Below are 57,383 nucleotides of genomic sequence, written 5' to 3'. Positions count from 1 at the left end.
GCCAGCACCGGCACGACGGCGATCAGCAGTACCTGCCACCAGATCCGGCGGCCGCGGGGGCGGAACCACAGTGCGGCACCGAGCATTCCGGCAGCGGCGGCCGCGGTGACCGGCATGGTGATGCCACGGATCGCGGCCTCGATGAGGAAGTCCGCCAACGGTTGGTCGTGGTCGACGAGGCCCGAATCCAGCTGCGCGAACATCCGCACGATCGTGGTCGCGGCAGTTGCGCCCAACGCGCCGCTCGCGCCGATGACGTAGCCGTACAGCGCCTTTCGTTCTCCTGGGCTGAACACCCGGATGAGCAGCGCGGGCGCTATCACCAACAGCGCCTCCACCGCCGAGAGGCCGGCCTCGACGGTCCGCAGATGCACTGCGGCAACGCCACTTTCGAGGGGGACACCGTAGGCGCGCGCGACCACCGCGCCGGACCCGAGGGCGAAGGCCACGCCGAACGCCATACCGAGGCCCGTGCCGACGAGCAGCCGGACCTTCGCCGGCCCCGGGTAGTCCAGCTGCCGGACGTACAGGACGAACAGCAGCGGAATCCCCACCGCCACAGTCGCGATGAAGAGGCCCGGCAGGCGCAGCGCCGCCGCAGCCGCCAGCCAGGCGACGAAGAAGGCGAGACCGATTTGGAACGTCCGGCGGGTGCCCGCCGGGAGCTGCGGGAAAAGTATGCTCACCACCCCGATGCCGCTCATCCGGATGTCCCCTGTGCCACGAGCAGGCTGCGCGCGAGCCTGTCGACATCGGGTGTACCCAGGCCGGTGACGGAATCGAAGCCGGGGCCGGCCATCGCCACCGCGTTGCCGCCGACCGTCACGTCGTGAAGCGCCGGCAGCCGACCGGCCCGCTGCACCCGGTACAGCAATGGATTCAGGTCCCCGAGCAGCCGTCCGCCGTGATCGAGCAGGTACTGGTCGATCACGGCCGCCATCCCGGCCCAGACCGGCGCCGACATCGAGGTGCCGCCGGCCAGCACCGTTTCGCCGCCGAAGACCATGCGGGCCCCGGTGAAGAAATCCGCGACCGCGGAAACGTCGGGGATGAGCCGCTTGTTGCGGCCGCGATCGGATGGCACACCTCGCTGCCACGCCGGACGGTCGAACAACGCCGACACTCCGCCGCCACTGCCGTGGGTCAGCGGCACGTCGAACCAGGCCAGCTCTCCGAGCCACTGGCCGTGTTCGTCGGTCGACAGCGTGGTGCCGCCGACGGCGGTCATCTCGGGCACCGAAGCCACCGAGTCCAATCCGATGTCGTCGATGCTCGGCGGTGCCGACCAGTCCTGCCCGCCTTTGCATTCCAGCCCCGCCAGGTCGCCGCTGGCGTCGAACGCGGTGGTGCCGCTGCGGTGCGCCCGCGTCAATGCCGAGCGCACCGGCGCCAGATCGGCTGCGGTCAGCATCTTGTCGCAACCCCAGCCGATCGACAGGCTCCACTCGGCGCCGGGAAAGCGCCGATCAGCGTCGGCCATCATCTCGCCGATCTTGCGGTAGGCGCCGTCGCCGGACACCGTCGGCCGGGCATTGACGTAGACGGTCTGGGCATCGGGAGCGATGGCGTGGGCCATCTGGAGATCCATCGTCGTTTCGCCGGTGCGCTCAGATGGCATGTCCCCCACGACGATGGGAGTGAAACGCGGCAGCTGGTTCAGCTCGGCGAACTTGTCGAGATCAGATTGATCGAAGCCGTCGAAACCGAAGATGACGATGGTGCGGCCCTTGCCGGTGTACCCCTGGTCGGTCAACGGCATGACGTTGTACGCCCGGCGCAGATCCTGCGCGGACAGTCCGCCGGCGGGGACATCGCGCGGCGCGATGAGCGGCCGCGAATCCCGGAACGGCGTGTAGCCGAGGAGCCTGCCGAAACCGCTCAACTCGGACACCAGCGACGGCGGCAGTTCAGGCTGACTCGTCGCGGCATAGAAGGTCTGCCCGCGCCGCCCGCGGTAGTCGCGGACATCGACGCGCAACGCCCGCGCCATGGCCCGGGCGTTGCCTTCGACGGTGGCCCAGTCGTCGCCGGGCCGCCACTGCACCGAAAGCCCGGCAGCTCTTGCCCATTCGATCAAGCCATCGGGCCGGGTGGCACGTGCCAGCGCAGCGGTGAGTTCGACGTGAACCGCCGCCGACGGGCCGAGATCGACCGAAGCCGACAGCAGGTGGGCCAGTGGGCCGGACAGGGCCAGCCGGGCACCCCGGTCGGCCGGCGGGCCGGCGGACGCCAGCGCCGTCAGCCCGGCCGCCACCAGTACTGCGCCGATGCGCCGTACGGCGCATCGGCGGCCTACTGGGATGGGGCTCCCGTTCCTAGTGCGGAGCGGTGATGACGTTGCCCGGCAGCGCAGTCTGCGGTCCCGGAGCCTTCACGGTCGGGGAGAACGAGTTGCCACCCTTGGTGGGCCCGCCCTTCTCGCTCGGCGTCACCGGCGACGACGAGGCAGGTGCCGACGTCGTGGTGGTGGTGCTCGTGGTGGTGGTCGGCTCTTCCTTGGCCTTCTCGCCGCAGGAAGACAGCAGGCCCATGGCAAGTCCGGCGGTCACGGCAAGGCCGGCCACCATCTTCTTGCGGGTCGAGTGCCGAACGGTGGTCATACCGGTTCTCCTTTTGTCCATTCCGTTCGCCCCGACGGCCGTAGCCACGAAGAAACGGGCATCGCGATCGTAGTCTGATTCGCTTCTCACAGCATACCGACATGCAAGTTCCACTGATGGGATATCTAGCCCGAAATTGGGACATCACACTCTGCTGGCAAACAACGGGACCGCCCTGCGAAAGTGGGGTGACCGCGACTACTGAGACAAATGAGGCGGCAGTAAACCAAAACCACCGAAAATTCCCGCAAAGTAGTACGTGCCGTACCAGTAGCTAATACGGTCGAAAGCGTTCGGACTTCAATGGCGAAGTCGTTTCACCTGTCGAATTCATAGAGGAAGTCTCACGTGAAAAACGAATTGCTCGTCCGCCGTACCGCCGCCACCATCGGCATCGCCGCACTCACCGGAGCTGCCGTCGTGGCCTGCTCACAAACCAAGGACATCGGTTCCACCGCTTCATCGGCCGCCAGCTCGGGCGCCAGTGCGGCTTCATCGGCTGCCAGCTCTGGCGCCAGCGCAGCATCGTCCGCCGCCAGTTCCGCCTCGAGCGCCGCATCGTCAGCGATCGCCGGCGCACCCTCGTCCATCAATGTGCCGGGTCTGGGCGAGGTGCAACTGGATGGCCCCATCGCCGACGCGTACCACAAGGCCGGCGGCGAGGCCGCCCTCGGCCAGCCGACCGCGCAGCCGCAGAAGGTCGGCGACGGCACGGTGCAGGCCTTCGCCAACGGCACCATCTTCAGCTCGCCCGCGACGGGCGCACACCTGGTGCAGGGTGAGATTCTGCGCGAGTACACGGAAAAGGGCGGCGCCGGAGGCGAATTGGGCTTCCCGACCACTGACGAAGCCCAGACCGCCGGCGGACCGGACGTACCCAAGGGTGGCTGGATCAGCGAGTTCCAGAAGGGCACCATCACCTGGCTAAACCAGGGTGACGGCACCTTCAAGGCCACCATCACCCCCAAGCCGTAGTCACTGCTCCTCGGCGAGCGCGGCGAGCCGGGCCAGTGATGCCTGCAGCCAGTCGGCGGAGGTCTGCCTGGCCCGGTTCAGCCGCTTCTCGTCGGTCAGCGCGGTCCAGTCGTAGGTATGCGTGACGCGGGTGTGCCCGTCGTCAATGGGTTCGAGCTCCCAGCGCCACAGGTGCCCCGGCTGCGGCTGCCCGGGTTCGGACGGCTTCCATGCGATGCGCCGGCCCTCGGCGAATTCGACGACGTGATTCTCCCGGGTGGCGCCCACGGTCAGGCCCATCACGAACACGTCACCCACCGCGCGGACGCGTTGGCCGGCGGGCGCCTCCGCCAGGTTGTCGTTGCCGTCCCAGCGCGGCTGCTGTGCGGGGTCGGCGATCAACTCGAAGATGCGCGCCGCCGGGGCGGCGATGTCGCGACTGGCGCTGACGACCCGAATTTCGTTGTCCACGAGTCGTATTCAACCCGACAGACCCGCAATGCGCGAGCGGTTACGTCGGCAGCCGCCGGTTGATCAACAGCGCGGAGATCACCGCACAGGTCAGGGCGAACACGCCGAGGCGCAACCATGCGGTACCACCGGGCCCGCGGATGATCTCGTAGCCGATCTGCTGCTGGATGGCGTCGTAGCTCTTGTTCAGGTCCTCGATCTTGGCGGCCGTGTACATCTGCCCGCCGGACAGCTCGGCGACCCGCTTCATGGTGGTGTCGTTGACCGGGACGTTGACGCTCTGATTGTCGACCTTGATCTTGCCGCCCTTGGTCCCGAACGCGATGGTCGAGATCGGGGTGTCCGATTCTTTGGCGGTCCGCGCGGCGGTGTACGCGCCGTGCGGGCTGTCCGGGTTGCCCGGCCGGTTCTCCGCGCCATCGGACAGCAACACGATGCGTTTCGGCGGCTTGTCGGTGTTGCCACTGCCGCCGAGCACGTCCGCCAGGGTCGAGATCGCGCGCAGGGCCGCGAAGATGCCGTCGCCGGTCGCGGTGCCGTCGTCGACGGTGAGGTGGTCCAGCGCGGTGATGGTCGCGTTGTGGTCAGGGGTCGGCGACACCAGCAGGTTGGTGTTCCCGGAGAACGTGACCAGGCCGAGGTTCACGCCGGGGGTCAGCTTCTTCGCGAACTGCTTGGCGGCGTCTTTCGCCGCGGCCAGCCGGCTCGGCGAGACGTCGTCGGCCTCCATGGACCGGGAGACGTCCATCACCAGCATGATCACCGCGCGGTTGCGCGGGGTCTTGATCTCATGGGTGGGTGCGGCCAGTGCGACGGTCAGGGACAGCAGTGCGGCCACCGAGAACACCATCGGGACGTGCCGCCAGCGCGTCGGCTGCAGGGGTACGACGTCGGTGCGCGGATGGTCGCCGGCATAGCTGCGTAGCCGGCTCGCGCGGTTGCGCTGTGCCGCGAGATAGGCGGCCACCAACGCGATGGGCAGCAGCGCGGTCAGGAGCAACCAGGGGTGGGCGAAGCCCGACAACGACACCGATCCGATTCCCGGAAGACTCATCGGCTCCCCGTCGCGTTCGTCACCATAAGTGAAAAGTGTAGGAGTCGGCGCATCGTGCACCCGGTAGCGGGGCTGTGGCCTGCGAGAACCACGGGACCACGGCAGTCACAGCCGCCCCGTAAGCTGGCCGGACCCTCTCCCGTCGCTACGCTCGCCCCCAACGGACCGCCCCCCGACGCCTGCCGGAGGCCCATGCTCACCGTTCTGTACGTACACGCGATCGCCACTGTGCTCGCTCCACTGTTGGTACGACGCTGGGGACGGCGGGCGTTCTATCCACTCGCGCTGGCACCCGCCGGCTCCCTGATCTGGCTGGCCCTGAACTGGCCCGGGACCGGCGAGCAGACGCTGCACATCGACTGGGTGCCGCAGCTGTCCATGGACATCACGCTGCGGCTGGATTCACTGTCGGCGATCATGTCGGTGCTGGTGCTGGGCGTCGGCACGCTCGTGCTGCTGTACTGCGCCGAATACTTCCACCACGCCGACGGCCACACCGAGAACCGGCTACCCAGCTTCGCCGCCGAGCTCGTCGCGTTCTCGGGCGCCATGTTCGGCCTGGTCTGCAGCGACAACACGCTGCTGCTGTATCTGTTCTGGGAGCTGACGACCATCCTGTCGTTCCTGCTCGTCGGCCACTACGCCGAGCGCGTCGCCAGCCGGCGCGCCGCCACCCAGGCGCTGCTGGTCACCACGGCCGGCGGCCTGGCCATGCTGACCGGCATCATCATGCTGGGCACGCTCGCCGGCACCTACCGGCTGTCCGACCTCGTGGCGAACGCACCGACCGGCACCACTTCCTCGGTCGCCGTCGTACTGGTGCTGATCGGCGCACTGTCCAAATCGGCCATCGTGCCCATGCACTTCTGGCTGCCGGGCGCCATGGCGGCGCCGACGCCCGTCAGCGCCTATCTGCACGCCGCGGCCATGGTGAAGGCCGGCGTGTACCTGATCGCCCGCATGACACCCGGTTTCGCCGACCACCAACCGTGGCGGCCGACCGTCGTCACGCTGGGTCTGGTGACGCTGCTGCTGGCCGGGTGGCGCGCCGTCCGTGAGTACGACCTCAAACTGATCCTGGCCTTCGGCACCGTGAGCCAGCTCGGGTTGATCACGGTGATGGTCGGCGCCGGCGGTGGCGATCTGATGCTCGCCGGCCTCGCCATGCTGTGTGCGCATGCCATGTTCAAAGCCACGCTGTTCATGGTCGTCGGCATCATCGACCACGCCACCGGCACCCGCGACATCCGGAAACTCGCGTGGCTCGGCCAGCGCAGCCCCGTACTGCTGGCCATCGCCGTCGCCGCGGCCGCCAGCATGGCCGGGCTGCCGCCGTTCCTGGGCTTCGTCGCGAAGGAAGCCGATTTCGAAACCCTGTGGCACAGCCCCACGTTGGGTGCCTCGGCCCCGTTCGTGCTGGCGACCGTGGCGTTCGGTTCGGTGTTCACCACGATCTACAGCCTGCGGTTCCTGTACGGGGCGTTCGCCCGAAAAGGCAGGGAGGAGCCGACCGTCCGCGTCACCGAGATGCACCGTCCCGGCCTCGGTTTCCTGGTCCCGCCGGGCATCCTGGCCGTTGCCGGGCTCGGCTTCGGGCTGTTGCCGAACGCGCTGGACCACGCCATCGCCGACTACACCGCGACCATGCCGGGCAGCACCGGCTACCACCTGGCGCTGTGGCACGGCGTCAACATGCCACTGCTGCTGTCGGCCGTGGTCCTCACAGCCGGCGCGGCGGCATTCGTGCTGCGGCACCGCCTCGAACGCATCCGCGTGCCCTATCTGCCGCTGGGCAACGCCGACCGGATGTACGACGCGGCCATCCGCGGCGCGGACCGCTTCGCCGTGCGGTTGACGGCGTTCACCCAGCGCGGCTCGATCCCGACGACCCAGGCGATGATCCTGTCGACCCTCGCCGTGCTGCCTGTCGCGGTGCTGCTGCTGGGCGCGCGCGACGAGCCCGACCTGAAGCTGTGGAACTCGCCGCTGCAGGTGGTCGTCGGCCTCATCGTGCTGGCGGCGGCGATCAGCGCCACGGTGATGCGGAACCGGTTGGCGGCCGTGCTGGTCGTCGGGGTCACCGGCTACGGCTGCGGCACGCTCTACATCTTCTACGGGGCGCCGGACCTGGCACTGACCCAATTCCTGGTCGAGACACTGACTCTGGTGGTCTTCCTGCTGGTGCTGCGCACCCTGCCCGCCGAATCCGACGCCGCCCACATGAAGCGGCACCGGCTCCCCCGGGCCCTGCTGGCCACCGCTGTCGGCGCGTCGGTGACGGCACTGGCCGTCTACGCCATGGCCGCCCGGAACACCCGGCCGCTGGCCGAACTGCTGCCCGACGCGGCGTACTACCGCGGGCACGGCGCCAACACCGTCAACGTGCTGCTCGTGGACATCCGGGCCTGGGACACGCTCGGCGAAATCTCGGTGCTGCTGGTCGCTGCGACGGGGGTGGCGTCAATGGTGTTCCGGCACAGGCGTTTCGGCTCGGCGCCCCGGGTACCGAAGGATCACCGGCCGACACCCGACATCACCTGGCTGCGCGGCAGCGACCTGCGCGATCCGCGGCACCGCTCCCTGGTGCTCGAAGTCGCGACCCGGATGATCTTCCCGCTCATCATGGTGTTGTCGGTGTACTTCTTCTTCGCCGGACACAACACGCCCGGCGGCGGTTTCGCCGGCGGGCTGACTGCCGGTCTGGCGCTGGTGCTGCGGTACCTGGCCGGCGGCCGGTACGAATTGGGCGAGACGCTGCCCCTGGACGCCGGGAAGATTCTGGGCACGGGCCTGGCGCTGTCGGCCGGGACGGCGACGGCCTCGCTGCTGCTCGGTGCGCCGGTGCTGTCCAGCGCGGTGGTGAAATTCACGCTGCCCCTACTGGGTTCGGTGAAGGTGGTGACGGCGCTGTTCTTCGACCTCGGCGTGTACCTCATCGTCGTGGGCCTGGTGCTGGACATCCTGCGCAGCCTGGGCGCGAAGGTCGACGAAGAGTTGTACGCACCACGTGAGGCGGCCGCCCGATGACGACCTATCTCGTACCGCTCGTGCTCATCGGCGGTCTCACCGGCACGGGTGTGTACCTGCTGTTGGAGCGCAACCTGACCCGGATGCTGTTGGGCCTGTTGCTGATCGGCAACGCGGTGAACCTGCTGATCCTGGTGATGGGCGGCGGCTCCGGCAATCCGCCGGTGCGCGGCCGCACCAGTCACGGCCAGACGGGCACCGCCGACCCGCTGGCGCAGGGCATGGTCCTCACGTCGATCGTCATCACCATGGGTGTCGCGGCGTTCGTGCTGGCGCTGATCTACCGGGCCTACCGCCTGACCACCATCGAAGAGGTGGGCAACGACCCCGAGGACAGCCGCGTGGCGCAGTTGTCGACCACCGACGCCCCGGCGGTCGAGGAGGACCGCGGCGAACCTGCCGTCGTCACCGACGCCGACGCCCCCGCGGCACTCGACGCACTGCCCTCCGACCCGGTGGAGCAGGCGTGACGGCGGGTGCGGTGCTGGCGCCGCTGCCCGTTCTGATCCCGATCCTCGGCGCTGCCGCGACCATGTTCGCGGGTCGCCGGCCCCGGCTGCAGCAACTGGTCGCGCTGGTGGCGCTCGCCGCGGTGACGGCGGTCTGCGCGGCGCTGGTCTACGTCGTCGACCACAGCGGCACCGTCGCCGTCCACGTCGGCGGCTGGGGGCAGACCGAACCCGGGATGGGACCGCTCGGGATTGTCCTTGTCGTCGACCGGCTTTCGGCCCTGATGCTGGTGGTGTCCTCGATCGTGCTGCTGGCGGTGGTCTGGTACGCCATCGGGCAGGGTATCCGCGACGGCGGTGACGAGCAGCCGGTGTCGATCTTCCTGCCGACCTATCTGGTGCTGTCGGCGGGTGTGTGCATCGCGTTCCTCGCCGGTGACCTGTTCAACCTGTTCGTCGGCTTCGAGGTGCTGCTGGCCGCGAGCTTCGTGCTGCTGACCGTCGGCGCCAGCGAGGAACGTGTTCGTGCCGGCATCGGCTACGTCATGGTCTCCATGGTGTCGTCGGTGATCTTCCTGATCGGCATCGCGCTGATCTACGCGGCCACCGGCACCCTCAACCTCGCCGAACTGGCCAACCGGCTCGACGGCATCACGCCGGGCACCCGGGCTGCGCTTTTCGCGGTGCTGCTGGTGGCGTTCGGCATCAAGGCTGCGGTGTTCCCGCTGTCGGCGTGGCTGCCGGACTCGTACCCCACCGCCCCGGCGCCCGTCACCGCGGTGTTCGCCGGCCTGCTCACGAAAGTCGGTGTGTACGCGATCATTCGGGCCCACACCCTGCTGTTCCCCGGCGGCGCACTGGACGGCGTGCTCATGGTCGCGGCGCTGCTGACCATGGTGATCGGCATCTTCGGCGCCATGGCCCAGAGCGACATCAAGCGGCTGCTGTCCTTCACCCTGGTCAGCCACATCGGTTACCTGGTGTTCGGCATCGCGGTGTCCAACCGGATCGGCATGGCCGGCGCCATCTACTACGTGGCCCACCACATCGTCGTGCAGACCACGCTTTTCCTCGTGGTGGGGTTGATCGAACGACAGGCCGGGGCCTCGACCCTGCAGCGCCTCGGCGGCCTCGCGGCGGCCAGCCCGCTGCTGGCGTTCGTGTTCATCATCCCCGCACTGAATCTCGGCGGTATTCCGCCGTTCTCGGGGTTCATCGGCAAGGTCGCGTTGCTTCAGGCGGGAGCGACGAGCGCGTCGGTCCTCGCGTGGGCGCTGGTCGCCGGCTCGGTCATCACCAGCCTGCTGACGCTGTACGTGATGGCGCGGGTGTGGACGCTCGCGTTCTGGCGCGCCCGCGCGGACGCGCCGGAGGGCACGCTGTCCACGGCAGCCCCGGCCGGCCTGTTGGAGCCGGTGGCGAACGTGGCCGTCGATGACCGGCCGGACGTCGGCCGGATGCCCGTCAGCATGCTGCTACCAACCACGGTTCTCATCGCGGTCGGGCTGGCCCTGACGGTGTTCGCGGGGCCCATCTTCGGGTTCGCGGAGCGGGCCGCCGACCAGGTCACCGACCGCGGCCAGTACATCTCGGCGGTGTTGACGCCATGAGGCAGTGGTTACCGCGGGTGGGCATCCTGGTCTGGCTGACGGCCGTGTGGATTCTGTTGTGGGGCAACATCTCCGTCGCCAACATCCTCGGCGGGCTCGCCGTCGGTTTACTGATCACGGTGCTGCTGCCGCTGCCGCAGGTGCCGGTCGCGGGCCGGCTGCATCCGCTGTCGTTGGCGTGGCTGGTGATCAAGGTCGCCTACTACCTGGTGCTGTCCTCGGTACAGGTCGCCTGGCTGGCGATCAGACCCGGGCCGCCGCCGCTGACGGCGGTGCTGCGGGCCCGGCTCGCCCTCAAGTCCGATCTGGTGCTGGCCGTGGCGGTCAACGTCATCAACCTCATCCCCGGTTCGATCGTGCTGGAGATCGATCAGGCCCGCCGGATCATCTACGTCCACGTCCTCGACGTGGGGTCCGAACGTGCGGTGCAGCAGTTCTACCGCCAGATCGCGGAGGTGGAGCGGTTGATGATCGACTCGTTCGAGCGCGAATCCCATTGGCAGCCTTTGGAAGCGGACACGGCATGAGCACGGTGTGGATCATCGCCGGCGTGATGCTGGTCGCGGCCGCCGCCATCACGATGTTCCGGCTGCTGGCCGGTCCAGGGACCCTGGACCGGCTGGTCGCGCTGGACACCTTCGTCGCCGTCACCATGTGCGGTATCGGCACGTGGGCGGCGTACAGCCTCGACACCACGGCGACCTACAGCTTGACGGCGCTGGCCCTGATCAGCTTCGTCGGCTCGGTCAGCGTGGCCCGGTTCCGCGTCCGCGACACCGATCGGGAGCCGCCGCAATGAACGTATTGGATGTGGTCGCAGGCACTTTGGTGCTCTGCGGTTCGGTGCTGGCGTTGACCGCGGCCATCGGCGTGGTGCGTTTCCCCGACACGTTGTCGCGGATGCATTCGGCCTCCAAACCCCAGACGCTGGGGCTGCTGCTGGTGCTGACGGGCGCCGCGCTGCGCCTGCGCGGGCACGCCGACGTCGGCATGCTGATCCTGGCCGGTTTGTTCACCCTGATCACCGCACCCGTGGTGGCCAACCGGGTGGGCCAGCTGGCCTATCGTGAGCAGAGTTTCCGCGACGACCTGCTGATCCGCGACGAATTGGACGACTATGGCGCGCACTGACGACGACTCCTGGGACATCACCGAAAGCGTGGGCGCCACCGCGCTCGGCGTGGCCATGGCCCGGGCCGCCGAATCCGCTTCGGAGAGCCCGCTATTCGATGACCCCTACGCACAGCTGTTCATCGATGCCGCAACCGCATCGGGCTGGTCCTCACCGTTTTCCGGCGGTGCCGCCGGTTCAGCGCAGGCCCAGCGCAGTCGCATGGTGTGGGCGTACGCCGCAGCGCGCACCAGGTGGTTCGACGAGTTCTTCGCCACGACCAGCGCCGACGGCATCCGGCAGGTGGTGATCCTGGCTGCAGGCCTGGACGCCCGCGCCTGGCGACTCCCCTGGCCGGATGGCACCGTGGTTTTCGAGATCGACCAGCCGAAGGTGTTGGCGTTCAAGGAGAAAACCCTGGACGCCCACGACGTACAGCCGGCCGCCCGGCACATCGGCGTACCCGTCGACCTCCGGCAGGATTGGCCGGAAGCGTTGCGGCAGAGCGGTTTCGACCCCGCCCAGCCGACGGCCTGGCTCGCCGAGGGGCTCCTGCCCTACCTGCCCGCCGAGGCCCAGGAGCTGCTGTTCGAGCGCATCCACGAACTCAGCGCGCCCGGTAGCCGCATCGCTGTCGAGGGCTTCGGCCCCGACTACTTCAGCGAGGAGAGTCAGCGCATCCGCAAGGCCCGGATGGATGCGATCCGCGAGGAAGCCGCCAAGGCCGGTCAGCAGGTGGCCGATGTCTCCGAGCTGTTCTACCCAGAACCGCGCGAGGACGTCGCCGAGTGGCTGACCCGCCACGGCTGGCAGGCCAGGGTCAAGACCTCCGCCGAGGTCACCGGCCGCTACAAGCCCGAGATCGCCGGCGAGGTGCCGGACATCGGCAGCGAGTTCGTCGACGCCAAGCTCAGTTGAACTTGATCTTCACCTGCTCGCCGCTGACGTCGGCGGTGGTGCCGGTGACGTACGAGGTCAACGTGCCGCGCTTGGTTCCGCCGTTGCGGCCCTGCCCGCTCACGTCGTAGTGCACCTCGCCGGAAATGCGTACCTCCATGCGGTATTCGTCCAGATCACCGACCTTGACAGCGCTCATGTCGGGCGGGCTCCACGTCACGGTGCCGTCGACCAGATCGCGGTCACTGATCTTCACCGGGCAGGGTGCCGGCGGGACCAGTGAGCGCGACGACGAGCAGCTGCCGTAGGCCGCCTCCAGCAGCTTGGTGATGGTCTTGGTGCCGGAATCGTTGAGCGCGAATTTGGGCTGCAGGTAGGCGCTCGACGAGTAGCCTTCGACGGCGTCGAGCAGCAGCGGCTTGGTGGTGGTGACGGACACGTACGGGCTGGTGCTGCCGAGCTCCAGGAAGCCCGGGAACACGTAGATCGCCGATTCCTCGCTGATCTCCTTGCCGAACACCGTCATCGTCTTGCGTGCGGCGTTGTCGGTGCTGCTCAACGACGACAGATCGAGCTTGACGGCGGCATGGGCCAGCTGCCACTTGCCGCCGTCCTTCTTGACGTGGATCGTCGCGTCCGAGTTCTTGTCGCCGAACTTGGCCGCGACATGGACGTCGGCGCGACCGATGGACTCCATGGTCTTGTCTTCGTTCAGGATGCGGATATCACTGATGGGCCATTCGGCGATCTGCTTCTTCAGCACGTCGCTGGAGAGGAACTCCTTGGACGCCGGCTGGTCGTTGCTGAAGGACAGGGCCGTGTCGGCATTGCCGTTCGACAGCGCTTCCAGGTAGCCCTTGACGACCTCGCTGGCCGAACCCGAGCTGCTGCCCTCCCCTGAGCCGAACGAGTCGTAGACGTAGTAGATGCCGCCACCCAGCACGACGAGCACCACCACGATGGCGGCGATGATCAGCGGCACCTTGTTCTTCTTCGGCGGGGTGACGAACGGCTGCGCGCCGTAGCCGCCGGGCGCGGTGGGCGGTGCCGGCGGTTGACCCCAACCGCTCGGCGGCTGGCCCCAGCCACCGGTCTGCGGCGCGGCCGGCTGCCCCCATGCCGGCGTCTGCGGCTGACCTGCCGGAGGCTGGCTGGGCGGCGGCGCCTGCGGCGGCCATCCCGGCACCGCCGGCGGCGTGGTCTGGTGAATCGCCGTCTCTTCTTCATCGGACGACCTACCGGCGCCCCCACCTGGGTTGGGACCGTTGTAGTTGGGACCGTTGTAACCGCTCCCCTGCCAACCCGTCATCGTGAACCCTCCCCCTGGCGCAACAAGCTGTGTCCAGGATAAGCGGTGCCGCACCACCCTGCCTGCACGGATCGGCCGCCGCTACTCCTCGGTCAGCTGGAATTCCACCATCGCGGTAAGACTTTCGACCGCTTCTTCGAGCGCGTCCAGCCGGGCCGCGGCGTTCGGCGCGGCCAGCACCGAATACTTGTCGGCCTGGCCGATCGGCAGTAGTGCCGCCAGAGCATACAGGCGTTGTCCCACATCGGGTTTGACGGTCCTCGCCAGAATCGAGTCCCGGCCCCGCAGACGCGCACCCTGCGCCGAGGCGATGCGTTCGAACAGCGCGATGATCCGGTCCTCGACCGCCACGATGGACGCCTCGGGGACCACCGGCCCCGGCTCGTCGGGCCACCTCTCGATCTCGGCGCGCGGGTACGGATCGTCGTTGTGCCACTGCACGATTCGGATGCGGTCGGTCACGCTGCAGCTCAACATGTACTGGCCGACGCCCTGTGGCTGACACCGGTCGATGTGGGCGAGCGCGCCGACAGAGCACCGGACGTCGCCGCCGCCGACCTCACGGCCCGCCGAGATCAGCACCACACCGAACACCTGCTCGGTGGCGGCCATACAGTCCCGCACCAGTTCGCCGTACCGCGGCTCGAAGATACGCAGCGGCAGTTCGTCGCCGGGCAGCAGCGCGGATTCGAGCGGGAACATCGGCGTGATCGGCACGGCTACAACTCCAGCTCCGACACCAACGCGTCGACGACTTCCAGCAGGTCCCCGTCCGTTTCCTCGGCGACCCGCCGCTGCCGTTGATAGGAGCCGCCCAGGTTGTAGATATCGGAGACCCGAGCCAGTTCGTCGGCGCAATTCAGCGACGCCGCAACCGGTTCCAGCCGGTTCAGCAGGTCGTCCAGATCTTCGGTGACCAACCGCTCATTGCTGTCGGCGTCCAGGATGATCTCGGCGTCCAGCCCGTAACGCGCTGCGCGCCACTTGTTTTCCTGCACATGCCAGGGCGGCATGGTCGGCAGCTGCTCGCCGGCGTCCAGCCGCCGGTCCAGGTCGACGATCAGGCAGTGCGTCAGCGCGACCAGCGCACCGAGCTCGGCGATGTTGGACACGCCGTCGAAAATCCGGACCTCGATCGTGCCCAGATGCGGCGACGGCCGGATGTCCCAACGGATTTCGTTCATGTGGTCGATGATGCCGGTCTTGCGCTGGTCGTAGACGAAGCGCTCGAAGTGCGACCACTTCTGGAAGTGGAACGGCAGACCCGCGGTCGGCAGCTGCTGGAACATCATGGCCCGGTTGCTGGCGTAGCCGGTGTCCTCACCGTCCCAGTACGGCGACGACGCCGACAGCGCCAGCAGATGCGGGTACTGATTGAGCAGCGACGTGATGATCGGCATCACCTTGTGCGCCGACGAGATCCCGACGTGCACGTGCACGCCCCAGATCAGCATCTGCCGGCCCCACCACTGGGTCCGTTTGATCAGCTCGGCGTACCGCTGTCCTTCGGTGAGCTGCTGGCTCTCCCATTCCGCGAACGGATGGGTGCCGGCGCAGAACAGCTCCATGCCGCGGTCGCGCACGATCCGGCGTACCGGGCCGAGTGTGGACCGCAGATCATCCATGGCCTCGCCGACGGTGTCGCACACACCGGTGACCACCTCGACGGTGTTGCGCAGCAATTCCTTGTGCACATGCGGTGTCTCGCCGATCTCGGCGATGACCGCGGCGGCCTCGTTGCTCAGGTCACGCGTGCGGGCATCGACGAGGGCGAACTCCCATTCGACGCCGAGGGTCGGTCGTGGCGACCCGGCGAAATCGATCCGCGGTGGGGTGTGGCTGTCCGCGCTACCCGGCAGCGATGACACCGCACGCCACGCGCTTACCGGAGTCACCTGTGTTCAGCGAGGCCTCGTCAGCGCCGGGGGCAGCGCCCTGGATCTGCTGGTACCGGTCGGCCGGGATGTTGCCGAAGTTGTCGGCCTTCTCGTGGATGATCAGCGCCGTCTTGTTGCCGGCGAGCAGCTGCTCGGCAGTGAAGGCGTCGGTGGTGGTCACCAGCGAGCCGGTGCCGTCGGCCTTGACCTGCAGTGAGGCGAGGTCGCCGCTCATCGGGTAGCCGGTGTGGCCCGGAGCCTGGAAATGTCCACCGGCGGACAGGAAGTCGCCGGGGGCGCCGCCGGCCGGTGCCACCGAGTTCGGCTCACACTTGCCGGCCGAGTGGATGTGCAGGCCGTGGAAGCCGGGAGTCAGCACTCCGCTGCCGGTGGTCTTGACCGTCAGCGTGGCAAACCCACCGTTGAACAGGAACTCGGCGGTCGCGACCGTCGTGCCCTCGGGGGTCTTCAGCTCGGTGACCAGCTTCTCGCCGATCGGAGCGGCCTGCGGGGCTGCCTTTTCGCCGGCCTTTTCACCGTGGCCCTGCGGGGCGTGCTCGACGCCGGTCCACACCGCGGGCGTGGTGCCGGGCGTGGTTGCGGGGACCTGTCCGGGAGGGGCACACGCAACGACGACGGGGGCGATGACCGCAGCGGCGGCGAGGAAGCGAATCGGAGCTGAGATCGGCATGCCGGAGAGCCTAACCGGTCACCAGAACGATGACGCCCGGTCCCTTGTCATTGAGCGCCGGGATGCGCGGTTCGACCGGCGCGTCGAGGATTTTGCCGACCGCTTCGGCGGCTTCCTTCTCCCCCGCGGCCTCACCGAAGTACACGGTCGTGGCCGGCGGTGGGGCGTCGACGCTGAGGTTGTCGGTCTCGGTGACGTTCCACTGCGCGTCGTGCAGCTTGTTGGCGACGGTCTGCGCGGCGCCGGCAACCTCAGAGATGTTGAACACCTTGACGTCGGCCTTGGCGGGCGCGGGCGTCGCCGACGTCGTGGTGGCCGTGGCGGACGTCGCGCTGGTCGAGCTGCTCGACGAGTTCGAGTCGGAGCTGCTGTCCGAACTCAGCGATTGGAACGCCACCAGCAGGAACACGACACCAAGGAACAACAGCACCATGACCATGGCGCGCAGGGGTAGTCCGGAGGACTCTCGCTGATTCATTGCTCCCCACCTTATCGAGGCGGACCCTCAGGGCAGAAAAGCTAGGTGATTTCGAAACCGAGACGACGCGCGGCCTTGGCCTTCTGCCGGCTGGCCCGCTGGCGGCGCAGTCGCTTGACCAGCATCGGGTCCGCGGCCAGCGCCTCAGGCCGGTCGACCAGTGCGTTGAGCACCTGGTAGTACCGGGTCGCCGACATCGAGAACAGCTCCTTGATCGCGTCCTCTTTGGAACCCGCGAATTTCCACCACTGACGTTCGAAACCAAGAATGTCATGTTCGCGGCGGGTCAACCCGTCGGCGAGTTCAGAGTCGTCCCCGGATCGCTCAGTACGCGCCATAGCGCCGTCCATTTCGCCCCTGGACCCTTTCTCTGATCTCGGTATATGCCAGCCTGTTTCGTGCGTCACAGCGGATCTGGGACGCAGGAAGTGGTTCGGCGCTCATTCAACCACGGCCGACGGTATTGAGCCGTGATCGTTACCCGCGAGTCGGATCATTAAGATTGCTCGTCATGGCTGTCCGTCCAATCTGCATCGTCGGTGACCCTGTACTGCACACCGCGACCACTCCGGTGGCCGTCGGCGCCGACGGCTCCCTCCCTTCCGATCTCGCCGAGCTGATCGGCGACATGTACGAAACGATGGACAAGGCCAACGGCGTGGGCCTGGCCGCCAATCAGATCGGCGTCGGGCTGCGGCTGTTCGTCTACGACTGCGCCGACGACCGCGGCCAGACCGCGCGGCGTCGTGGCGTGGTGATCAACCCGGTGCTGGAGACGTCGGAGATCCCCGAGACCATGCCCGACCCGGACTACGACGACGAGGGCTGCCTGTCGGTTCCCGGCGAGTCGTTCCCGACCGGCCGGGCCACGTGGGCCAAGGTCACCGGCCTCGATGCCGACGGCAAGCCTGTCGAGCTGGAAGGCACGGGCCTGTTCGCCCGCATGCTGCAGCACGAGACCGGCCACCTCGACGGCTTCCTCTACCTCGACTGCCTGATCGGCCGCAACGCGCGAGCCGCCAAGCGGATGATCAAGTCGAACAAGTGGGGTGTGCCGGGGCTGAGCTGGATGCCGGGCGAGGTCGACGACCCGTTCGGGCACTGATGCCTTCGGTCGGTAGCCGCGTCTCACTGCGCTACCGGTTGCCCGCGCCGGACGTCGGCCCCGAATCCGAGGCCTTCACCGACGTCGTCGGCCACCTCGAGGCGCTCACCCCGCTGGTGGTCGTGCGCACCAAATCGGGTGAGCGCATCGAGATCAGCCCTGCCGCTGTGATGTCGGTGCGCGAGCTGTCGCACGCCCCGGTGCGCAATTCAGAGATCCGCGCGGTCGAACACGCCGCCGCGCTGGCCTGGCCCGGTACCGAGCAGCACTGGGTCGACGGCTGGCTGCTGCGCGCCGGCGGCACGGGCATGCACACCAATTCGGCTGTGCCGCTGCTTTTTTCGTCGGACCTGACGGCCCTGCCGGCAATCAACGACTGGTACGGCGCACGCGGGCTGCAACCGTGGGTGGCGCTGCCGGAGCGGCTGCTGCCGGTTCGCTCCGAGGGTATCGAGCCCAACCGCGTGCTGACTGTCGAGTTGCCGGGCGGCGCGGGTGCGGCACTGCCGTCGCACCCGGATGCCCGGTGGCTGCAGATTCACGGACAGGACGTGCCCGTCGACGTGCTCAGCGCCGTCGTCGACGGAGACGTGGCGTTCGCCACGGTGGCCGACGCCGCCGTCGGGCGGGTCGCGGTGACCACGGCGCCCGACGGCAGGGTGTGGGCCGGACTGTCCGACGTCGTGGTACTCGAACCGGAGCGCCGCCGCGGACTCGGCCGCGCCGTCTGCGCGGAGTTGCTGACGTGGGCCGCCGGCCGCGGTGCGACGCACGCCTACGTCCGGGTTCCCGAAGCCAACGCACCGGCGATCGCACTGGCCGAGGCGATGGGTTTCCGGCTGCACCACCGGTCTCGGTACGTGCTCCTGTAAACGCCGAAACCACGGCCTCCCGCGCGACATCGTCGGCGCCCGGGAAACCGTGGCCTCGGCAGGTACCGGTTAGTGCGAGTCACTCCCACTGTGGTCCGAACCACCCTGGCCTGCAGTGGATTTCGCCGACGCCGGCTTCTTCGCAGGCTTCGGCTTCTCGGACTTCTCCGACTTCTGCTTGCCCGGCTTCTTCGACTCGGACTTCTTGGTCTCCGACTTTGTCGTCTCGGACTTTGTCGTGTCGGGCTTCGTCGTGTCGGGCTTCGTCGTGTCGGGCTTCGTCGTGTCGGGCTTCGTCGTGCCGGGCTTCGTCGCGTCGGGCTTCGTCGCGTCGGTCTTCGTGTCATCCGACTTCGACGGAGTCGCGGGCGTGGCCGGAGTGGCCGGTGTCGCGGGAGTAGCCGGGGTGGCCGGTGTCGCGGGAGTCTCCGACTTGGCGGGCGCCTCAGGCTTTGCCGCCGTCTCCGGGGCCTGCGCCGAGGTCGCCTTGGCCGGCGACACGGCCAGCGCGGGCTGCGGGATCGAGGTGATCGAGTTGTCGGTAGCGGCCTTGGTCACCGAGACCTGGGTCGTCGCAGCAGCCGGCTCGGCAGCAGCCTTGGGGGCCAACGGATTACCGGTACCGCTCCAGCCGATGGCCTTGGCCAGGATGCGGCCGAGCGACACCATGGCGCCGATAGGCCCGATGCCCAGACCGTCGATCTGCAGGTCCGTCCCGATGATGTCGGCGTAGACGGTCTGTCCGAGTGAGTTCAGGATCGAGCCACCGAGGCCCATCTGGTCCCAGCCAGTCGAACCGGCGGTGAACAGGCCGCCGAACTGGATGTTGAGCGCCTTGACGACGGCATTGTCGCTGAGGGGGATCGTCTTGTTGATCACCTGCGCCACCAGGTCGAGATTCAGATTGGCGCCGTTGAGGAAGCCGTTCACCATGGCCGCCGGAATGTTGATGGCGGTCTGCAGCGCTTTCGCCGCGTCGCCTTGCGACAGGGACGCACCGATGCTGGTGAGACTGTTCGCCAGCGCCACCGCCGGGCTGATCGCCGGTCCTGCCAGGCCGATCAGGACCCCGCTCAGCGGCGATGCCAGGAAGTTGAACACTTCCTGCACGACCCGGTTGGCCATGGCGTTCGATGCCGTCGGAAGCAACTTCGGAATCACCTGCAGCAGGATGAAGTGGAAACCATCGTTCGAGTCGACGGACTGCGAGTTGTTTCCGGGGTCGGTGCCCAGCAACGTGGCGGCGGTGATCGCCGACTGCACGTTGTGCCCGATCTCGCCGAGCACGGCGCCGATGTTGCCGGGGTTCTGCAACACCGCTCCGACGTGGTTGATCTGATTCGCCAGGAACTGCTGCAGCAGCACCGCCGGAGCCTCGGAGACGGCATCACCGATGCGTCCCGCGTTCGCTGCGGCGGTCTTGAACGCGTCCTGCCACGGCTGCAGCGGGTTGTATGCCGCGGTCAGCTGCACTGCGGCGGTGCTGACCGACGGCAGCGCCGGAAGCTTGACGGAGGCAGGTGCCGACGCCAGCAGTGGGCTCACCACGACGGCCGCCGTGGTCGCTGCGCAGATACCGGCCTTGGTATGGCGACGGACCGCTGAATCCATGAGAACGACTCCCTCTACACGAGTTGATTGGCTTGATTTGGGCAGGACAAAAGTGCTCGGGTGATCGGCGGAGGATTTTCCGGCGGGAACCGGCGGGCCTCCCCCGAGCAGGCAGGCGCACCGATCGTTGACTTACTTGCTCGCAGCGCCCGAGGTGTGCGACACGGCGCCACCGTCGGCGCCGTGAGTCGAACCACCTTGGCCGGCAGTTTCTTTCGCCGGCGCCGGCTTCTTCACGGGCTTCGGTTTCTCCGACTGCTGCTTGCTCGGCTTCTTCGATTCGGACTTCTTGGCCTCGGACTTCGTCGTCTCCGGCTTCGTGTCCGCCTTCGTCGTCTCCGACTTGGTCGACTCCGTCGTCTGGTCATCCGACTTCTGGTTGTCGGTCTTCGCCGGGGTCGCCGAAGTGGCCGGCGTCGCGGGCGTCGCTGGAGTCGCGGGCGTGGCCGGCGTGGCCGGCGCCTCCGACTTGGCCGGAGCTGCCGGCTTGGCGGAAGTTTCCGACGACTCCGACACCGTGGTCTTCACCGGAGTCACCGCCAAGGCAGGCTGCGGGATCGAGGTGATCGAGTTGTCCGTCGCTGCCTTGGTCACCGAAACCTGCGTAGCAGCAGGATCGGCGGTGGTCTTGGGCGCGAGCGGATTGCCGGTGCCGCTCCAGCCGATGGCCTTGGCCAGCAGGTGGCTGAGGTTCACGAGCGCACCGATCGGCCCGATGCCCTGGCCGGTGATCTCCAACGGAAATCCGGGGGCGAGCACCGTTTCGGCCGTCAGTCCCAGAGAGTTCAGGATCGAGCCGCCGATGCCGGTCATGTCCATGCCCGTCACCCCGGCGGTGAACAGGCCACCGAACTGGATGTTGAGTTTCTGCAGCTCGTTGCCGGCAGGCATGGTCTTGGTGATCAGCGGCGCCAGCACATCCAGGTTCAGGTTGGCCCCGTTGAGGAAGCCGTTCACCATGGCCGCGGGAATGTTGATGGCGGCCTGCGCTGCGGTCATCGCGTCACCTGCGGCGAGCGAGGTCGCGATCTTGGTGATGCTGTTGACCAGCGCCACCACCGGGCTGATGCCGGGGCCCACCAAACCCATCAGCACGCCACTGAGCGGTGATGCCAGCACGTTGACCACCTGCGTGACGATCGCGGACGCCTGCGGATTGCCGGCGGTCGGGAGCATGTTCGGGAGCATCTGCGCGACCAGGCCGTGCCAGACGTCATTCGAACCGGCGATGGTCCAGTCCTCAGGCTTGGTGCCCAGCAGCGTCGCGGCGGTGATTGCCGACTTCACGTTCTGCCCGACGTCCTGGATCACGGCGCCGATGTTGCCGGGGTTCTGCAGGATGGCCCCGACATGGCTGATCTGATTCGCCAGGAACTGCTGCAGCAACACGGCCGGCGCCTCGGAGAACGCCTCGCCGATTCTGCCCGCATTCGCCGATGCGGTGTGGAACGCGTCGAGCCACGGCTGCAGCGGGTTGTACGCCGCAGTCAGCTGCACCGCCGCGTTGCTGACCGAGGGCAGCGCGGGGAGATGCGCGGCGGCGGGAACTGACGGCAACAGCGGGCTGACCACAATGGCTGCCGTTGTCGCCGCGCAGATACCCGCCTTGGTATGGCGACGAACCGCAACATTCATGAAGTGACTCCTCGGGTCGGCTTGCTTACTGGCGGGTAATTTACCGACGAGTAACCGAGTTAATCCAGAGTTTTTGACGAAGTCGTAACGAATCGATAGCGACGACACGGCGCTCACAGGCTGCACCAAGCTCGTTTGCGTATTAGCCGGTAAGGCACCGTTCATAGGCACGCTAACCTTCCGGGCAAATGGCCAGTCGGCAAACCCATTTACGCCGTCGAACCCACCCTCGGCGCAGCGGCGGATCCGCCGCTGCGCCAGCCAGACATATTCCGATTAGTAATGCTCAGACGCGATTTTTTGTCGTGACCGAGACCACATCGAATGATGATCGTGACCGGAATCTCACAGAGACCGGTGCGGTCCCGTGAACTCGACCGGGACGGCCGATGCCCCTGCCGGGCAAATCGGACACCGAGCCCGCCGACACATCAACGCAATTGCTGCGGCCACCCGCATGACAACCGGCCGAGGCCTCGGCCGGCGTCCACATTGTGAGACAACATGTGGGACTGCCGGTCCCGGGCAATCTCGGCAATCGGCTTTCGGGGCCCCGCGGGGCACGACCGCCGATGCCGGCCGCCACTTCGCCAAGTATCTTGGATCGGCATTGGAAGGGGTTGCGGGTGCAAGAGAATGCGGCGCTGTCGGCCGCCGAGTTGCTCGAACTCAACCGTGACGTTCAGGGCTCGCGCGCAGTCCGGCTGCTGGCGACCAACAACCTCGGCGTCTACGCCACTTTGATGGAGCGCCACCTCAGTGGCGGCACGATCGCCGAGACCGACTTGGTGGTCCGGCTGGAGCGCGATCTGGCGACGCTCGGCGAGACCGACGACCAGCTCGGACAGTCCGGCCTCGCACTGATCAAGTCGTGGGCCAGCCAGGGCTGGGTACACCGGGTCGTGGATCAACGGAGCGGCTCGGGCGATTTCGCCCGCAACGTCTGTTACCTGACGCAGGACGCCCGTCGCGCCCTCGACTTCGTCCGCGGCATGCGCCGCGGCGACAGCATCGCCACCGGTGGATCGATCGCGGGCATCGCGTCGCGCATGCGTCAGATCGCCACCCGCGCCGGCAATGACCCCGACCGCATCCGGGCCGGCATCGAAGCCGAGATCGCCGCGCTGCACCGCGAACTCGACGAGCTGGAAGCGGGCCTGCGCCCCGAGCCCGACGTCACCGACATGTACGACGAAGCCCGCGCCATTGCGCTGCAGATGGAACGGCTGATCACCGACATCGGCCTCTACGGCACCATGATCGAGCAGGCCACGCAGGCGCTGGACGATCCGATCGACACCAACATCGAGTACCGCGACCGGCAGCGCCAGATGTACGCCGACTACCAGGCGGCATGGGATTCGGCGGGCCGCGATTCGCACCGGGCGTTCCTGCGGATGATCAACGACCCCGACCAGCGCAGAGAGTTCGAATCGGATATCGCGGTTGTCGCCTCCGCATTGCCCGACCTGGACCCGGCGCTGCGCAAGGTGATGGCCGGGTTCTTCGAGTTGATCGGCCACCAGATCGACGAGGTCGAACGCATCCAGCAGCGCTGCGCGCAGCGGGTCAAGCGATTCACCGCGTTCGGCACCATGGAGTCCAGCCGTGGTGTCGCCCGCCAGCTGGGCGAGGCCATCGGCGCGGCCCGGACGCTGCTGAAGTCGTCGCTCACCGACTCCCGGCTGGACATCGAGGTCCCACTGGCCCGGCACACGATCAGCTCGATCGGCGCGCTGAGCTTCAAGATCGGCGACCTGTCGGCGCCCAAGACCGCCGAGGCGGCGCAGGGCGACGTCGACCTGTCCACCTTCGCGGCCCTGACCACCCAGGTCGACGCACCCGCGATGTCCGAGATGCTCAATGCCGCAGTCGCGCGCCGCCCGGTGTCCCTGGCCGAGGCGGTCGAGATGCTCGATTCGGCGTACCTGGGCCACGTCATCGTGTTGTGGTCGTGGGCGCTCAAACAACCCGGAGGGCCAGGAGACCCGAGTGACGACACCATGTCGGTGCGTTTCCGTTCGCTCGACGGTCGCGACCGCGAGATCGAGGTGCCGTATCTGATGTTCACCGAGCCTGTTGCCGTGGCGGGAGCCCTTCATGACTGACTCACCCATCGATTTCGCCTCCCTGCCCGAGGTCGACGGTGCCAGCCGGGTGGCTGGACAGCGTCGGCCGCGGTTCGACGGCGATGTGAGCGCCATGCCGGACCGCGCCTGCTGGGCCCTGCAGCACCTGCTGACGCGCCGCTACATCAGCAGCGAGTCCGACCGCGACATCTACAGCTGGATCCTGGAGTACCGCAACGAATTGTCGGTGCGGTTGTCCGAACTCGACCTGCAGCTGCGCATCTCCGAAGGCGTCGACATCGCGTTCATCGAGCAGGCCCGTTACGAGTCGGCCAAGGGCATCAAGCTGTTGCGCCGCGAGCCCCTGGGCACCTACGACTCGATTCTGGCGCTGCACCTGGCGCAGCTGATGCGCGCCGGCGGCGACCAGAGTTTCCTGATCACCCGCGACGAGATGCACGGCATGTTCAGCGGCGTGCTGAACGAAACCGACCGTGACGCAGTCACTTTCACCGCCCGCATCGACGCGGCCATCGCCCGGCTGACGGGTCTCGACATCCTTCGCCGCAGCCGTGACGACGAGGACAGCTACACCGTGAGCCCCGTCATCACAGCCGTGATGACGGCCTCGGTGATCACCGAGCTGCAGCAGCAGTTCGAACAACTCACCGGCGGAGGTACTGAAGCCGATGTCTGAGCAGTTCCATCTGTCCCGGCTCCAGATCATCAACTGGGGCGTGTTCGACGGTTATCACAGCATTCCGTTCAGCGCCGGCGGCTCATTGGTCGCGGGCGGCTCCGGCAGCGGCAAATCGTCACTGCTGGATGCCATTTCACTCGGTTTCCTGCCGTTCAACCGGCGCAACTTCAACGCGTCCGGCGACAACACCGCGGCCGGCTCGAGTGCGGGCCGGCGCACCGTCGACAAGTACGTCCGCGGCGCCTGGGGCCAGCGCAGCGAGGCCGGCACCAGTCAGGTCATGTACCTGCGCGGCGAAGGCACCACCTGGTCCGCGGTCGCCGTCACCTACACCAGTAACACCGGCCGCACCATCACCGGCCTGGTACTCAAATGGCTGACCGGAGAATCGCGTTCGGACTCGTCGAGCCGCTTCGTCATCGGCGACGGCGACCTGGACATCGAGGACGTCTGCAACCGGTGGGCCGCGGGCCGATTCGATGCTGGGGTGTTCAAGGGTGTCCGGAGCGAGCGAAGCGACGGGGAAAACCAGGGCTGGCGGTTCACCACGAAGGTCGAGTCGCAGTACCTGGCGCAGTTGTACGCCTCGATCGGCATCCGCGCATCGGACGCCGCGCAGCAGCTGCTCGGCAAGGCCAAGTCGCTGAAAAGTGTTGGTGGGCTTGAGCAGTTCGTCCGGGAGTTCATGCTGGACGAGCCGGACAGCCTGGCCCGGCTGCCCGAGGCCCTCAAGCAGATCGATCCCCTCGTCGAGGCGCGTGAGCTGCTCGCGGTGGCCCAGCGCAAGCGCAAGATCCTCGGTGACATCGAGGCCATCCAGGTGCGCTACGCCTCCGAGTCAACCGATCTCGGCATCATCGATCTGGTCGACCTGCCGATGGTGCGCGCCTACACCGACCACGTGCGGCTGCGGCACTGCCCCGCGGAGATCGAGACGCTCGACGCGACCATCGACCAGCTGGAGAACGAGAACGCCGACCTGACCCGCCAGCTGAATCTGGCCAAGGCCGAAGGCGATTCGCTCAACGCCCAGATCAACGGCGCGTCGGCGAATGTCGGCCCGCTGCAGGCCCAGGTCAATGCGGCCGAGGCACAGGCCGACGACGTGGCCCGCCGACGCGCGGCCTACGAGGAGATGGTCGCGGCGCTCGGCGTCGAAGTGCCCGACACGGCCGACGAATTCTGGAACCTGCGTGAGGAGCTCACCCGGCAGGCCACCGAGATGCTGGGCAAGCTGGAGTGGGGCCGCGATGCGTCCACCGACGCGGAATACGCCCAGAAGTCGGCGCGGATCCTGCGCGACAACGCGGCCAAGGAGTTCAAGCGCGTCGAGCACGTGGGCTCGGCGCTGCCCGAGTCCGCCGTGACGATGCGCGACCACATCTGTGCCGGCGTCGGCATCGATCCCGCCGAATTACCCTATGTTGCTGAACTTTTCGACTTGCAACCCGAGCACTCTCGCTGGCGGCTTGCGGTCGAGAAGGTGCTGCGCGGGGTCGGCCTGCGGCTGCTGGTGCCCGATCAGCACTACGCCAAGGTGCTGCGGTTCGTCAACGAGACCAACATGCGCGGACGGCTGGCGCTGCACCATGTCCGGGCCGGCGCCTCGGGACGCGAGGCCGAGCCGAACACGTTGGCGGGCAAGCTGTTCCTGGTCAAGCCCAAGCATCCCTGTGCCGCCGAGGCCGCCGATGTGATCGCCGCGGCCGGTGACCACATCTGTGTGGACACCCCCGACGTGTTCGTGCGGTTCCGCCGCGCCGTCACCGACACGGGCCTCTACAAGGACTCCGACCGGTTGGCCATCAAGGACGACCGGCGCCCGATCAAGCCGTCCGAGTACATCTATCAGGGCGACATCAGCGCCAAGCTGGAGGCGCTGCACGCCGAGCTCACCGAGGCCGAGGAGGCGTTCAACTCCGCCCGCCGGGCCGCGGATGAGATTGCCGCACAACGACAGCGCTGGCGTGACCGGGCCGCGGCCTGCAAGGCCGTCTACGAGCAGTTCCCGCAGTGGAGCCAGATCGACACCGACACCGCCGAGGGCCATGCCGACCGGCTCCGCGAGCAGTACGAGCTGCTGCTGGCCGACCACCCCGACATCGAGGCATTGAGCGCCCGCGCCGAGGAATGCTGGGTCGACATCCAGACCCTGATGACCCGGCGCGGCGCCATCCAGACCCGGCGCGACGACCTCGACGCCCGCCGGACCAAACTGATGGACCTGCAGGACCGGCTCTCCCCGGCCGTGGTATCAGATCAGGCCACAGATCTGTTGCGCCGCTATGCCGCTGACGTTCCCGTGCCGCTGGAACTGCTCAACCCGGAGCCGCACCGCGAGGCGCTGTTCGCGGCCATCCGGCGCGAACGCGACCAGCTCACCGAGAGCCGTCGGCGTTCCTACGAGGAGCTCTCCCGCATCGTCGCGACGTTCGACGCCTCGTTCCCGGATGCGATTCCGAACGACTCGGACGACTTCGACGAGCGCATCTACGACTACGTCGGGGTCTGCCGGCACATCGACGAGCGTGAGCTGCCCGACGCCTACGACCGCATGATGCGGCTGATCACCGAGCAGGCGCCCGACGCGATCCTGACCCTGCACCGCGTCGCCGAGCAGGAGACCCGGCGGATCAGTGAACAGATCGAGCGCGTCAACACCGGTTTAGGCGCGGTGGAATTCAACCGCGGCACCCGCCTGACGCTGCGCGCCAACCCGCGCAGCATGGTCGCCGTCTCCGAACTGACCGACATCGTCAAGGCCATCTCCCGGCGCATCGCCGAGGTGGGGCTCGGCGATAAGAAGGCGATCCTCGAGCAGTACGCCGACATCCTGCGGTTGCGAAACCGGTTGGCCGGCAACAATCCCGAGGACCGCGCCTGGACCCGCGATGCGCTCGACGTGCGGAACCGGTTCACGTTCGACTGCGCCGAGTGGGACGTGGCGAGCGGCGAACTGATCCGCACGCACAGCAACGCCGGTGACAACTCCGGTGGCGAGCAGGAGAAGCTGATGGCCTTCTGCCTGGCCGGGGCGCTCAGCTTCAACCTGGCGAACCCCGAAAGCGGCGACAACAAGCCGGTTTTCGCGCAGTTGATGCTGGACGAGGCGTTCTCCAAGTCCGACCCGCAGTTCGCTTCGCAGGCGCTGCAGGCGTTCCGCAAGTTCGGCTTCCAGCTGGTGATCGTCGCGACGGTGCAGAACGCCACCACGATTCAGCCGTACATCGACGGCGTGGTGATGGTGTCCAAGTCCGAGGCCACCGGCCGCAACGCCCGGCCGGTCGCCAATGTCGCCACCAAGACCATCACCGACTTCACCGCCCTGCGTCGGGAACTGAAAGTCCCCGAGCCCGTCTGATCGGAGCGTCATGCGTATCGCCACCTGGAACGTCAACTCCATCCGCACCCGGGTCGACCGGGTCACGGACTGGCTGTCGCGCGCGGACGTCGACGTGCTCGCCATGCAGGAGACCAAGTGCAAGGACGAGCAGTTCCCGACGATGCCGTTCGCGGCACTCGGTTACGAAGTCGCGCACGTCGGGCACAGCCAGTGGAACGGGGTGGCGATCGCGTCCCGCGTCGGACTCGAGGACGTGCAGATCGGCTTCACCGGCCAGCCGCAGTGGCAGGACGCCGACGAGGCACGCGCCATCGGCGCCACCTGCGGCGGGGTCCGGCTGTGGAGCCTGTACGTGCCCAACGGCCGGACGCTCGAAGACCCGCATCTGCCCTACAAGCTGAAATGGCTTGCCGCCCTGCGGGACACCGCGACCGGCTGGCTGGCCGACGATCCGTCGTTGCCGTTGGCTCTGATGGGCGACTGGAACATCGCGCCGACCGACGAGGACGTCTGGGACATGGCAGTGTTCCAGAACTCGACGCACGTCTCCGAGCCCGAGCGTGCGGCCTTCCGCGCCATCAACGACGCCGGCTTCGCGGACGTGGTGCGGCCGTTCACGCCGGGTCCGGGCGTCTACACCTATTGGGACTACACGCAGCTGCGGTTCCCCAAGAAGCAGGGCATGCGCATCGACTTCGTACTCGGCTCGCCGGAGTTCGCGGCACGCGTCACCCACGGCGAGATCGTCCGCGAGGAACGAAAAGGCAAGCAGCCCAGCGATCATGCGCCGGTGCTGGTGGAGCTGGCACCGTGACCGCGATCGTCCATGCCGGCGAGCCGGCCAGCCTGCGTGCGCGCATCATTCACTTCTTCGCGTCATTGCTGTTGGCCCGCATCCTGATTCGCGCCCTGACCACGGCAGAGTACGAGGCCACCTCGCTCCGGATCGTACGAGTCGGACGCAACGTCAACCGGCTCGCCAGCCTGCAGCGGCGCCGACCGCCGCGCGGCTTCCGATTGGTTCCCGAGATTTGGAACGGTCTGCGCGTCGAGTGGGTGGCGCCGTCCGACCTCGACGCGCCGATCGAAGATGGGGTCATCCTGTACTTCCACGGCGGCGGATTCGTTCTCGGGGATCTCAACACCCACCTCCGCGCCGTCGCCGCCCTGTCCCGCGTCACGCGACTGCCGTTGGTACACATCGAGTATCGGCAGTACCCGGAGGTCGATCTGGAGACGACCATCCAGGACTGTCTGGGTGCTTACCACCACCTGCTGAGCTCGGGCGTCGACCCGGCCAAGGTCATCATCGCCGGCGACTCGGCCGGCGGCTTCCTGGCGTTCGCCACCGCGCAGCAGGCCCCGAAGCACGGGCTCCCGAGCCCCGCAGGCGTGGTCGGCATCTCACCCCTGCTGGAATTGGACAACGTTGCGCGCGCGGCGCATTCGACCGCGTCGACAGACGTCTTCGGGATTGCCACGGGCCTACCGGTTCTCACCGAACGCATCTGCCCCACTGGCAATCTCGACCAGTTGGAGCCGATGTCCGGTCCGATGGATGCGATGCCGCCGTCTCTGATCGTCGTCTCCGCGACGGAGTCACTGCTGTGCGACGCCGAACGGATGCAGGACAGGCTGATCCAGGCCGGACGCACGTGCGATGTCGCCGCGTGGCCCAGTCAGGTCCACGCGTTCCCGGCCATATTTCCCGGACTGCCCGAGAGCCGTCGGGCATATGCGCGCATGGCCGGTTTCATCGCCGACTGCCTGTCAGGCACTGCCACCGACGTACCGCCCGCCCAGACCGCCTAATTCAGCAGCTGTTCCACCGATTCGACGAGCGCTTCCTCGACGCGGCGTAGCGGCAGTTCCGACTTGGTTGCCTGTGCCATGACGATGGCGCCCTCTATCGCGGCGACCGTCAGCGTCGCCTGCCGGGCCGCGATGTCGGGTGCGAGCCCGGCGGATTCCAGGCCGGCCGCGATCCGGCTCTCCCAGTCCAGGAAGACGCCGCCGGCGGCATCGGCTGCCGCGGGTGCTTCGCTGCGGCCGAGCGCGGCCGCGAGGATCGGACATCCGACCTCGAAGTCGCTGCCGGTCAGATTGGCGATCCACATCGCGACGAACGCCCGCAGCGCTCCGACCGGACCCTGTTCGGCGAACAGCAGGTCAATGCCGTCCGCCAGCGTCTTCCCCGCCGTCACGGTCGCATCGGCCACGAGTTCGGCCTTGCCGCCCGGGAAATTCAGGTAGAGCGACCGGCGTGCGGCGCCACTGCGTTCGAGCAACTGGCTGAGCCCGGTTCCCGCGACACCTTGGCGTCGGATCAGATCAATGGCTGTGACGACGAGCCGATCCCGGGCACTCATGTGACGTAACTCCCTGTCCTTCAGCATTGTTTGTATACCAAGTGGTCTACTAGCGTCTGCCCTCAATAGTAGACCGAACGGTGTAGTTCGGGTCTCGAATCGAGGGGGTCCGGGGTGGGACACAACAGTAGGTTTTTCGCCGCCACCAGCAGTTTCTGTGCCAAGTGGGCATGGGTCGTCATCGGCTTCTGGGTAGCGCTGGCCGGAATCCTCAACGTCGCCATCCCCCAGCTCGAGCAGACGGTCGCCGAGCGCTCCGCGCCGTTCATGCCGGCGAACATCAAGGCCGCGCAGACGCTGCGCGAGATGTCCGACGCCTTCGGCGTCCCCCGCTCATCCGCTGTTGGCAGCGTCGTGCTGGTCGACGAGCGCGGCATCAACGCCGCCGACGAGGCCCTGTACCGGGATATCGTCGCCACCCTGCAGCGGGACAAGTCCAACGTCGCCTACGTGCTCGACACCTACGACAACCCGCAGCTGCGCGACATCGCGCTCAGCCCGGACCACAAGGCGATCAACCTGGTCCTCGCCGGCACCGGCGACGTCGGGTCCACCAAGGCACACAAGAACACCATCGAGATCCGCGATCAGCTCAAGGCGCTGCCGAAACCGCCCGGAGTCGGGGTGTACCTCACGGGGCCGTCACCGACATTGGCCGACCTGTTCAGCGCCATGGACTTCTCGCTGCTGATCATCACCGCGGTGTCCGTACTGCTGATCACGCTGGTGCTACTGATGGTCTATCGGTCCCTGCCCACGGCGATGGTCCCGTTGTTGACCATCGGCATCGCCCTCGGCGTCGCGCGGCCGATCGTGTCCCTGCTCGGCATGACCGGCGCACTCACCGTCTCGAACTTCACCATTTCCCTGATGACCGCCATGCTGCTCGGCGCCGCCACCGACTACGCGATCTTCATTTTGGCCGGCTATCACGAGGCCCGGCGTAGTCAGGTGCCCGTCGCCGACGCGATAGCGCAAGCCGGACAGCGGGTTTCGGGCATCCTGATCGCGTCGATGTTGACCATCGCAGCGGCCGCCACGGCGATGGGGTTCACCGAGCTGGGCATGTTCAAGGCCGCGGGTCCACCGATCGCCATCGCGATCGTCGTCGGCCTGGCCGTCTCGATGTCCCTGCCCTACGCCCTGCTCTCGCTCCTGGGCAAGCGCGGACTCGCCCAACCGCGACCACTCAATGACCGGCGGTGGCGCCGGATCGGGTCGACCATGATCCGCCGGTCCGGCGTTCTGGTGACCGCGTCACTGGTGCTGTTGCTCAGTGCCGCATCGGTTCTCACCACCTTCCGGGTGAACTTCGACGAGAACGCCATGCAGCTCGACGACACCGAGAGCGCCATCGGTTACCAGAAGACCTACGCCCACTGGGGTGTCAACGAAGCGGCACCGGAATACCTGATCGTCTCGGCTGACCATGACATGCGGAACACCGACGACCTGGCTGTGCTCGACCGCGTCGCGGGTCGCCTCTCGGGGATGCCCGAGATCGCCTATGTCCGCTCCATGACCCGCCCGGCGGGAAAGCAGTTGCCGCAGACCACCATCGGCTACCAGGCCGGGATCGTGGCGGACCGGCTCGGCGATGCCAAGAACCAGGTCAACAAGGCTGTCCCCGACATTCACCGGCTGGACTCCGGTGCGGCCCAGTTGCGCGACGGCGCCGCCTCCGCGGTGACCCAGATTCCCCAATTGGTTTCCGGCATCAAGCAAGTGACCGGGCTGGCCCATCAGGTGCTCGACGGGTACCAGGCCGCCGGTGCCGGGCTGTCCACCCTCACCGACGGCACGGTGGACGTCCGTTCGGCGTTGGCCGATCTCAGCTCCTCCACCGGACTGCTCGACGCGGCGCTGCAGGCCATCGACGGCAACGCGCAGGTCGCCGACGCCGGTCGGTTGGTGAGCTCGGCACTCGGATCGGCGCTGGATCCGCAACCCGGCTCCGAGTGCCTGATGAACCCGGTGTGCAGCCGGGCCCGCGCCGACATTGCCGATCTCGACGCCATCTCCAACGGCGCGGTCAGCCGCGCGCTACTGCAGGCTCAGCGGCTCTCCGCGGTCCCGCAGGTGACCGTCGAGAAAGTTCGGGCCGCCGAGCCGGCCATCCGAAATGCGTTGGCCACGTTGCAGAAAATGGTGTCGAACCTGCCCGGCGGTTCGCCGGCGCAGGCCCGCACCCAGCTGACCGACCTCGTGCGTGGCGCCGACCAGCTGAGCGCCGGCATGACCCGGCTGGCCGTCGGGCTCGATCAGGTCAAGGGCGGCGTGGACCAGGTGGCCAACATGTCCGGGCGGCTCACCGACGGCCTCGGCCAGGCGACGGACTATCTGGCGACGTTGAGCACGCACACCGGCGACGGCCCGGCCTCGGGCTTCTACCTTCCGCCGCAGGGCTTTTCCGACCCGGCATTCCGGGCCGCACAGGACCTGCTGTTCTCCCCCGACGGTAAGACGGCGCGCATGCTCGTCATCTGGAAGATCAACCCGTACAGCGCTCAGGCCCTGGACGCCTCCCGCGCGCTGGCGCCGGCGGCGACCGAGGCCGCCTCCGGAACCTCTTTGCAGACGGCACGTTTCGCGAGCACCGGCTTGGCCTCACTGTCGGCAGACATGCGCGACCAGGTGTGGCACGACTTCGCCGTCTACGGCATCGTCGCGATCCTCGGTGTGCTGCTGGTGTTGATCGCGCTGCTGCGCAGCATTCTCGCGCCGGTGTTCATGGTCGCGGTCGTGACGCTGTCGTTCACCGCCGCCGCCGGAGTCAGCGTCCTCGTGTGGCAGCACCTCATCGGGGTCGACGTGGACTGGTCGGTGTTCCCGGTGTCCTTCATGGCGCTCATCGCGGTCGGCGCGGACTACAGCATGCTGTTCGCCGCCCGCATCCGCGACGAGTCGGGTGACGGCATGATCCGCGGCATCATGCGCAGCTTCGGCAGCACCGGCAGCGTCATCACGACCGCCGGAATCGTCTTCGCGCTCACCATGTTCGCGCTGATGACCGGGCGGGTGATCAACCTGCTGCAGATCGGGTTCACCATCGGCGTCGGCCTGCTGATCGACATCACCCTGGTGCGCACCGTGCTGGTACCCGCCGCGATGGCCATGATCGGCAACCGCATCTGGTGGCCGAGTAAGCCGCACGCCGAGAGGCACTCCGCGATGACCAACTCGGAGCGCGAACCCGTGACCGTCGACGGTTAGGTGGGCTCGGTAAATCGCGGGCGGGTTTTGTGGTCCCGCGATTGCTACCTGTTCCCATGGCGGCGGCGCCTGGCGGATCGACGACGGTTAGGTGGCCTAGCTGTCCTTGATGGGCCATGCGGCCCGGGTCGCTTCGGCGCCCGGAGTTCTCTAGTCGGGTCTCGGACCTTCGACGGTTAGGTCGGCTAATCGCTGCTGCGGCGCCGTGTTGTTGGCTAGTTGTTCTAACCGTCGAGGATTGGCGCCACCCCGGGAGCTGGGTGGCTAGTCGACCTAACCGTCGACGATCGGCGCCTGGGCCAGTCGCGGGCCTCAATCATGCTGCGGCGCTTCTGTTTAGGTGCCCTAATCGTCGTCGATGGGTCGCGCTTGCGGCTGCCGATCCGTGTCGGTGGGCAGGTCTATATTCGAACGCATGAGCGAACTAAATAGTGATCCCCACGCCGCGGCCGCGGCGGTCGACGCGATCACCCTGGCCACCTGCGAGGAGAACGCCGCCGGCGCCCGCCGCCTGGCGGCGATCGGTGATCTGTGGGAGCTGCGGGCCCCCGACGACGACATCGAGAAGCGGTACTGGGCGATCGACGGGTACTCCGGCCTGGTGGTCGAGGTTGCCGCCGCACTGGGGGTGTCCCGCAAGCGGGCCCAGGCCCAGGTGGATCGGGCGGTGATGCTGCGCACCCGCCTGCCCAAAGTCGCGGCCGTCTATGCCAAAGGGCTGATCGATGCGGTGCTGGTCGCGATGATCGTCGCACGCACCGACCTGATCATCGACGACGACGTCGCCGGGCAGGTCGACGCCGACCTCGCCGCCAAGATCGTGGCCTGGGGACGGTTGTCGAAACCGAAGGTGGAACAACGCATCGACGCGATCATCGCCGCCTCCGATCAGGCCGGGGTGCACCCGCCAAAACCCCCGTCGCAGGCCCGGTACCTCGACATCCGTGCCTGCGGTCCCGGCACCGCGAGCGTCTGCGGGACGCTGGATGCCGCGGCCGCCGCCGTGCTGGACGCCGCGCTCGACGGGCTGGCCACGGGGGTGTGCCGCAACGACGGACGGTCCCATGATCAGCGCCGCGCAGCTGCCATCGACGCCCTGGCCCGCGGTGGCCGGTTGCGGTGCGAGTGCGGGCAAGCCGACTGCCCCGCCACCGTGGGCGAGCTATCGGCGCCGACCGTCGGCACCCGCGCCGTCATCCACGTCATCGCTGCACCGGAGGCAGTGCACGGGCAGGCTCCGGGGTTCCTGCCCGGGTACGGGCAGATCCCCGCCGAGCAGGTAGCCCGCCTCGCCGAGGGGGCGACCATCCGCCAGGTCGACCTGCCACCGGATACGGCCGAACCGCGGTACCGGCCCTCGGTCAAACTGGCCGAGTTCGTCCGGTGCCGGGACCTGACCTGCCGATTCCCGGACTGTGACCGGCCCGCCGACGCCTGCGACATCGACCACACGAGGGCGTATCCCGCGGGGCAGACGCACCCGTCAAACCTCAAATGCCTGTGCCGGTTCCATCACCTCCTCAAGACCTTCCATAATTGGCAGGATCAGCAGTTCCCCGACGGGACCGTCGTGTGGACCGCCCCCACCGGGCACACCTACATCACCAAACCCGAAGGCGCCCACTGGTACCCACAACTGGCCACACCCACCGGAACGCCCGAAGCCACCCAGGAACCGGAACGCACACCCGCACGCGGTCACTGCATGCCCAAACGCAAACGCACCCGCGCACAAGAACGCCAGCAATGGGCGAACCAAGCCCGCATGCTCAACGAAGAACGCATTGCCAGCGAGGAATGGCACCGGTGCCGCGAACTCGAAATGGCCTTGGCAGCAGAGCAGTGGGATGAACCCGCACCGTTCTGAAATGCGGAAAACGGCCAGGCTGTGACTAGACCAGTCCCGGCACCCGCAGGGGGCGACGACCACCCCAGCTAAGGGCACCCCAGGAATTGGCACGTCGCGTTGGTGTTCTCGCCTGCGACCAGTCGGTAGTGCGGGTGGCCGCCGTACCAGCCGTCTTCCGCCGTCATGCCAACGATCTGAGGCGGATTTCCGCGGTGCACCAGGTTGTACCGATGACAGGTCGTCCAGTCCCAGTCAACCTCGGTGAAGCCGCCGGGGACCGGCTGGCCCGGACACCAGGTTCCCGAGGAGGGTTCGGCCTGGGCGGTGCCGGCGCTCAACCCGAAGGCGGCCAGACTCATCCCGCCGGACAGCAGTGCCGCCGCGGCCAGTCGTGCGATTCGTCGCGTCATTGGACTCAACCTCTCTATTGTTGGTCGACAGCATGCAGCCCGGCGCTTGGGAGATTCTTGGCTTGCACCCACGGGGGCAGCCGAACACGACCCGGCACCGTTCTAGTTCGGTCCTCGGGTCGGTTCGGCGCCGGTGGCTAAACCAGTTCCGGCACCCGCAGGTGCGCGAAGGCCACGTCGAATTCGGCCTCGTCGAGCTCGGTCGCACCGGCTTCCGGAAGTCTCGATTCTTTGATCGTCTGTGCCTGGGCCCGGTTGCGCGCCATGGCTTCTCGGCTGTCGAACGTCGTGCAGGACACGCCACGGCCGGTGGCCCGATCGACCAGCAGGCTGACGCTGCAGAAGCCTTCGAGGGCCTCGGTGTCGGGCACGATGTTCGACCGGAAGTAGTCGATCGCGGCATCAGCGTTCGCCGGATCGGCATGCCCCCACGTCACCCGCGCGCACGCGCCCTGCGGGATCTGGTGAGCGCGGTGCATGACGGCGATATCCCACTCGTCGACGGTCGCGGCGCCGCCGAACATGTCGATGGCCTTTTCGCGGATCGGTCGAACTTGGTCGGCGAGCGCACTCATCGCCTCCTCGGACTCCCATGCCGTTACGGCGATGCACCGACCCGATTCACGGTCGGTGAGCAACGACATGCCGACGAACCCGTCCAGCTCTTGCAGTTTGGGCATCACTTCATCGCGGAGGTGAGCCACTCCTGCGTCGATAGCCGAGGGTTGTGCATGAATAGTGGTAGAGCGTGCGTACACGACCCACCCCCTCTATATCGGGGCAGCGCCCCAGCGGCGCCGCCGGTCCACCGATATACGTTCCTCCGATGTCCGGCGGGTGGCAATAGCCGATCAACACAGGTGTCGATATTGACGACTCCGGACGAATTCCGTTCTGCGAGAACAGGAATTGACGACTAGTTTCGCTTTCCGCCCGGAAGCCGGTCGACGAGCCAGCCCAGCCGGGCGACGGTGTTGTCCAGGGGCTCGACAACTTCGGCGAGCCGCTTCAAGCTCGGCAGGGTCGCGGCGATGGAGTTGGCGCCGTGGGCGATCTTCTCGGCCGACGTGTCGATGCCTGCCGCGGCCTCGGTCAAGGTGGTGATCTGGCTGGCGATCAGTTCGGCATGCCGGTCGATGCCCGCCGCGCTCTCGCTCAGGGCGGCGATGTTCTCGGCGATGAACTGCGCGGACTTCCGAAGCTCGGCGACGTCGTCCATCAGGGCGAACACCGCTTGCACGAGGGTCCTCGGCCCGCGCTTGCGTTTGCCGGGGGAAGCCTCAGCTTCGTCTGCCTGCGCCATGACTCACGCCTTCCGTTCGACAGGAGCCCCCTTGTCCTTGGCTTCCTGCTGGTACTGCCGCAGCTCGGCTCGCACCGCTTCATCTAACGCGCGGTCAAGGCTAGCGTGGGCCGAACGGCGGGATACCCGGCGCATGGCATCGATCAGATCGGCGGCCCAGGCAAGTTCGACGTCGTTGCTGGGATACCAGCCCGTGCCCCGCTGCCGAACCACCTCGGTGTGCCCGGCCCGGGTCATGGCCCGGGCGGCTTCGTCGAGCTTCTTGTCGACGGCCGTGGTGGTCTTGAGGATCGCGGTCAACGGCATCCCGCGAGAGATCAGCCGGCCGAAGTCGTCGATAACCCGCCGGTCAGGTACCAGGTAGGAGTCCTTGTCGTCCGTCAGCTCGATGATCCGGCCCGCAACGAGCCGGCGCAGCGTCGCGCCGTCCAGCCGGCCCAGCTGCATCTCCAGCTCCTGGCGCGTCAGGGTCTGCGACTCGGGGTTCGACCACGGCGAGATCACCAGCTCCTCGAGCTCCGCCAGGTCCAGCACCTCGACGAGCCCCTCACCGCGCTGCAGGCCGGTGAGGAACTTCAGGATGTGTTTGACGGTGAAGCCCTCGCTGAGCAGCCGGACGATCGCCTGGAGCTGACTCAGGTGCCGGTCGGTGTAGATCGCGACCCGGCCCCGGCGCTGAGGCCGGGGCAGCAGGCCGTTCTCCTGGTAGACGCGGACGTTCCGGGTTGTCGTCCCCGCTTCGCGCGCGAGGTCGTCGATCCGGTACTCAGCCACCAGCGGATTCTATGCGGTCAGGACCGAGGCACCGCTGGTCTGCGCAGCAGTGATCTTGAAGTCGTGCAGATTGACCGTCCTCAACTGGTTGACGTACTGGGTGGCGAACCCGGGGAACATCGTCGCGTTGAAGCCGTCCTCGGTCAGGTACCAGCTCTGGCAACCCGAGTTCCACGTCGTGGACTGCAGGCGCTGCTGGATGTCCTCGTTGTAGCGGGCCTGCACCTCGGGCCGAACGTCGAGCGACTTCCACCCGAACTGCAGCAGCTTGGAGATGGCCTCGACGATGTAGTCGATCTGCGCCTCCATGTACACCAGCGCCGAGCTGTGGCCGGGGCCGGAGTTGGGTCCAAAGGTGAAATACAGGTTGGGATAGCCGGAGACCGCGACACTGCGGTAGGCGTACGCGCCCCGGCTCCATTCCGCGGCGAGCTCCCGGCCATCGATACCGATGACGGGGAACGGGGTACCGGCCTTGGACACCTCGAAGCCGGTGGCGAACACGATGGCGTCGAATTGGTGCTCGATGCCTTCGACGGTGCGAATTCCCTTGGGCGACAGCCGGGCAATGGGCCACGTGACCAGCTTGCAGTTGTCGGCTTGCAGCGCCGGATAGTAGTCGGCGGTCATCAGCAGCCGCTTGCAGCCGGCCGAGAAGTCCGGGGTGAGCTGGCGGCGCAGCCACGGATCCTTCACCTGCAGGCGCAGATTCGCGAGGCTCAGCGCTTCGACCACCCGGGTGAACGGGCTGTCCCACACCACCCCGAGCGCGACAGACTCATGGCCCCAGAACCAGGCCGACCGCGCGATCTTCTCGGCGAAGGGCACGTCTTTGTAGATTCGCTTCAGCCAACCCGACGTCGAACTGTTGACCCGCGGGATCACCCAGCCCGGCGTGCGCTGAAACACCTTGACCGACTTGGCGACCTTCACCAGTTCCGGGACGATCTGCACACCACTGGCGCCGGTGCCGATGACCGCGACCTTCTTGCCGGTGAAGTCGTAGTCGTGATCCCAACGGGCACTGTGGATCTTGTGGCCCTCGTAGTCCTCGATGCCCGGAATCTTCGGGAAGCTCACGTTCGCCAACGGCCCCGAGGCGACGATGACGGTACGTGCCTGCACCGGCTCGCGACCCTCGAAGTTGACGGTCCATTCCCCCGCCACCTCGTCGTACTCCACGCCGGTCACGTTGTGGCCGAAGCGGATGTGCGGCGCGATACCGAACGACTCGACCATGCTGTCGATGTATCCGAGGATCTCGTCGCTACCGGAGTAGGTGTGTGACCACTCCGGGTTCGGCGCGAAGCTGTAGGAGTACAGGCGCGACGGAATGTCACACGCCGCACCGGGATACGTGTTGTCGCGCCAGGTACCGCCGACGCGGGTGCCGCGCTCGAAGATCTCGAACTCGGTGATGCCCTGGTCTTTGAGCCGGATGGCGGCGCCGATACCGGCGAACCCGGCACCGATGATGGCTACAGAAATCGTCATTCGTGAGTTCCTTTTACGCGACCGGCTCATAGGTCATCTCGTCCGACCAGCTCGGCGTGTTCCGAATCAGCGGCATCGGGATGGCGCCGGTGACCACCACCAGGGAATCGGCCAGCCAGTGGTACTTCGAGGTCCGGTCGATCACCTTCTTGGCGTGCCACGAGACGAACCGGTACATCGGCACCCGGCGCGCGAAAGCGCTTCGCTCACCGACACTTTGGAACCGGCGCATCGCCTGGTACAGGCGCTCTTCGTTGACGCCCATGGCGACGATGTTGTCGCGCATCTTGTTGAGCAGCGGGAAGTAGCTCAGCGTGCCGATCACCAGCGCCGGGTTCAGCCAGCTGCCGACGAAATCGACGGCCAGCTTGCGCAGGTCGGCGTGGCCCAGGATGTCCATCACCTCGAAATCGACCGCGAGGTGCCGCGACTCGTCGGAGTTGATGCGCTTGAACACTTCCTGCGCCACCGGGTCTTTGACCTCATCGGTGATGAATTTGATGAGTGCGCCGTCCAGGGCCACCTCCAGCATGGGGATGACGGTGCCGAGGATCGACAGCGACATACCGTCGGAGAACTTGTCGAGCCAGGTGATCACCAGCTGCACGTTGACACTCGGCGGCGGCACCTCGTCGTTCTCGAGCATGCCCCAGCGCCGCATCAGGGCCAGCTCGGCGTTGGCGTGCTTCTGTTCTTCGGCGTGGAAGTGCTCATAGATGCTCTTGAGCGTCGGGGTCGGGGCCTTCCTGGCCAGCGCGGCGAAGCCACGGGCGCCCACGTTCTCGATCCACATCAGATCGGTCATGAACGGCTTGAGCTTGGCCCACAGTTCCGGCTCGATCAGCTCGGCACCCGGTGCGTCCCAGTCGATGTCGGCCAGGGCCCACTGCTTGTCCTTGATCCGCTGCAGCATCTCGTCGAGATCCATTGCCATGATGAGTTCCTTTCAGTCCTTGGGAAGTACGCGTCCGAGCAGTCCGGCGCCGCGGACGTACAGGGCGGGGAAGTGTCGCTTGAGGTGCCAGATGACGGTGGCGTCGAGTTGGGGCACCACGTAGAGCCGGCCACCGTCGTGCGCGTCCAGGGTGCGGGCGGCGACGTTGTCGGCGGACAGCCCGGTCCAGCGGGCCAGCTGTTGGCTCAGGCTCATCGAGCTCGGGGTGATGCGGCCGTCGGTGAAGACGTTGGTCTTCACGAACGTCGGGCACAGGACGGTGACGGCGATGTCGGTGCCGTCGAGTTCGGCGGCGAGGGTTTCCGACAGCGACATCACGCCGGCCTTCGACACGTTGTAGGCCGCCATCGACGGCGCGGCGGCGAACCCGGCCGCCGAGGCCACGTTGATGATGCCGCCGCGGCCGGCTTCCCGCAGCAGCGGCGTGAAGACCTCACAGCCGTACACCACGCCCCACAGGTTGATGCCGAGCGCCCAGTCCCAGTCCTCGAAGCCGATGTCGCCCACCGGTTTTCCGCCGATGCCGACGCCGGCGTTGTTGATGACCAGCGTCGGCGCGCCGCCGAAGATATCCTGCGCCTGCTTGGCGAGCAACTCGATGGCGGTGCGGTCGGCGACGTCGCACTGCACGGCGTGACCCTTGCCGGTCGGGAGCTGGTCGATCAGTGCGACGGTCTCTTTGGCCCGCTCCAGGCTGATGTCCGCACAGATGATCTCGCCGCCGCGGCGCGCGAGTTCGAGGGCGAACGACCGGCCGATGCCACTGCCGGCACCGGTGACCACCGCCTTCGCTTTGTCCGAACGGCGCTGGCCGCGAAAGATATTCAGGATCGTGTCGATGCCGATCATCAGCACACCTCTTCGAGTTCGTTGGATCGCTTGTAGGCATCGGCGATGAAGGCCGCGGCGCGACGCAGCGCGGGGCCGGCTTCGGGCGCCAGATGCGGCAGGGCCTGGAAGACGTGCACCATGCCGGGCCAGACCTCGAGCGTGCTGACACCACCGGCGCGGCGAAGTTCGGCGTCGAGGTAGCGTGCGTCGGCACGCAGCATCTCGAAACCGCCGACCTGAATCAGCATGGGCGGCAACTGGTCCGCCTTGGCGAAGTCGAGCTGCAGTCGCGGATCGGCCAGGTTCTGGCCTTCGGTGTACAGCCCGACCATGCGCGCGGCCGCGGTGGCCGACATCGCCGGATCGCGGTACGTCGCCTTCTCCTGTTCGAGCGCGAGCCCGAGCGTGACGTCGATCAACGGCGAGAACAGCACGACGCCCGCGGGCCGGAAGTCCGCGTCGCCGGCGTGCGCCAGCAGCATGTCGCAGGTCAGGTGACCACCGGCCGAGTCGGCGCCCATCACGATGTCCGAGGCCGCATAGCCTTCCGACAACAGCCACCGGTATCCGGCTTCGACGTCCTCGGCCGCAGTCGGGAAGCGGTGCTCGGGAGCCAGGCGGTAGTCCACGACGAACATCGGCAGTCCGGTCGCTTCGGACAGGCGGGCCACCAGCTTGCGGTGGGTGCGTGCGGAGCAGATGACGTACGCGCTGCCGTGCACGTAGTAACCGGCGCGGCGACCGAACTCGACGCCAGGTCCGAGGACCCATTCGCCCTGCAGGTTCGGCGTGCGCACCGGGATGATCCTGGTGCCGCCGGGCATGGAACCGAAGGTCTCCATGATCGTGGCGATCAGGCCGCGCCCGAACCAGACACCGGGGGTGTTCATCGGGATGACGCTGGTCAGATTGCCCAAGGTCCAGCGGGTCACCGTGGCCGAGAGCGCGGCACGCAATGTTGCGCGTGTGGGTACTTCGGGCAGCGTTGCCCGGTCGGTTTCCGTCACGGGAAGTAGGACACCATCGACTGTGCCATTTGTCAATGGCACAGTTAGCGGCGACAATCTGACCTGGTCCGACGACGGAAGGCAATCCCCATGACCGCATCGACAGCGTCCAGGTCACACGAGTTGACCGTGGTCGAGGTGATCACCGAGACTCCCGACGCCGTGTCGCTGGTTCTGGCCGCCGCGCACGACGCCCGCGAGCACTTCACCTACCAGGCCGGACAGTTCCTTACGCTGCGCATCCCGGCGACGGACGGCGCGGTCTCGCGGTGCTATTCCCTGTCCAGCAGCCCGTCCGCTGACGAGCACCTGAAGGTGACCGTGAAGCGCACCTCCGGTGGCCTCGCATCCAACTGGCTGTGCGACCACGCCACGGCCGGTATGACACTGGAATCACTCACGCCCGCAGGCGCATTCACGGTACGCCCGGCAGAGAGCGAGCTGATTTTCGTGGCCGCCGGCAGTGGCATCACGCCCGTCATCTCGATGATCCGCGCCGTGCTCCTGCAGTCCGGCCGCCGGGTGACACTCGTCTACGCCAATCGCGACCGCGAATCGGTCATCTTCGCCGCCGAGTTGACGGAACTGCTTGCGGCGCATGATGACCGGCTGACCGTCGCGCACTGGCTCGAGTCGGAGTCCGGCCTGCCCACCCCAGCCGCGTTGCGCACACTGCTGCCCGCGGCGCCGGGGGCCGAGACCGCCGCCTATCTGTGCGGCCCAGCGGCATTCATGGACGTGGCCGCGGCCGCCCTGCACAACGCCGGCGTCGCCCGTGAGCACGTGCACCGAGAGGTCTTCGTCTCACTGGCCACGGATGCCTTCGCCGCGCCGGAGCCGGCGGCCGGCAACGCCTCAGCCGCCGACTCAGCGACCGCGACCGTCGAGATCGACGGTGATACCCACGAGATCAGCTGGCCAAGGGGCGAAGTGCTGCTCGATGCCTTGCTGAACCAAGGTATCGACGCACCCTACGCCTGCCGCGAAGGCAACTGCGGCGCCTGCGCGTACACCCTCCGTCAGGGCGAGGTGAGCATGCGGGTCAACGACACCCTCGACGACTACGAACTCGGCATCGGCGTGCGGCTGGCGTGCCAGTCGTTACCCGAATCCGACCGTCTGACAGCTGTTTTCGACCGCTGATCGGCCGTCAGGCCGCGTTGTCGGCGCCGGGTTCGGTGGCGTAGGTGCCGGGGTTGAACATCGACGCCACCGCACCGAGCAGCATCATGACCGCGGCCGCGCCGAACACCACGACCAGGCCGGAGTGGAACGGTTCGGTGATGAGCTGCGGGAAGAAGCTCTGACCTGTCAACGTGGCGGCATTGACGCCGGGCTGTTGCAGGGTGTGGAACGGCGCCAGCAGTTCGCCCATGGGGTTGTAGCCGAGGAAGGCCGCGAACAGGCTGCCCACCGGCGGCAGTTCGGCCACCTGCTGGGCGACGTCGGCCGAAACCCCTTGCTGCTGCAGGCCACTGGACAACGCGGTCGGCAACGTACCGGCCAGGCCGACGACCATGAGCGAGAAGAAGATGCCGATCGACAGCGAGCTGCCGGCGTTGAAGAACGTCGACCGCACCCCCGATGCGGCGCCGCGCTGCGCGGCCGGCACGCTGGACATGATGGCCGCGGTGTTCGGCGCGGTGAAGATACCGCCGCCGACGCCGTTGAGGAATACCAGCAACGCGAATTCCCAGTACTCGAAATTAACCGGGATGAGCAGCAGCGCAACGAAAGTCACCGCCATCAGCAGCATGCCGCCGACCGCCAGCGGCCGCGCGCCGAAGCGGTCGGACAGGGTGCCGGCAACGGGTGCCGCGATCAGGAAGCCGATGGTCGCCGGCAACAGGTAGATGCCCGCCCACAGCGGCGTCGATTCGAAGTCGTAGCCGTGCAGCGGCAGCCAGATGCCCTGCAGCCAGATGATGAGCATGAACTGGAGGCCGCCGCGGCCCACCGACGACAACAGGCCGGCCAGGTTGCCCATGCCGAATGTCGCCGACTTGAACAGGCGCATGTCGACCATCGGCGACTCGACCTTGAGCTCGATGATGCAGAACGCGACCAACAACAGCAGCCCCACACCGATGGAGCCCAGGACGGCGGGGCTGCCCCAGCCGGTCGGCGAATTGCCGTACGGCTGAATGCCGTACGTGATGCCGAGCAGCAGCACCGTCAGCCCCAGACCGAACGTCACCGTGCCGGCCCAGTCCAGTTTGCCGGGTGACCGGGTGCCCAGTTCGCGCAGCGAGCGGTAGCTCCAGATGGCGCCGATCACGCCGATCGGGATACCGACCCAGAACACGGCCTTCCACTCCCACTCCGAGAGGAATCCGCCGATCAGCAGGCCGAGGAACGAACCCGCAACGGCAGCAACCATATTGACGCCCAGTGCCATGCCGCGCTGGTTCGCGGGGAAAGCGTCGGTCAGGATCGCCGACGACGACGCCATCAGCATCGCGCCGCCGACGCCCTGGATCACCCGCCAGGCGATGAGCCAGACGGCGCCGCCACCGAGGTGGAACGGATCGAACGACAGCGCGACAGCTGCCAGCGTGAAGATGACGAAACCCAGGTTGTAGATGCGGACCCGGCCGTACATGTCCCCGAGCCTGCCGAACGGCACCACGAGCACGGCCGTCACCACGAGGTAGCCCATCAGCATCCACAGCAGGTAGCTGACGTTGCTCGGCGCCAGCGGGTTCAGCCCGATACCGCGGAAGATGGCCGGCAGGGAGATCAGCACGATCGACGCGTTGATCGTGGCCAGCAGCGTGCCCAGCGTGGTGTTGGCCAGGACGATCCACTTGTAGCGGGGGTGGTCGTGATCCATCTGAACGCGTCGGCGTGCGGTTGCCGTGAGCGCGGTGTCGCGCGGCCCGGTGAGCTCGGTGTCAGTCGTCATCAGTCGGTCTTCGCTCCAATATCGAAAAAACATATGTTAGCTATACAAACGACCTCATGACAATTCGATTCCCAGTCACCGAACAGCCGAAACCGGGGGCACTGCGCACCCTTGCCTTCCCGCAGCGATCGGCTACGGTGAACAACGTCCGCGCGGGAGCGCACACCTTGGTGCGCTGAGAGGACGGCTGAATGGCGCCGTCGACCGTATGAACCTGACCGGGTAATGCCGGCGTAGGGAGTAAGCAGATGACTGCAATTGCTGTATTCAACGACCTTTCCTGCGGCCCGATCCAGGGCAGCGCCAAGGTCTACCGGGAGCTTCCCGACGGCGGAAAGGTCCCGTTCCGACGGGTCAACCTGACCACCGGCGACCACCTCGACCTGTACGACACCTCGGGTCCGTACACCGACGAGAACGCCACCATCGACCTGGAGAAGGGCCTGCCCGCCCGTCCCGGCGTCATCAAGGACCGCGGCACCCAGCTGCAGCGCGCCCGGGGTGGCGAGATCACCGCCGAGATGGCGTTCATCGCCGAGCGTGAAGGCGTGCCGGCCGAGCTGGTGCGCCAAGAAGTGGCCGCGGGCAGAGCTGTTATCCCGGCCAACCACAACCACCCCGAGCTCGAGCCGATGATCATCGGCAAGGCGTTCGCGGTGAAGGTCAACGCCAATATCGGCAACTCTGCCGTGACGTCCTCGATCTCCGAAGAGGTCGACAAGATGGTGTGGGCCACCCGCTGGGGCGCCGACACGATCATGGATCTCTCCACCGGCAAGGACATCCACCAGACCCGCGAGTGGATCCTGCGCAACTCCCCCGTCCCGGTCGGCACCGTGCCGATCTATCAGGCGCTGGAGAAGGTCAACGGCGATCCCACCAAGCTGACATGGGAGCTGTACCGCGACACCGTCATCGAGCAGTGCGAGCAGGGCGTCGACTACATGACGGTGCACGCCGGCGTACTGCTGCGCTACATCCCGCTGACGGTCAAGCGCGTCACCGGCATCGTCTCCCGCGGTGGCTCGATCATGGCGGCGTGGTGCCTGGCGCACCACCAGGAATCGTTCCTGTACACGCACTTCGAAGAGCTCTGCGAAATCCTGCAGCGCTACGACGTCACCTTCTCCCTCGGTGACGGTCTGCGCCCCGGCTCGATCGCCGACGCCAACGACGAGGCGCAGTTCGCCGAGCTGCGCACCCTGGGTGAGCTCACCAAGATCGCGAAGTCCCACGGTGTGCAGGTGATGATCGAGGGCCCGGGCCATGTCCCGATGCACAAGATCGTCGAGAACGTCCGCCTGGAAGAAGAGCTGTGCGAAGAGGCGCCGTTCTACACGCTCGGCCCGCTGGCCACGGACATCGCACCCGCGTACGACCACATCACCTCGGCCATCGGTGCCGCGATCATCGCCCAGGCCGGCACCGCGATGCTGTGTTACGTCACCCCCAAGGAGCACCTGGGCCTGCCCAACCGCAAGGACGTCAAGGACGGGGTGATCGCCTACAAGATCGCCGCGCACGCCGCTGACCTGGCCAAGGGGCACCCCGGCGCGCAGGACCGCGACAACGCGCTGTCCCAGGCCCGCTTCGAGTTCCGCTGGCACGACCAGTTCGCGCTGTCACTCGACCCGGACACCGCCCGCGAGTACCACGACGAGACGCTGCCGGCCGAGCCCGCCAAGACGGCGCACTTCTGCTCGATGTGCGGTCCGAAGTTCTGCTCGATGCGCATCACGCAAGACATCCGGGACGCCTACCCGGACGGCGTCTCCGATGAGATCGCGCAAGGCATGGCAGACAAATCTCAGGAGTTCGCCGACCACGGGAACCGGGTGTATCTACCCTTGGCCCCGTGATGTCGAAGTGAACTTCTTGCCCTTGGCCCCGCCGGGCGAAACGCCGCTGCGGGTGATGACCATCGCCGGCTCGGACTCCGGCGGCGGCGCCGGTATCCAGGCCGACCTGCGCACCTTTGCGATGCTCGGCGTGCACGGGTGCGTCGCCGTCGCCGCGGTGACGGTGCAGAACTCGGTGGGGGTCAAGGGTTTTCACGAGCTGCCGCTGGACATCATCAGCGGGCAGATCACCGCGGTCGCCGACGACATCGGCATCCAGGCGGCCAAGACCGGCATGCTGGCCTCGGCCGAGATCATCGGGGCGGTCGCCGATACCTGGCAGAGCCTCGACGGTGATATCCCGCTGGTCGTCGACCCGGTGTGCGCGTCGATGCACGGTGACCCGCTGCTGCATCCGAGCGCGCTGGATTCGGTTCGCACGCAGCTGTTTCCGATCGCCACCCTGGTCACCCCGAACCTCGACGAGGTACGGCTGATCACCGGCATCGACGTGGTGGACGCCGCGACGCAACGCGATGCCGCCAAGGCCCTCCACGACCTGGGCCCGAAGTGGGCCCTGGTCAAGGGCGGCCATCTGCGGTCCAGCGATCACAGCCCGGACCTGCTGTACGACGGCAGCGAGTTCTACGAATTCACCACCGAGCGCATCGACACCGGGCACGATCACGGCGCGGGTGACACGCTCGCGGCATCCACGGCTTGCGCACTGGCGCATGGCTTTTCGGTGCCGGACGCGGTGGCGTTCGGCAAGAGCTGGGTGACCGAATGCCTGCGGGCGGCCTACCCGCTGGGCCACGGCCACGGTCCGGTCAACGCGCTGTTCCGGTTGCAATCGTGAGTCTCGAGGACATCGCGGGCATCGCGCACGAGCCTGAAGGGACGCCGACGGGCGTCGTGCTGCTCACGCACGGCGCGGGCGGCAACCGCGACGCCCCGCTGATCATCCGGATCTGCGACGAGTGGGCCCGCCACGGCTGGCTCGCGATCCGCTACAACCTGCCGTACCGGCGCCGCCGGCCGAAAGGGCCGCCGTCCAACTCGGCCGCGTCGGACCAGCAGGGCATTATCGAGGCCATCGAACTGGCGCACACGCTCACCGATGGACCGGTCATCGCCGGCGGCCATTCCTATGGTGGCCGGATGACGTCGATGGTGGCGGCGCAGGGCGCCGACCTGGCGGCACTGACGCTGTTCTCATATCCGCTGCACCCGCCCGGCAAGCCCGAACGGGCGCGCACTGAGCACCTCGGCCAGATCGAGGTGCCGACCGTCTTCACGCACGGTACGGCCGACCCGTTCGGCAGCATCGACGAGCTGACGACCGCCGCCCAGCTGATCCCGGCGTCCACCGAGCTCGTCGAGATCACCGGCGCCCGCCATGACCTGGCATCCAAGACCCTGGACGTCCCCGCGTTGGCAGTCGCCGCCGCGATTGTGCTGCTGGCTCAAAGCGGTACCTGAGGTACCGTCTGAATATGACGACGCAGCAGTTCGACGCGGTCATCGTCGGCGCGGGATTCGCCGGTATCGGTGCGGCCATCCAGCTCAAACGCCTCGGGATCGAGAACTTCACCATCCTGGAGCGCGAGGACGACCTCGGCGGCACCTGGTACGTCAACCACTACCCCGGCCTCGCGGTCGACGTGCCCACCACCACCTACTCGTACTTCTTCGAGCCCAACCCGAACTGGTCGCGCCTGTTCACCCCAGGTCCCGAGATCAAGCGGTACGCCGACGACGTCGCCGCCAAGTACGACGTGCGGCGCCACATCCGGTTCAACGTCGTCGTCAACGGTGCCCGCTGGGACGAGGAAGCCTCGCTCTGGCGCATCAACATCGCCGACGGTGAAACCCTCAGCGCCCGCTACCTGATCACCGCAACCGGCTTCCTGTCGCAGCCGAACATCCCGGCGATTCCGGGCATCGAAACCTTCGCCGGTCGCGTCATCCACACCACCGACTGGGACGACGACTACGACCCGGCAGGCAAGCGAATCGCCGTCATCGGCACCGGTGCCACCGCGGTGCAGCTGATTCCCGAGCTGGCCAAGACCGCCGCCGACCTGACGGTCTTCCAGCGCACGCCGATCTGGGTCGTACCCAAGATCGACCCGCGCTTCGGCGCCCGGGCCAAGAAGATGTTCGCCCGATTCCCGTTGACTCAGCGCGTACTTCGCTGGCTCACCGACTCGATCTACGAGGTCATGGTGTCGGTCGGGGTCCGGCACTACGGCATGTTCCGCGGCCGCTTCAACATCTCGGCCTCCGACCTGTCGAAGATGCACCGGTTCTTCGTCATCCGCGACAAGGACCTGCGCCGCCGACTGACCCCGGACTACGACTTCGGTTGCAAGCGGCCGACTTTCAGCAACGGCTACTACCAGGCCTTCAACCGGCCCAACGTGCACCTGCAGGACGCCGGCATCGACCGCATCGAGGCCGACGGCATCCTCGGCAACGACGGCGTCAAGGTCGAGATCGACACCCTGGTGCTCGCCACCGGTTTCGACTTGTGGGAGGCCAACTTCCCGGCCATCGAGGTGATCGGCCGCGAAGGCCGCGATCTCGGAAAGTGGTGGCGCGAAACGCGTTTCCAGGCCTACCAAGGTGTGTCGATGCCGTACTTCCCGAACTACCTGAGCCTGGCGAGTCCGTACGCATTCCTGGGGTTGAACTTCTTCAACACCATGGAGTACCAGATGCGGCTGATGGACCGGCTTTTCACCGAGGTCAAGCAGCGCGGCGCGACGACGTTCGAGGTCACCGAGGAAGCCAACACCGCGTTCCTCGACCGGATGACCGAACTGCTCGGCGACTCGCTGTTCACCCTCGGCAACTGCGCCAGCGCCCACTCGTACTATTTCAATCCCGCGGGTGAGCCCACGCTGCTGCGCCCGTCGTCGACCGAGACGGCGATTCGGGAAGCTTCCGAATTTCCGTTGAGCGACTACAAGATTTCGTGATGAGAGGGGACCACAGGTGACCGACGCCGCTGAGAACACCGCTGGAACGAAGGGCCTGCTGGCCGGGATCGGCCTGGCTCTGGCCGGACTGGCGCACTTCGTCAAGCCCGACCTGTTCAGGGGTATCACCGCGACGGCGTTTCCCGAGGACATCGACAAGCACCTCAAGGTCAACGGATCGATCGAGACGGCGCTGGGCGTCGGCCTGATCGTGCCGCAGACCCGCAAGGTCGCGACCGTCGGCGTGATCGGGTACGTCCTCTACCTGGCCGCCAACGTCTTCCGTAACCGCTAAGCGCGGGCCGGCAGGTGCTTGGACCAGCCGGCCGCACAGATCACCGTGCACACCGCCGCCAGTAGGCCGACCACGGTGAGCATCGCCGGGTAGCTGACGTAGTGGGCCAGCGCGGCGAGCACTGCCGGCAGCAGGAAGCCGACGTACGCCAGCGAGTAGTACACGCCCGACATCCCGGCCAGCTCATGGGGTTTGGCGATGCGCTGAATCTCCAGCAGCCCCGACACGATGGCGATGCCGTAGGCGCTGCCCAGCAGCATGGCCACCAGCACCGCGATGGCCGGTGAGCGCGTGACCGCCGTGGCGACCGCGGCGAACACCCCGGCGGACATCAGCACCATGGACACCACCACGGCGCGGGCGCTGGAATGGTCGTCCAGCCGGCGGGCGAGCGGCTGCACCAGCACGCCACAGGCCAGCGTCAGCACCGTCAGGCCGGCGGTGTACAGCAGCGCCCAGGGGCCGAGCCGGTCGGCGACCAGAGCCGGCACGATGGCATACGCGATGGCCGCCGAACCGAACACCCACGGCGCCATCGGGGCCACCACACGGATGAAGCGGCGGTGCGTGGCGGCCGGAACCCGCAACTGGGACAACAGGTCTCCGCTCACCCGGGCGCCCCGGGTCTCCACAGTCCGGGTCAGCACCAGCCAAAGTGCCGGTGCGCACAGCGCCGCCTGCACCAGGTACGTCAACGTCAGCGGCAACGGCGCGAACTGCGCCAGCAGGCCCGAGGACAACGGCCCGATCGCCAGGCCGAGGGACAACCAGATCGACGCCCGGCGTGCCCCCGCCCCGGCCGCGGCGGTGTCATACGGCGGCGCCGACAGCTCCGCGATCCAGGTCGAGCCGACAGCCATTGCGACGCCCACACTGAGCCCACAGAGCAGCCGGCCCACGAAAAGTGCTGGGAATCCACCCAATTCACCAGTCGCCAAAATCAGGCTGCCCAGCGCCGAGCTGATCAGCCCCGCGATCATCAGCGGGCGCCGGCCGTAGCGGTTCGACATGGCCGCGGCGACCAGCAGCCCGGGGATCAGTCCGAGCACATACGCGCCCAACAGGACGTCGACGTCCACCCGGGAGTATCCGGCGCGGTGCACGTACTCGATCAGCATCGGGGTGAACTGGTTTCCGCCCCAACCGATGCAGAAGACTCCGGCGGCGACGGCGAGCCACGGCTTCATCGCAGCACCACCTCGTACGTCGACTCGAGGTGCGCCAGCAGACGGGCGTCGAACGCCGACGCGTCGCGGGCGTCGATGGTCTGGGCCAGCTCGGCGTGCTCGGCGATGAGCCGGTCCACCAGGGTCCGGTCGGCCTGCACCGCGTCAGCCATCATCCGGCGCTGCCGGTCCCCCAGCGAGCCGTAGAAGCGTTGCGCGATGCAGTTCCCGGCAGCGTCCACGATGTGCCGGTGAAAGGCGTCATCAAGCTCGGCGAAGCGTTGCAGGTCGGCAGCGGCGCCGCGCTGCTGGTCGATCAGACGGGCGAGTTCGGCGGCCGCCGCCTGTGCAGCGGCCTCGGAGCGGCAGAGCCGGCGCACCGCGCTGCCCTCCAGCGCCAGGCGCATCTCGAGCAGGTCGGTGGCTTCCCGCGGTGGGATCGGTACGACGACGGCGCCGCGCCTGGGCAGCAGGTCGAGCAGGTCCTCGGCCGCCAGACGCAGGAAGGCCTCGTGCACCGGTGTCCGGCTCACGCCGAGCTCTGCCGCGACCTCGACCTCACTGAGCAGCTGTCCGCCTTTGACGGAGCCGCCCAGGATCTTGGTCTTGGTGTCCCGGTACGCGCGCTCGCCGGCGGGGGTGTGCTCGATGGCCATGCATCGAGATTAGCAACTTGCATGCAAGCTTGCATACAAGATGCGGCTGAGATCACAGCGAGCTCTAGCAGGGCTAGTCCGACGCTTCGCGCGATTGGGCTCAGCCGGTGTTTGCGTCGGCGAGTTCGTCGGCGACGCTGCGGGGTTCCCGTCCCAGCAGCTCGGCGAGCAATGGATGGACTCCGGCGAAGCGGCCCTGGCGGGCCGCCTGGAAGGTGGTGAGCGTCATTCGCGCGATCGCCTCTGGGGTGCCGGCGGCGACCTGGTCCGCGACCCACGCCTCGTCGTCCACTGTGATGCGATTGATCTCCCGACCACTGACCTTCGACGCGATGACGGCGACGTCGTCGAAGGTCACGGCCTGGCGCGCGGTGAGCGTAACCGGGCCGTCGAAGGTGTGGTCGCCGGCAAGGATGACCGCTGCCCCTTCGGCGACGTCCGCCCGGTGGGTCCAGGAAACCGGACCGTCAGCCGGTGCGGCGATAGTGCCGGTCTGCTGCCACGGGCCCAGCAGCCAGGTAAGGCTATGGGCATAGAAGCCGTTGCGCAGCGCGGTCCACGCGACGCCCGAGTCGGCCAGAAGCTGTTCCGTTGCGGCGTGGTCGCGTGCCGGGTGAAACGGACTGTCAAGGTCGGCGCCCTGGTGACTGGTGTAGAGGATGCGCCGAGCTCCCGCCGCGACGGCGGCCTCGATGCCGACGCGGTGCAGCGCGACCGCATCGGCATGGGGATCGTTGGATGAGACGAGCAGAACCTGCTCGGCATCCTCGAAGGAGCGTTGCAGTGCGGCCGGCTCCTCGTAAGAGCCCTGGCGCACCCGCACGCCGCGGTCAGCGAGGTGCTGTGCCTTGGCGACATCGCGGACGCTGACACCGATCTGCTCGGGGGACAGGCGCTCAAGAAGGTGTTCGACGGTGGCACCATTGAGAGCGCCGGTCGCTCCAGTGACGACGATCAAGAGGGCTTTCCTTTCGTTTCCCCGCACACCCGACGCGTGCGCCTTGTGTCATTGGCTGCGTAGGAGCGGCAGGAGGATGTCGTCACCGCGAGCGGGACGACTGACCGTGATTGCCGCCGGCCGGTGGGGCCGGCCCCGCACCCGATTTCGCGACCATAACCGCTAGTGCGAGGGCTGCTGTTGCTGCGGCCCGAAGTTGCTGGAGCCCCATCGCTCGCGCGGCTGCGTCTGATAGACGGTTGACGTCTGCACCGACGTCGAGGTTTCCGTGGAGGTCTGGACGGACGTCGAGGTCTCGGTCTGTGTCTGGGTGGCCGTCTCGGTGTTGGTCACCGTCTCAGGAGCCGGCGCGGGCGCCTGCTCCTGGCCGCCGCCACCGTTCCCGCCGCCACCGCCACCGCCGTGGCGCTCCTTGGCAGTTGTCGTCGTGGTGGTCGTGGTGCTCGACGGGGTGACCGTGACGGTGGCCGGGGCGTTGTTGCCCTGCGAACCGCAGGCCACGGTCAGCCCGCCCATGGCCAGGACGGTCAGGGTGCCGGCAGCCGCCGACCAACGGCGATAGGTGCTCTTCATGGGCACCATTACTAACGCGGCAACCTGGCAACCCGACTCTCAGAAAACGCGATTCCGCTTATGAAGTCGCTGTGAAACCCGACTACTTGCCTGCTTGCCGGTGCCGCTGGTCGTGCAGCGGCACGCCGTTGGGCCCGGTCAGCGACTGCGCATAGGTGCCGACCGCAAACGCGACGGCCGGCCCGGTCACCGCAAGTGCGGATCGGTTCAGCTGCTCGACGGTGTCGCCCGTCGGCCCGTACCCGGGGTCGAAGGCGGCGCCCGCCTGCCCGCCCCACAATCTGGCCTGGATCGGCGACTTGCGTTGCGACGTCCCGGTCGAGATGCCGCCGACCGGAATCCCGGCGGTGAGGAACGGGCCGTAACCGCCACCCAGATCCATCGTCATGTCCGCGGGCCGCTTCCCGGCGAGAGACAGGTATCCGGCGAGGGTGCGCTCGATACCCGCCGACCCGGCCGGCACCGCGTCGAGTGGGATCTCAGGGTTCGCCTGGCCGGACTGGTCCCCGTCGAACGTGAAGAACCCGGCGTTGGGTGAACCCAGAATGTCGAAATCCAGATACAGCGCAATGTCATTCAGCGGTTCTGCGGCCAACGCGCGCACGTACTTGGTGGCGCCTTCCTGACCGACGGCGCCCGAACCCCAGAAGGTGAACCGCACCGCGTTCTCGACCTTGGGCGAGCCACCGAGCGCGGCGGCGGTCTCCAGCAGTGCCGACACTCCGGTCGCCGCGTCATTGATGCCCGCGCTCGTCGGCGCACTGTCGAGGTGTGCACCTGCCAACACGACGCTGTGCTGGTCGCCGGTCTTGGTCTGGGCCAAGACGTTTCGCGATTTCACCCCGGTGTTCTTGGCGTCAAGGGTGAGTTTCACCGGGGTGCTGGTTTTCAGCAGGACGGCATCGGCGTCCTTGCCGATGATGCCCACCGGCGTGTTGAGGTGCTCGTAGTAGCCGGGGCTGAACAGTCCGCGCGGGGCGCCGTTCTGGGTCGGCGGGCTGACCACCAGCACCGCGACCGCGCCGCGGGCCACCGCGGCGTTCTGCTTGTCGACCACTGAGCACACCGCGTCGTCGACCACCGCGATGGCGCCGCGCAGGTTGAGGGTGCCGTAATCGTCCGGCGCGCACCCGGCCGGCTTGACCGGATGCAACGTCGGCGCGGTCAGGCCACCGGGCGCCGTGGAGGTCAGCAGTGACGCCTGCACGACCCCCCACCGGCGGCCGCCGACGTCGAGCACGGGATTGCCGGGCGCGCCCCGTTCCACGCGCACGTACTCCGGGGTCTGAACGTCGAACCCTTTGTCCCGTAGCAGGTTCGCGACGTAGTCCACGCTGGCCTGGTAGCCAGGCGTGCCGTCGGCCCGGGTGCCTTTGTTCTCCGCGGCGATCGCGGCGAACTTCTTCAGATGGGTGTAGATGCCGTCGGTGCCGACCTTGCCGGCCAGGTCGCGAGCGAGGTCAGGGGCAGGCGGCGGCGGTGGGGCCGGCGGCTGGGGCGGTGGTGCACACGACGCCAGGACAGCGGTCAGCAGGCCGGCGGCCAGTACCCGCCTCATGATGCCGAGACCACGTGCCGGGTCCGGTCAGCGCGGACCGGAACTCCGTTGCGGCCGCCCAGATCCTGGGCGTACCGACCCACCCCGAAAGCCACTCCGCGGCCCATGATGTCCATTGCCGTGCGGTTGATGTGCGCCAAGTCGTCCGTCTTCTTGTGGTAGTTGGAGTCGAAGGGTTTTCCCGCGGTACCGCCCCAGAGCCGGGCCTGCTCGTCGTTCATGCTTTCCTCGTCGCCGGTGCCCAACCCGCCCGCCGGGATACCGGCCTTGGTGAAGGCGTCGTAGTCCGACCGTCCGTTGAACGGATAGTCCTGAGGCGGCTTCCCGGCATCGGACAGATATGCCGTGAAGGTGCGATCGATACCCGCCGAGCCCTCCGGGATACGCGGCACCAGGTCGTCGGCCCGTGGCGGGCCCGAGAGGTTGCCGTCGTAGCTGAAGTAGCCGGCGTTCTCCGAGGCGAGCATGTCGAAATTCAGATACATCGCAATGTCTTTGAGCGCCTCGACGTCGAGGGATTCGATGTAGCGGTCGGAGCCGATCGTGCCCTCCTCCTCGGCACCCCAGAACGCGAACCGCACCGCGTTCGCGATTTTCGGAGCGCTGCCCAACTGCAGTGCCGTCTCTAGGACCGCGGCCACGCCCGACCCGTTGTCGTTGATCCCGGGGCCGTCCTTGACGCTGTCGAGATGCGCGCCGACCATGACGACATCATGCTCGGACCCCGTCTTCGTCTGGGCGATCACGTTGCGGGTGTGCTCGACCCGCACACCGGCGTCCAGCTTGAGGGCCACCGGGCCCGGTGCGGCCCGCAGTCGAGCCCCGGCTGCCTTCGGGATCAGTACCGCGGGAATCTTCACCGTCGCCTTGGCGCCGAGGGTCCCGCCGCGCGCGGGGACGCCCGCCTCGTCGACGTCGTCTTTGTTGTCGGCCACCACCAGCGCGACCGCGCCGTGGACTGCCGCGGTCGCCTCCTTCACCGCGAAGGGGCACGTGCCACGGTCCACCAGCGCGACCGCGCCCTTGATCGGCAGGCCGTCGTAATCGGCGCTGTTGCAGCCTGATCCGGGGCCACCCTTGACCGGCACCAGCGGCGCGGTGAGCCCCGGCGTGCCGACCGAGTACTCCAGCGCCCGCGTCGGTATCCGCGTGCCGGAGACTGTCAGCTCGGGCGTGTTGTTGTACGCCACCTTGACTTCCAGGTCCGGAGTGGTGACATCGAAACCCTTGGCGCGCAGTGCATTCACGACGTAGTCCACGCTTGCGTCGTAGCCCGGCGTGCCGAATGCCCGGTTCCCACCGTTGGCGTCGGCGATGGCCTGCAACTTGGCCAGGTGACCGGTCGTCGCGTCGACGGTCACGCTCTTGGACAGCTCCCCGGCGAAGTCTTCAGCCGCGGGCGCCGACCGCCCACACCCCGAGATCCCGATCGCCAGCACGAGCGCGAGCGCGACGGGGGTACGGGCCATGGGCACCACCGTAGCGTGAACACCAAGCGCTGGGGCTCATCCCGCTATGGGCGCCGTGCCTCCGGTTTCCTCAACACGTACCGCAGGAGGGTCGCCTCCGCGTCACCCGAGCTCAAGCCGTACTCGGAGTGCACCGTGATACCGCGAAGCGGTTCGTTGATGATGCTGCATTCGATGATCTCGAAGCCGGCTTGAGTGAAGATCGAATCCCACTGGCGGCGCTGTACCCGGTTCACGTATTGAACGGTGCTGTTGAACCACCGCTCCCAGGTGCCGGGTGAATACCGCAGGTAGTTCTTGGCGGGCATCGCCGGATCGAAATACGAGAGATGGTCGGCCAGGTCGATCTGGTGGATCGCGTACCCGCCGGGCCGCAACAGCCGGTGCGTCTGCTGGATGACTTCCGGAAGCACTCCGCGTTCCACGTGTTCGAGAGTGTCGGCACTGACAACCAGACCGTAAGACTCCGACGGAAGCGGGGCCAGGGAAGCATCCCGTTGCAAGCAGTACTCAGCGCCCAGCACCTGGTAAGCGCTGTCGAACGACTCGGCAGCCAGCAGATTGTCGATGAGTTCTGCCGCCACCGGACGCCGTTCGTCCGGTAAATTCAGTTGGGGCAGCACATTTCGCAGGCTTGTCAGGTAATGACGGAACACTGGCCAGAGCCGCATGTCATCGACGTCGAACATCGTGGGTCGCACGTCGGCGAGCAACCTGACGAGCACAGACTCGAAATGCACCCACCCGGTCCCCAACTCGAGGACACGATCACCCGCGACGACCGGTTGATGCACGGCGATGAGGTCCGTCAGCGCGATCGCCCTGTCCAAGTAGCGATCGGGCAGACCGGAGCGCATCCGGCGGCGTGTCTCGACGGCGTTCCCGAGGCGGCGGTACGCCGTCCGGGTCTGCG

The 57,383-nt window shown here is 67.4% G+C and carries 54 protein-coding genes and 1 riboswitch (2 of these 55 only partly in view); of the genes, 24 read left to right on the top strand and 30 right to left on the bottom strand.

The annotated features are described in order from the left end of the window. The 3 genes from QRN63_RS02230 to QRN63_RS02220 all read right to left on the bottom strand — a co-directional run. Window positions 1-686 carry the start of a zinc ribbon domain-containing protein gene (locus tag QRN63_RS02230; protein ID WP_285029024.1) on the bottom strand. 811 nt of this gene lie to the left of the window's left edge, so the window shows 686 of its 1,497 coding nt (coding positions 1-686); the start codon lies at window positions 684-686; its stop codon lies beyond the left edge, outside the window. A 14-nt stretch (window positions 687-700) separates the two neighbouring features. Beyond that, complete coding sequence (locus QRN63_RS02225; protein WP_267318720.1) at window positions 701-2,254, bottom strand: S53 family peptidase; 1,554 nt, start codon at window positions 2,252-2,254, stop codon at window positions 701-703. Window positions 2,255-2,315: 61 nt separating this feature from the next. After that, window positions 2,316-2,600: a hypothetical protein gene (locus QRN63_RS02220; protein ID WP_267318719.1), complete on the bottom strand. Its 285-nt coding sequence runs from the start codon at window positions 2,598-2,600 to the stop codon at window positions 2,316-2,318. A gap of 348 nt (window positions 2,601-2,948) precedes the next feature. Between QRN63_RS02220 and QRN63_RS02215 the strand changes: the two genes are divergently transcribed. Then, a complete protein-coding gene (locus tag QRN63_RS02215) occupies window positions 2,949-3,575 on the top strand; it encodes an LGFP repeat-containing protein (RefSeq protein ID WP_502888067.1) in 627 nt (208 codons plus the stop codon). On the opposite strand, the gene QRN63_RS02210 is transcribed toward QRN63_RS02215, so the two are convergent. Then, window positions 3,576-4,025 (bottom strand): SRPBCC family protein, encoded by a 450-nt coding sequence (locus QRN63_RS02210; protein ID WP_267318718.1) that lies wholly within the window; start codon window positions 4,023-4,025, stop codon window positions 3,576-3,578. 40 nt (window positions 4,026-4,065) lie between these two features. Next, window positions 4,066-5,079, bottom strand: a complete 1,014-nt coding sequence (locus QRN63_RS02205) for a VWA domain-containing protein (RefSeq protein WP_267318717.1) — start codon at window positions 5,077-5,079, stop codon at window positions 4,066-4,068. Window positions 5,080-5,271: 192 nt separating this feature from the next. Between QRN63_RS02205 and QRN63_RS02200 the strand changes: the two genes are divergently transcribed. From QRN63_RS02200 to QRN63_RS02170, 7 genes are read left to right on the top strand one after another with little or no spacing between them, the layout of a single operon-like run. Continuing rightward, window positions 5,272-8,106: a Na+/H+ antiporter subunit A gene (locus QRN63_RS02200; protein ID WP_267318716.1), complete on the top strand. Its 2,835-nt coding sequence runs from the start codon at window positions 5,272-5,274 to the stop codon at window positions 8,104-8,106. Next, window positions 8,103-8,576 (top strand): Na(+)/H(+) antiporter subunit C, encoded by a 474-nt coding sequence (locus tag QRN63_RS02195; protein ID WP_267318715.1) that lies wholly within the window; start codon window positions 8,103-8,105, stop codon window positions 8,574-8,576. Before QRN63_RS02200 ends, QRN63_RS02195 begins: the two co-directional genes overlap by 4 nt. Beyond that, window positions 8,573-10,165: a Na+/H+ antiporter subunit D gene (locus QRN63_RS02190; RefSeq protein WP_285029023.1), complete on the top strand. Its 1,593-nt coding sequence runs from the start codon at window positions 8,573-8,575 to the stop codon at window positions 10,163-10,165. Before QRN63_RS02195 ends, QRN63_RS02190 begins: the two co-directional genes overlap by 4 nt. After that, window positions 10,162-10,692, top strand: coding sequence for a Na+/H+ antiporter subunit E (locus tag QRN63_RS02185; protein ID WP_285029022.1), 531 nt, complete (start codon window positions 10,162-10,164; stop codon window positions 10,690-10,692). Before QRN63_RS02190 ends, QRN63_RS02185 begins: the two co-directional genes overlap by 4 nt. Then, window positions 10,689-10,964 (top strand): monovalent cation/H+ antiporter complex subunit F, encoded by a 276-nt coding sequence (locus tag QRN63_RS02180; RefSeq protein WP_267318712.1) that lies wholly within the window; start codon window positions 10,689-10,691, stop codon window positions 10,962-10,964. Before QRN63_RS02185 ends, QRN63_RS02180 begins: the two co-directional genes overlap by 4 nt. Continuing rightward, on the top strand, window positions 10,961-11,296 hold the full coding sequence (gene mnhG / locus QRN63_RS02175) for a monovalent cation/H(+) antiporter subunit G (RefSeq protein WP_267318711.1): 336 nt from the start codon (window positions 10,961-10,963) through the stop codon (window positions 11,294-11,296). Before QRN63_RS02180 ends, mnhG begins: the two co-directional genes overlap by 4 nt. Beyond that, window positions 11,283-12,194: a class I SAM-dependent methyltransferase gene (locus QRN63_RS02170; RefSeq protein WP_285029021.1), complete on the top strand. Its 912-nt coding sequence runs from the start codon at window positions 11,283-11,285 to the stop codon at window positions 12,192-12,194. The genes mnhG and QRN63_RS02170 overlap by 14 nt, the downstream gene beginning before the upstream one ends. Here QRN63_RS02170 and QRN63_RS02165 read toward each other — a convergent pair. The 6 genes from QRN63_RS02165 to napA all read right to left on the bottom strand — a co-directional run bounded on the left by QRN63_RS02165 (window position 12,187) and on the right by napA (window position 16,878). After that, entirely contained in the window at window positions 12,187-13,482 is a 1,296-nt protein-coding gene (locus QRN63_RS02165) for a hypothetical protein (protein ID WP_267318709.1), read from the bottom strand. The genes QRN63_RS02170 and QRN63_RS02165 overlap by 8 nt on opposite strands. Before the next feature lie 81 nt (window positions 13,483-13,563). Beyond that, complete coding sequence (locus QRN63_RS02160) at window positions 13,564-14,199, bottom strand: LON peptidase substrate-binding domain-containing protein (RefSeq protein ID WP_285029020.1); 636 nt, start codon at window positions 14,197-14,199, stop codon at window positions 13,564-13,566. Between the two features lie 2 nt (window positions 14,200-14,201). Further along, window positions 14,202-15,350, bottom strand: coding sequence for a glutamate--cysteine ligase (locus QRN63_RS02155; protein WP_267319021.1), 1,149 nt, complete (start codon window positions 15,348-15,350; stop codon window positions 14,202-14,204). Then, complete coding sequence (sodC, locus tag QRN63_RS02150; protein ID WP_285029019.1) at window positions 15,331-16,050, bottom strand: superoxide dismutase[Cu-Zn]; 720 nt, start codon at window positions 16,048-16,050, stop codon at window positions 15,331-15,333. Before sodC ends, QRN63_RS02155 begins: the two co-directional genes overlap by 20 nt. Window positions 16,051-16,060: 10 nt before the next feature. After that, window positions 16,061-16,528 carry a LytR C-terminal domain-containing protein gene (locus QRN63_RS02145; protein WP_267318706.1) on the bottom strand — a complete coding sequence of 156 codons (468 nt, stop codon included), beginning with the start codon at window positions 16,526-16,528 and terminating at the stop codon, window positions 16,061-16,063. Between the two features lie 41 nt (window positions 16,529-16,569). Beyond that, window positions 16,570-16,878: a nucleoid-associated protein NapA gene (gene napA, locus QRN63_RS02140; protein ID WP_029105136.1), complete on the bottom strand. Its 309-nt coding sequence runs from the start codon at window positions 16,876-16,878 to the stop codon at window positions 16,570-16,572. Between the two features lie 161 nt (window positions 16,879-17,039). Here napA and QRN63_RS02135 point away from each other — a divergent pair, with 161 nt between their 5' ends. Together QRN63_RS02135 and QRN63_RS02130 are read left to right on the top strand one after the other, a co-directional pair. Then, window positions 17,040-17,633, top strand: coding sequence for a peptide deformylase (locus QRN63_RS02135; RefSeq protein WP_267318705.1), 594 nt, complete (start codon window positions 17,040-17,042; stop codon window positions 17,631-17,633). After that, window positions 17,633-18,505, top strand: coding sequence for an N-acetylglutamate synthase, CG3035 family (locus QRN63_RS02130; RefSeq protein WP_285029018.1), 873 nt, complete (start codon window positions 17,633-17,635; stop codon window positions 18,503-18,505). The genes QRN63_RS02135 and QRN63_RS02130 overlap by 1 nt, the downstream gene beginning before the upstream one ends. 69 nt (window positions 18,506-18,574) lie before the next feature. Here the strand turns inward: QRN63_RS02130 and gjpA (QRN63_RS02125) are convergent, their stop codons facing one another. Together gjpA (QRN63_RS02125) and gjpA (QRN63_RS02120) are read right to left on the bottom strand one after the other, a co-directional pair. Further along, window positions 18,575-20,116, bottom strand: a complete 1,542-nt coding sequence (gjpA, locus tag QRN63_RS02125; protein WP_285029017.1) for an outer membrane porin GjpA — start codon at window positions 20,114-20,116, stop codon at window positions 18,575-18,577. 132 nt (window positions 20,117-20,248) lie between these two features. Further along, on the bottom strand, window positions 20,249-21,751 hold the full coding sequence (gjpA, locus tag QRN63_RS02120) for an outer membrane porin GjpA (RefSeq protein WP_285029016.1): 1,503 nt from the start codon (window positions 21,749-21,751) through the stop codon (window positions 20,249-20,251). A gap of 626 nt (window positions 21,752-22,377) precedes the next feature. Between gjpA (QRN63_RS02120) and QRN63_RS02115 the strand changes: the two genes are divergently transcribed. The 5 genes from QRN63_RS02115 to QRN63_RS02095 are packed head-to-tail and all read left to right on the top strand — an operon-like array spanning window position 22,378 to window position 29,675. Beyond that, a complete protein-coding gene (locus QRN63_RS02115; protein WP_502888066.1) occupies window positions 22,378-23,859 on the top strand; it encodes a DUF3375 domain-containing protein in 1,482 nt (493 codons plus the stop codon). Next, window positions 23,852-24,517: a DUF4194 domain-containing protein gene (locus QRN63_RS02110; protein ID WP_267318700.1), complete on the top strand. Its 666-nt coding sequence runs from the start codon at window positions 23,852-23,854 to the stop codon at window positions 24,515-24,517. Before QRN63_RS02115 ends, QRN63_RS02110 begins: the two co-directional genes overlap by 8 nt. Next, entirely contained in the window at window positions 24,510-27,881 is a 3,372-nt protein-coding gene (locus QRN63_RS02105) for an ATP-binding protein (RefSeq protein WP_285029014.1), read from the top strand. Before QRN63_RS02110 ends, QRN63_RS02105 begins: the two co-directional genes overlap by 8 nt. Window positions 27,882-27,891: 10 nt before the next feature. Further along, window positions 27,892-28,677, top strand: a complete 786-nt coding sequence (locus QRN63_RS02100) for an exodeoxyribonuclease III (protein ID WP_267318698.1) — start codon at window positions 27,892-27,894, stop codon at window positions 28,675-28,677. Further along, entirely contained in the window at window positions 28,674-29,675 is a 1,002-nt protein-coding gene (locus QRN63_RS02095) for an alpha/beta hydrolase (protein WP_285029013.1), read from the top strand. The genes QRN63_RS02100 and QRN63_RS02095 overlap by 4 nt, the downstream gene beginning before the upstream one ends. On the opposite strand, the gene QRN63_RS02090 is transcribed toward QRN63_RS02095, so the two are convergent. After that, a complete protein-coding gene (locus QRN63_RS02090; RefSeq protein WP_285029012.1) occupies window positions 29,672-30,232 on the bottom strand; it encodes a TetR/AcrR family transcriptional regulator in 561 nt (186 codons plus the stop codon). The two genes, QRN63_RS02095 and QRN63_RS02090, sit on opposite strands and share 4 nt — an antisense overlap. 114 nt (window positions 30,233-30,346) lie before the next feature. On the opposite strand from QRN63_RS02090, the gene QRN63_RS02085 reads away from it, so the two are divergent. Continuing rightward, complete coding sequence (locus QRN63_RS02085; protein ID WP_285029010.1) at window positions 30,347-33,445, top strand: MMPL family transporter; 3,099 nt, start codon at window positions 30,347-30,349, stop codon at window positions 33,443-33,445. A gap of 415 nt (window positions 33,446-33,860) precedes the next feature. After that, window positions 33,861-35,312, top strand: coding sequence for an HNH endonuclease signature motif containing protein (locus QRN63_RS02080; protein WP_285029009.1), 1,452 nt, complete (start codon window positions 33,861-33,863; stop codon window positions 35,310-35,312). A 68-nt stretch (window positions 35,313-35,380) separates the two neighbouring features. Here the strand turns inward: QRN63_RS02080 and QRN63_RS02075 are convergent, their stop codons facing one another. The 8 genes from QRN63_RS02075 to QRN63_RS02040 all read right to left on the bottom strand — a co-directional run bounded on the left by QRN63_RS02075 (window position 35,381) and on the right by QRN63_RS02040 (window position 42,068). Next, a complete protein-coding gene (locus QRN63_RS02075) occupies window positions 35,381-35,704 on the bottom strand; it encodes a hypothetical protein (protein WP_285029007.1) in 324 nt (107 codons plus the stop codon). Window positions 35,705-35,841: 137 nt separating this feature from the next. After that, complete coding sequence (locus QRN63_RS02070; protein ID WP_285029006.1) at window positions 35,842-36,462, bottom strand: hypothetical protein; 621 nt, start codon at window positions 36,460-36,462, stop codon at window positions 35,842-35,844. 158 nt (window positions 36,463-36,620) lie between these two features. Continuing rightward, window positions 36,621-37,007: a hypothetical protein gene (locus QRN63_RS02065; protein ID WP_267318691.1), complete on the bottom strand. Its 387-nt coding sequence runs from the start codon at window positions 37,005-37,007 to the stop codon at window positions 36,621-36,623. A gap of 3 nt (window positions 37,008-37,010) precedes the next feature. Beyond that, window positions 37,011-37,781, bottom strand: coding sequence for a MerR family transcriptional regulator (locus QRN63_RS02060; RefSeq protein ID WP_267318690.1), 771 nt, complete (start codon window positions 37,779-37,781; stop codon window positions 37,011-37,013). Window positions 37,782-37,790: 9 nt separating this feature from the next. Continuing rightward, complete coding sequence (locus tag QRN63_RS02055; protein ID WP_285029005.1) at window positions 37,791-39,275, bottom strand: flavin-containing monooxygenase; 1,485 nt, start codon at window positions 39,273-39,275, stop codon at window positions 37,791-37,793. Between the two features lie 13 nt (window positions 39,276-39,288). Then, window positions 39,289-40,209, bottom strand: a complete 921-nt coding sequence (locus tag QRN63_RS02050) for a ferritin-like domain-containing protein (protein WP_267318688.1) — start codon at window positions 40,207-40,209, stop codon at window positions 39,289-39,291. Window positions 40,210-40,221: 12 nt separating this feature from the next. Further along, complete coding sequence (locus QRN63_RS02045) at window positions 40,222-41,079, bottom strand: SDR family NAD(P)-dependent oxidoreductase (protein WP_285029004.1); 858 nt, start codon at window positions 41,077-41,079, stop codon at window positions 40,222-40,224. After that, window positions 41,079-42,068 (bottom strand): alpha/beta hydrolase, encoded by a 990-nt coding sequence (locus tag QRN63_RS02040; protein ID WP_285029003.1) that lies wholly within the window; start codon window positions 42,066-42,068, stop codon window positions 41,079-41,081. Before QRN63_RS02040 ends, QRN63_RS02045 begins: the two co-directional genes overlap by 1 nt. Window positions 42,069-42,158: 90 nt before the next feature. On the opposite strand from QRN63_RS02040, the gene QRN63_RS02035 reads away from it, so the two are divergent. Next, a complete protein-coding gene (locus QRN63_RS02035; RefSeq protein ID WP_285029002.1) occupies window positions 42,159-43,211 on the top strand; it encodes a ferredoxin--NADP reductase in 1,053 nt (350 codons plus the stop codon). Window positions 43,212-43,218: 7 nt separating this feature from the next. On the opposite strand, the gene QRN63_RS02030 is transcribed toward QRN63_RS02035, so the two are convergent. Further along, complete coding sequence (locus tag QRN63_RS02030) at window positions 43,219-44,973, bottom strand: MFS transporter (protein ID WP_285029001.1); 1,755 nt, start codon at window positions 44,971-44,973, stop codon at window positions 43,219-43,221. A 56-nt stretch (window positions 44,974-45,029) separates the two neighbouring features. Here QRN63_RS02030 and QRN63_RS02025 point away from each other — a divergent pair, with 56 nt between their 5' ends. The 6 genes from QRN63_RS02025 (at window position 45,030) to QRN63_RS02000 (ending at window position 50,090) form a co-directional block, all read left to right on the top strand. Then, a complete protein-coding gene (locus tag QRN63_RS02025) occupies window positions 45,030-45,152 on the top strand; it encodes a hypothetical protein (protein ID WP_267318684.1) in 123 nt (40 codons plus the stop codon). After that, a riboswitch (TPP riboswitch) is annotated at window positions 45,116-45,230 on the top strand. It overlaps the preceding gene by 37 nt. Further along, window positions 45,222-46,832: a phosphomethylpyrimidine synthase ThiC gene (gene thiC / locus QRN63_RS02020; RefSeq protein WP_285029000.1), complete on the top strand. Its 1,611-nt coding sequence runs from the start codon at window positions 45,222-45,224 to the stop codon at window positions 46,830-46,832. It overlaps the preceding riboswitch by 9 nt. A 7-nt stretch (window positions 46,833-46,839) precedes the next feature. Next, entirely contained in the window at window positions 46,840-47,670 is an 831-nt protein-coding gene (thiD, locus tag QRN63_RS02015; RefSeq protein ID WP_285028999.1) for a bifunctional hydroxymethylpyrimidine kinase/phosphomethylpyrimidine kinase, read from the top strand. Then, window positions 47,667-48,293, top strand: a complete 627-nt coding sequence (locus QRN63_RS02010; RefSeq protein WP_285028998.1) for an alpha/beta hydrolase family protein — start codon at window positions 47,667-47,669, stop codon at window positions 48,291-48,293. Before thiD ends, QRN63_RS02010 begins: the two co-directional genes overlap by 4 nt. A gap of 14 nt (window positions 48,294-48,307) precedes the next feature. Then, on the top strand, window positions 48,308-49,795 hold the full coding sequence (locus QRN63_RS02005) for a flavin-containing monooxygenase (RefSeq protein ID WP_285028997.1): 1,488 nt from the start codon (window positions 48,308-48,310) through the stop codon (window positions 49,793-49,795). A gap of 16 nt (window positions 49,796-49,811) precedes the next feature. Next, window positions 49,812-50,090: a DoxX-related protein gene (locus QRN63_RS02000; RefSeq protein WP_267318679.1), complete on the top strand. Its 279-nt coding sequence runs from the start codon at window positions 49,812-49,814 to the stop codon at window positions 50,088-50,090. Here the strand turns inward: QRN63_RS02000 and QRN63_RS01995 are convergent. From QRN63_RS01995 to QRN63_RS01965, 7 genes are all read right to left on the bottom strand, one after another. Continuing rightward, window positions 50,087-51,277 carry an MFS transporter gene (locus QRN63_RS01995; RefSeq protein WP_267318678.1) on the bottom strand — a complete coding sequence of 397 codons (1,191 nt, stop codon included), beginning with the start codon at window positions 51,275-51,277 and terminating at the stop codon, window positions 50,087-50,089. The two genes, QRN63_RS02000 and QRN63_RS01995, sit on opposite strands and share 4 nt — an antisense overlap. Continuing rightward, window positions 51,274-51,912, bottom strand: coding sequence for a GntR family transcriptional regulator (locus tag QRN63_RS01990; protein ID WP_285028996.1), 639 nt, complete (start codon window positions 51,910-51,912; stop codon window positions 51,274-51,276). The genes QRN63_RS01995 and QRN63_RS01990 overlap by 4 nt, the downstream gene beginning before the upstream one ends. A gap of 100 nt (window positions 51,913-52,012) precedes the next feature. Next, entirely contained in the window at window positions 52,013-52,870 is an 858-nt protein-coding gene (locus tag QRN63_RS01985) for an SDR family oxidoreductase (protein WP_285028995.1), read from the bottom strand. 162 nt (window positions 52,871-53,032) lie between these two features. Continuing rightward, entirely contained in the window at window positions 53,033-53,443 is a 411-nt protein-coding gene (locus QRN63_RS01980; RefSeq protein WP_285028994.1) for a hypothetical protein, read from the bottom strand. 82 nt (window positions 53,444-53,525) lie between these two features. Beyond that, entirely contained in the window at window positions 53,526-55,001 is a 1,476-nt protein-coding gene (locus QRN63_RS01975; protein WP_267318675.1) for a M28 family peptidase, read from the bottom strand. Next, window positions 54,998-56,470 carry a M28 family peptidase gene (locus QRN63_RS01970; RefSeq protein ID WP_285028993.1) on the bottom strand — a complete coding sequence of 491 codons (1,473 nt, stop codon included), beginning with the start codon at window positions 56,468-56,470 and terminating at the stop codon, window positions 54,998-55,000. Before QRN63_RS01970 ends, QRN63_RS01975 begins: the two co-directional genes overlap by 4 nt. Window positions 56,471-56,514: 44 nt before the next feature. Further along, window positions 56,515-57,383 carry the 3' portion of a class I SAM-dependent methyltransferase gene (locus QRN63_RS01965; RefSeq protein ID WP_285028992.1) on the bottom strand. The gene runs 52 nt beyond the window's last position, so 869 of the gene's 921 nt are visible here — the last part of the coding sequence; its start codon lies beyond the right edge, outside the window — the gene reads right to left on this strand; it ends in the stop codon at window positions 56,515-56,517.

The sequence above is a fragment of the Mycolicibacterium sp. lyk4-40-TYG-92 genome (genome assembly GCF_030209435.1).
In the GTDB taxonomy this organism is placed as follows: domain Bacteria; phylum Actinomycetota; class Actinomycetes; order Mycobacteriales; family Mycobacteriaceae; genus Mycobacterium.
This window is presented reverse-complemented; position numbering and strand designations above follow the sequence as displayed.

Bases quoted from the DNA above. Each gene is read 5' to 3' on its own strand.
- thiC (WP_285029000.1), top strand. From the start codon at position 45,222: ATGACTGCAATTGCTGTATTCAACGACCTTTCCTGCGGCCCGATCCAG.
- QRN63_RS02065 (WP_267318691.1), bottom strand. From the start codon at position 37,007: ATGGCGCAGGCAGACGAAGCTGAGGCTTCCCCCGGCAAACGCAAGCGC.
- QRN63_RS02130 (WP_285029018.1), top strand. From the start codon at position 17,633: ATGCCTTCGGTCGGTAGCCGCGTCTCACTGCGCTACCGGTTGCCCGCG.
- QRN63_RS02030 (WP_285029001.1), bottom strand. From the start codon at position 44,973: ATGACGACTGACACCGAGCTCACCGGGCCGCGCGACACCGCGCTCACG.
- mnhG (WP_267318711.1), top strand. From the start codon at position 10,961: ATGAACGTATTGGATGTGGTCGCAGGCACTTTGGTGCTCTGCGGTTCG.
- QRN63_RS02080 (WP_285029009.1), top strand. From the start codon at position 33,861: ATGAGCGAACTAAATAGTGATCCCCACGCCGCGGCCGCGGCGGTCGAC.
- QRN63_RS02090 (WP_285029012.1), bottom strand. From the start codon at position 30,232: ATGAGTGCCCGGGATCGGCTCGTCGTCACAGCCATTGATCTGATCCGA.
- QRN63_RS02180 (WP_267318712.1), top strand. From the start codon at position 10,689: ATGAGCACGGTGTGGATCATCGCCGGCGTGATGCTGGTCGCGGCCGCC.
- QRN63_RS02035 (WP_285029002.1), top strand. From the start codon at position 42,159: ATGACCGCATCGACAGCGTCCAGGTCACACGAGTTGACCGTGGTCGAG.
- QRN63_RS02195 (WP_267318715.1), top strand. From the start codon at position 8,103: ATGACGACCTATCTCGTACCGCTCGTGCTCATCGGCGGTCTCACCGGC.
- QRN63_RS02165 (WP_267318709.1), bottom strand. From the start codon at position 13,482: ATGACGGGTTGGCAGGGGAGCGGTTACAACGGTCCCAACTACAACGGT.
- sodC (WP_285029019.1), bottom strand. From the start codon at position 16,050: ATGCCGATCTCAGCTCCGATTCGCTTCCTCGCCGCCGCTGCGGTCATC.
- QRN63_RS01980 (WP_285028994.1), bottom strand. From the start codon at position 53,443: ATGAAGAGCACCTATCGCCGTTGGTCGGCGGCTGCCGGCACCCTGACC.
- QRN63_RS02170 (WP_285029021.1), top strand. From the start codon at position 11,283: ATGGCGCGCACTGACGACGACTCCTGGGACATCACCGAAAGCGTGGGC.
- QRN63_RS02100 (WP_267318698.1), top strand. From the start codon at position 27,892: ATGCGTATCGCCACCTGGAACGTCAACTCCATCCGCACCCGGGTCGAC.
- QRN63_RS02185 (WP_285029022.1), top strand. From the start codon at position 10,162: ATGAGGCAGTGGTTACCGCGGGTGGGCATCCTGGTCTGGCTGACGGCC.
- QRN63_RS02025 (WP_267318684.1), top strand. From the start codon at position 45,030: ATGACAATTCGATTCCCAGTCACCGAACAGCCGAAACCGGGGGCACTG.
- QRN63_RS02105 (WP_285029014.1), top strand. From the start codon at position 24,510: ATGTCTGAGCAGTTCCATCTGTCCCGGCTCCAGATCATCAACTGGGGC.
- gjpA (WP_285029016.1), bottom strand. From the start codon at position 21,751: ATGAATGTTGCGGTTCGTCGCCATACCAAGGCGGGTATCTGCGCGGCG.
- QRN63_RS02200 (WP_267318716.1), top strand. From the start codon at position 5,272: ATGCTCACCGTTCTGTACGTACACGCGATCGCCACTGTGCTCGCTCCA.
- QRN63_RS02205 (WP_267318717.1), bottom strand. From the start codon at position 5,079: ATGAGTCTTCCGGGAATCGGATCGGTGTCGTTGTCGGGCTTCGCCCAC.
- QRN63_RS02045 (WP_285029004.1), bottom strand. From the start codon at position 41,079: ATGATCGGCATCGACACGATCCTGAATATCTTTCGCGGCCAGCGCCGT.
- gjpA (WP_285029017.1), bottom strand. From the start codon at position 20,116: ATGGATTCAGCGGTCCGTCGCCATACCAAGGCCGGTATCTGCGCAGCG.
- QRN63_RS02050 (WP_267318688.1), bottom strand. From the start codon at position 40,209: ATGGCAATGGATCTCGACGAGATGCTGCAGCGGATCAAGGACAAGCAG.
- QRN63_RS02110 (WP_267318700.1), top strand. From the start codon at position 23,852: ATGACTGACTCACCCATCGATTTCGCCTCCCTGCCCGAGGTCGACGGT.
- QRN63_RS02220 (WP_267318719.1), bottom strand. From the start codon at position 2,600: ATGACCACCGTTCGGCACTCGACCCGCAAGAAGATGGTGGCCGGCCTT.
- QRN63_RS01995 (WP_267318678.1), bottom strand. From the start codon at position 51,277: ATGAAGCCGTGGCTCGCCGTCGCCGCCGGAGTCTTCTGCATCGGTTGG.
- QRN63_RS02055 (WP_285029005.1), bottom strand. From the start codon at position 39,275: ATGACGATTTCTGTAGCCATCATCGGTGCCGGGTTCGCCGGTATCGGC.
- QRN63_RS02135 (WP_267318705.1), top strand. From the start codon at position 17,040: ATGGCTGTCCGTCCAATCTGCATCGTCGGTGACCCTGTACTGCACACC.
- QRN63_RS01975 (WP_267318675.1), bottom strand. From the start codon at position 55,001: ATGAGGCGGGTACTGGCCGCCGGCCTGCTGACCGCTGTCCTGGCGTCG.
- napA (WP_029105136.1), bottom strand. From the start codon at position 16,878: ATGGACGGCGCTATGGCGCGTACTGAGCGATCCGGGGACGACTCTGAA.
- QRN63_RS02075 (WP_285029007.1), bottom strand. From the start codon at position 35,704: ATGACGCGACGAATCGCACGACTGGCCGCGGCGGCACTGCTGTCCGGC.
- QRN63_RS01990 (WP_285028996.1), bottom strand. From the start codon at position 51,912: ATGGCCATCGAGCACACCCCCGCCGGCGAGCGCGCGTACCGGGACACC.
- QRN63_RS02145 (WP_267318706.1), bottom strand. From the start codon at position 16,528: ATGAATCAGCGAGAGTCCTCCGGACTACCCCTGCGCGCCATGGTCATG.
- QRN63_RS01970 (WP_285028993.1), bottom strand. From the start codon at position 56,470: ATGGCCCGTACCCCCGTCGCGCTCGCGCTCGTGCTGGCGATCGGGATC.
- QRN63_RS02005 (WP_285028997.1), top strand. From the start codon at position 48,308: ATGACGACGCAGCAGTTCGACGCGGTCATCGTCGGCGCGGGATTCGCC.